This is a genomic window from Arthrobacter sp. AG1021, from assembly GCF_003633665.1.
In the GTDB taxonomy this organism is placed as follows: Bacteria; Actinomycetota; Actinomycetes; order Actinomycetales; family Micrococcaceae; genus Glutamicibacter; species Glutamicibacter soli.
Genome location: NZ_RBLB01000007.1, coordinates 1 through 57026, shown reverse-complemented (window position 1 = coordinate 57026; position 57026 = coordinate 1). Strand labels below are relative to the sequence as shown.

57 protein-coding genes (1 of these 57 running past the window's edge) are annotated in these 57026 nt (G+C 64.3%); 48 read left to right on the top strand and 9 right to left on the bottom strand.

Translation table 11 applies throughout. The features are described 5' to 3' along the window. The 15 genes from DFO58_RS05745 to dapF all read left to right on the top strand — a co-directional run. Positions 1-343, top strand: partial view of a TM2 domain-containing protein gene (locus DFO58_RS05745; RefSeq protein ID WP_120989608.1) — the 3' portion only. 62 nt of this gene lie to the left of the window's left edge; only the last 343 of its 405 coding nucleotides appear in the window; the start codon falls outside the window, past its left edge; its stop codon occupies positions 341-343. 237 nt (positions 344-580) lie between these two features. After that, entirely contained in the window at positions 581-1414 is an 834-nt protein-coding gene (locus DFO58_RS05740; RefSeq protein ID WP_120989606.1) for an ATP-binding cassette domain-containing protein, read from the top strand. Further along, positions 1411-2118 carry an ABC transporter permease gene (locus tag DFO58_RS05735; RefSeq protein WP_120989604.1) on the top strand — a complete coding sequence of 236 codons (708 nt, stop codon included), beginning with the start codon at positions 1411-1413 and terminating at the stop codon, positions 2116-2118. Before DFO58_RS05740 ends, DFO58_RS05735 begins: the two co-directional genes overlap by 4 nt. Beyond that, on the top strand, positions 2115-2858 hold the full coding sequence (locus DFO58_RS05730) for an ABC transporter permease subunit (protein WP_120989602.1): 744 nt from the start codon (positions 2115-2117) through the stop codon (positions 2856-2858). Before DFO58_RS05735 ends, DFO58_RS05730 begins: the two co-directional genes overlap by 4 nt. Then, on the top strand, positions 2855-3766 hold the full coding sequence (locus DFO58_RS05725; protein WP_113606594.1) for an ABC transporter substrate-binding protein: 912 nt from the start codon (positions 2855-2857) through the stop codon (positions 3764-3766). The genes DFO58_RS05730 and DFO58_RS05725 overlap by 4 nt, the downstream gene beginning before the upstream one ends. Before the next feature lie 99 nt (positions 3767-3865). Beyond that, complete coding sequence (locus DFO58_RS05720; protein ID WP_120989600.1) at positions 3866-6892, top strand: DNA translocase FtsK; 3027 nt, start codon at positions 3866-3868, stop codon at positions 6890-6892. Between the two features lie 5 nt (positions 6893-6897). Further along, the gene (pgsA, locus tag DFO58_RS05715; RefSeq protein WP_053797708.1) at positions 6898-7506 is read left to right on the top strand and encodes a CDP-diacylglycerol--glycerol-3-phosphate 3-phosphatidyltransferase; all 609 of its coding nucleotides are present in this window, start codon (positions 6898-6900) and stop codon (positions 7504-7506) included. Between the two features lie 79 nt (positions 7507-7585). After that, positions 7586-8068 carry a CinA family protein gene (locus DFO58_RS05710; RefSeq protein ID WP_053797709.1) on the top strand — a complete coding sequence of 161 codons (483 nt, stop codon included), beginning with the start codon at positions 7586-7588 and terminating at the stop codon, positions 8066-8068. A gap of 195 nt (positions 8069-8263) precedes the next feature. Further along, positions 8264-8677 carry a helix-turn-helix transcriptional regulator gene (locus DFO58_RS05705; protein ID WP_047121151.1) on the top strand — a complete coding sequence of 138 codons (414 nt, stop codon included), beginning with the start codon at positions 8264-8266 and terminating at the stop codon, positions 8675-8677. A gap of 62 nt (positions 8678-8739) precedes the next feature. Next, the gene (locus DFO58_RS05700) at positions 8740-9003 is read left to right on the top strand and encodes a DUF3046 domain-containing protein (protein ID WP_202605637.1); all 264 of its coding nucleotides are present in this window, start codon (positions 8740-8742) and stop codon (positions 9001-9003) included. A 233-nt stretch (positions 9004-9236) separates the two neighbouring features. Then, entirely contained in the window at positions 9237-10289 is a 1053-nt protein-coding gene (gene recA / locus DFO58_RS05695) for a recombinase RecA (protein ID WP_047121153.1), read from the top strand. Positions 10290-10348: 59 nt separating this feature from the next. Then, positions 10349-11185 carry a regulatory protein RecX gene (locus DFO58_RS05690; RefSeq protein WP_120989598.1) on the top strand — a complete coding sequence of 279 codons (837 nt, stop codon included), beginning with the start codon at positions 10349-10351 and terminating at the stop codon, positions 11183-11185. A gap of 64 nt (positions 11186-11249) precedes the next feature. Further along, positions 11250-12779: a tRNA (N6-isopentenyl adenosine(37)-C2)-methylthiotransferase MiaB gene (miaB, locus tag DFO58_RS05685; RefSeq protein WP_053797712.1), complete on the top strand. Its 1530-nt coding sequence runs from the start codon at positions 11250-11252 to the stop codon at positions 12777-12779. A gap of 4 nt (positions 12780-12783) precedes the next feature. Further along, positions 12784-13701, top strand: a complete 918-nt coding sequence (gene miaA, locus DFO58_RS05680; RefSeq protein WP_047121218.1) for a tRNA (adenosine(37)-N6)-dimethylallyltransferase MiaA — start codon at positions 12784-12786, stop codon at positions 13699-13701. 39 nt (positions 13702-13740) lie between these two features. Then, on the top strand, positions 13741-14670 hold the full coding sequence (gene dapF / locus DFO58_RS05675) for a diaminopimelate epimerase (protein WP_047121155.1): 930 nt from the start codon (positions 13741-13743) through the stop codon (positions 14668-14670). Between the two features lie 34 nt (positions 14671-14704). Here the strand turns inward: dapF and DFO58_RS05670 are convergent, their stop codons facing one another. Next, on the bottom strand, positions 14705-15313 hold the full coding sequence (locus DFO58_RS05670; RefSeq protein WP_120989596.1) for a methyltransferase: 609 nt from the start codon (positions 15311-15313) through the stop codon (positions 14705-14707). A gap of 420 nt (positions 15314-15733) precedes the next feature. Between DFO58_RS05670 and hflX the strand changes: the two genes are divergently transcribed. Together hflX and DFO58_RS05660 are read left to right on the top strand one after the other, a co-directional pair. Beyond that, the gene (gene hflX / locus DFO58_RS05665; RefSeq protein WP_053797714.1) at positions 15734-17302 is read left to right on the top strand and encodes a GTPase HflX; all 1569 of its coding nucleotides are present in this window, start codon (positions 15734-15736) and stop codon (positions 17300-17302) included. Further along, on the top strand, positions 17295-19292 hold the full coding sequence (locus tag DFO58_RS05660; protein ID WP_120989594.1) for an ATP-dependent DNA helicase: 1998 nt from the start codon (positions 17295-17297) through the stop codon (positions 19290-19292). Before hflX ends, DFO58_RS05660 begins: the two co-directional genes overlap by 8 nt. Positions 19293-19404: 112 nt before the next feature. On the opposite strand, the gene lexA is transcribed toward DFO58_RS05660, so the two are convergent. Beyond that, positions 19405-20124: a transcriptional repressor LexA gene (gene lexA / locus DFO58_RS05655; protein WP_047121159.1), complete on the bottom strand. Its 720-nt coding sequence runs from the start codon at positions 20122-20124 to the stop codon at positions 19405-19407. 256 nt (positions 20125-20380) lie between these two features. Between lexA and DFO58_RS05650 the strand changes: the two genes are divergently transcribed. The 8 genes from DFO58_RS05650 (at position 20381) to DFO58_RS05620 (ending at position 26728) form a co-directional block, all read left to right on the top strand. Next, a complete protein-coding gene (locus DFO58_RS05650) occupies positions 20381-20734 on the top strand; it encodes a LysM peptidoglycan-binding domain-containing protein (RefSeq protein WP_047121160.1) in 354 nt (117 codons plus the stop codon). 90 nt (positions 20735-20824) lie between these two features. Next, on the top strand, positions 20825-21931 hold the full coding sequence (locus tag DFO58_RS05645; protein WP_047121161.1) for a histidinol-phosphate transaminase: 1107 nt from the start codon (positions 20825-20827) through the stop codon (positions 21929-21931). A 21-nt stretch (positions 21932-21952) separates the two neighbouring features. Beyond that, positions 21953-22573 carry an imidazoleglycerol-phosphate dehydratase HisB gene (gene hisB, locus DFO58_RS05640; protein WP_047121162.1) on the top strand — a complete coding sequence of 207 codons (621 nt, stop codon included), beginning with the start codon at positions 21953-21955 and terminating at the stop codon, positions 22571-22573. Further along, positions 22574-23209 carry an imidazole glycerol phosphate synthase subunit HisH gene (hisH, locus tag DFO58_RS05635; RefSeq protein ID WP_047121163.1) on the top strand — a complete coding sequence of 212 codons (636 nt, stop codon included), beginning with the start codon at positions 22574-22576 and terminating at the stop codon, positions 23207-23209. It begins immediately after the preceding gene. Between the two features lies 1 nt (position 23210). Continuing rightward, on the top strand, positions 23211-23360 hold the full coding sequence (locus DFO58_RS18405) for a hypothetical protein (RefSeq protein ID WP_183043112.1): 150 nt from the start codon (positions 23211-23213) through the stop codon (positions 23358-23360). 25 nt (positions 23361-23385) lie between these two features. Continuing rightward, complete coding sequence (priA, locus tag DFO58_RS05630) at positions 23386-24123, top strand: bifunctional 1-(5-phosphoribosyl)-5-((5-phosphoribosylamino)methylideneamino)imidazole-4-carboxamide isomerase/phosphoribosylanthranilate isomerase PriA (protein ID WP_053797716.1); 738 nt, start codon at positions 23386-23388, stop codon at positions 24121-24123. 354 nt (positions 24124-24477) lie between these two features. Beyond that, entirely contained in the window at positions 24478-25359 is an 882-nt protein-coding gene (locus DFO58_RS05625) for an SseB family protein (RefSeq protein ID WP_113606586.1), read from the top strand. 34 nt (positions 25360-25393) lie between these two features. Beyond that, complete coding sequence (locus DFO58_RS05620) at positions 25394-26728, top strand: MFS transporter (protein ID WP_120989592.1); 1335 nt, start codon at positions 25394-25396, stop codon at positions 26726-26728. Positions 26729-26847: 119 nt separating this feature from the next. Here DFO58_RS05620 and DFO58_RS05615 read toward each other — a convergent pair whose 3' ends face one another. After that, complete coding sequence (locus DFO58_RS05615) at positions 26848-27213, bottom strand: DUF1844 domain-containing protein (RefSeq protein WP_053797718.1); 366 nt, start codon at positions 27211-27213, stop codon at positions 26848-26850. A 291-nt stretch (positions 27214-27504) separates the two neighbouring features. Here DFO58_RS05615 and infC point away from each other — a divergent pair, with 291 nt between their 5' ends. The 8 genes from infC to pheT all read left to right on the top strand — a co-directional run bounded on the left by infC (position 27505) and on the right by pheT (position 35267). Further along, positions 27505-28188, top strand: coding sequence for a translation initiation factor IF-3 (infC, locus tag DFO58_RS05610; RefSeq protein WP_113606583.1), 684 nt, complete (start codon positions 27505-27507; stop codon positions 28186-28188). Positions 28189-28357: 169 nt separating this feature from the next. After that, the gene (gene rpmI, locus DFO58_RS05605; RefSeq protein ID WP_047121169.1) at positions 28358-28552 is read left to right on the top strand and encodes a 50S ribosomal protein L35; all 195 of its coding nucleotides are present in this window, start codon (positions 28358-28360) and stop codon (positions 28550-28552) included. 99 nt (positions 28553-28651) lie between these two features. Beyond that, positions 28652-29332, top strand: a complete 681-nt coding sequence (gene rplT / locus DFO58_RS05600) for a 50S ribosomal protein L20 (RefSeq protein WP_047121170.1) — start codon at positions 28652-28654, stop codon at positions 29330-29332. 97 nt (positions 29333-29429) lie between these two features. Continuing rightward, positions 29430-30308: an RNA methyltransferase gene (locus tag DFO58_RS05595; RefSeq protein ID WP_047121171.1), complete on the top strand. Its 879-nt coding sequence runs from the start codon at positions 29430-29432 to the stop codon at positions 30306-30308. A 35-nt stretch (positions 30309-30343) separates the two neighbouring features. Then, positions 30344-30793, top strand: a complete 450-nt coding sequence (locus tag DFO58_RS05590; protein ID WP_120989590.1) for an NUDIX domain-containing protein — start codon at positions 30344-30346, stop codon at positions 30791-30793. A gap of 63 nt (positions 30794-30856) precedes the next feature. Continuing rightward, complete coding sequence (locus tag DFO58_RS05585; RefSeq protein ID WP_113606581.1) at positions 30857-31501, top strand: DUF3153 domain-containing protein; 645 nt, start codon at positions 30857-30859, stop codon at positions 31499-31501. 142 nt (positions 31502-31643) lie between these two features. Further along, the gene (pheS, locus tag DFO58_RS05580) at positions 31644-32723 is read left to right on the top strand and encodes a phenylalanine--tRNA ligase subunit alpha (protein WP_053797722.1); all 1080 of its coding nucleotides are present in this window, start codon (positions 31644-31646) and stop codon (positions 32721-32723) included. A gap of 3 nt (positions 32724-32726) precedes the next feature. Further along, complete coding sequence (gene pheT / locus DFO58_RS05575; RefSeq protein WP_120989588.1) at positions 32727-35267, top strand: phenylalanine--tRNA ligase subunit beta; 2541 nt, start codon at positions 32727-32729, stop codon at positions 35265-35267. 152 nt (positions 35268-35419) lie between these two features. On the opposite strand, the gene DFO58_RS05570 is transcribed toward pheT, so the two are convergent. After that, a complete protein-coding gene (locus tag DFO58_RS05570; protein WP_120989586.1) occupies positions 35420-35938 on the bottom strand; it encodes a class I SAM-dependent methyltransferase in 519 nt (172 codons plus the stop codon). Positions 35939-36138: 200 nt separating this feature from the next. Between DFO58_RS05570 and DFO58_RS18400 the strand changes: the two genes are divergently transcribed. Next, entirely contained in the window at positions 36139-36303 is a 165-nt protein-coding gene (locus DFO58_RS18400; protein ID WP_160309118.1) for a hypothetical protein, read from the top strand. 524 nt (positions 36304-36827) lie between these two features. Here DFO58_RS18400 and DFO58_RS05565 read toward each other — a convergent pair. Then, positions 36828-37352: a phosphoribosyltransferase gene (locus DFO58_RS05565; protein ID WP_047121177.1), complete on the bottom strand. Its 525-nt coding sequence runs from the start codon at positions 37350-37352 to the stop codon at positions 36828-36830. Positions 37353-37683: 331 nt separating this feature from the next. Here DFO58_RS05565 and DFO58_RS05560 point away from each other — a divergent pair, with 331 nt between their 5' ends. The 3 genes from DFO58_RS05560 to DFO58_RS05550 all read left to right on the top strand — a co-directional run bounded on the left by DFO58_RS05560 (position 37684) and on the right by DFO58_RS05550 (position 40136). Beyond that, on the top strand, positions 37684-38028 hold the full coding sequence (locus DFO58_RS05560) for a PadR family transcriptional regulator (RefSeq protein WP_120989584.1): 345 nt from the start codon (positions 37684-37686) through the stop codon (positions 38026-38028). Beyond that, on the top strand, positions 38025-38405 hold the full coding sequence (locus tag DFO58_RS05555; RefSeq protein ID WP_120989581.1) for a hypothetical protein: 381 nt from the start codon (positions 38025-38027) through the stop codon (positions 38403-38405). The genes DFO58_RS05560 and DFO58_RS05555 overlap by 4 nt, the downstream gene beginning before the upstream one ends. 216 nt (positions 38406-38621) lie before the next feature. Continuing rightward, positions 38622-40136: a DUF5129 domain-containing protein gene (locus tag DFO58_RS05550; protein ID WP_120989580.1), complete on the top strand. Its 1515-nt coding sequence runs from the start codon at positions 38622-38624 to the stop codon at positions 40134-40136. Positions 40137-40204: 68 nt separating this feature from the next. Here DFO58_RS05550 and DFO58_RS05545 read toward each other — a convergent pair whose 3' ends face one another. The 3 genes from DFO58_RS05545 to DFO58_RS05535 form a co-directional block, all read right to left on the bottom strand. Further along, positions 40205-41122 (bottom strand): amidohydrolase family protein, encoded by a 918-nt coding sequence (locus DFO58_RS05545; RefSeq protein ID WP_120989578.1) that lies wholly within the window; start codon positions 41120-41122, stop codon positions 40205-40207. Positions 41123-41185: 63 nt separating this feature from the next. Then, positions 41186-41470, bottom strand: coding sequence for a hypothetical protein (locus DFO58_RS05540; protein WP_147407192.1), 285 nt, complete (start codon positions 41468-41470; stop codon positions 41186-41188). A 79-nt stretch (positions 41471-41549) separates the two neighbouring features. After that, positions 41550-42518: a quinone oxidoreductase gene (locus DFO58_RS05535; protein WP_052772615.1), complete on the bottom strand. Its 969-nt coding sequence runs from the start codon at positions 42516-42518 to the stop codon at positions 41550-41552. Positions 42519-42696: 178 nt separating this feature from the next. Here DFO58_RS05535 and argC point away from each other — a divergent pair, with 178 nt between their 5' ends. From argC to DFO58_RS05505, 6 genes are read left to right on the top strand one after another with little or no spacing between them, the layout of a single operon-like run. Continuing rightward, the gene (gene argC / locus DFO58_RS05530) at positions 42697-43728 is read left to right on the top strand and encodes an N-acetyl-gamma-glutamyl-phosphate reductase (protein ID WP_120989574.1); all 1032 of its coding nucleotides are present in this window, start codon (positions 42697-42699) and stop codon (positions 43726-43728) included. A 38-nt stretch (positions 43729-43766) separates the two neighbouring features. Continuing rightward, positions 43767-44939 carry a bifunctional glutamate N-acetyltransferase/amino-acid acetyltransferase ArgJ gene (argJ, locus tag DFO58_RS05525; protein WP_047121221.1) on the top strand — a complete coding sequence of 391 codons (1173 nt, stop codon included), beginning with the start codon at positions 43767-43769 and terminating at the stop codon, positions 44937-44939. A gap of 33 nt (positions 44940-44972) precedes the next feature. Continuing rightward, the gene (argB, locus tag DFO58_RS05520; protein WP_053797733.1) at positions 44973-45911 is read left to right on the top strand and encodes an acetylglutamate kinase; all 939 of its coding nucleotides are present in this window, start codon (positions 44973-44975) and stop codon (positions 45909-45911) included. Between the two features lie 56 nt (positions 45912-45967). Further along, the gene (locus DFO58_RS05515; RefSeq protein ID WP_047121222.1) at positions 45968-47176 is read left to right on the top strand and encodes an acetylornithine transaminase; all 1209 of its coding nucleotides are present in this window, start codon (positions 45968-45970) and stop codon (positions 47174-47176) included. A gap of 29 nt (positions 47177-47205) precedes the next feature. Continuing rightward, the gene (gene argF, locus DFO58_RS05510) at positions 47206-48165 is read left to right on the top strand and encodes an ornithine carbamoyltransferase (RefSeq protein ID WP_047121185.1); all 960 of its coding nucleotides are present in this window, start codon (positions 47206-47208) and stop codon (positions 48163-48165) included. Positions 48166-48167: 2 nt separating this feature from the next. Next, positions 48168-48671: an arginine repressor gene (locus DFO58_RS05505; RefSeq protein ID WP_047121186.1), complete on the top strand. Its 504-nt coding sequence runs from the start codon at positions 48168-48170 to the stop codon at positions 48669-48671. A 321-nt stretch (positions 48672-48992) separates the two neighbouring features. On the opposite strand, the gene DFO58_RS05500 is transcribed toward DFO58_RS05505, so the two are convergent. Beyond that, a complete protein-coding gene (locus DFO58_RS05500; protein WP_047121187.1) occupies positions 48993-49544 on the bottom strand; it encodes a macro domain-containing protein in 552 nt (183 codons plus the stop codon). A 296-nt stretch (positions 49545-49840) separates the two neighbouring features. Between DFO58_RS05500 and argH the strand changes: the two genes are divergently transcribed. The 5 genes from argH to tyrS all read left to right on the top strand — a co-directional run bounded on the left by argH (position 49841) and on the right by tyrS (position 56609). Then, complete coding sequence (gene argH, locus DFO58_RS05495) at positions 49841-51259, top strand: argininosuccinate lyase (protein WP_047121188.1); 1419 nt, start codon at positions 49841-49843, stop codon at positions 51257-51259. A 98-nt stretch (positions 51260-51357) separates the two neighbouring features. Then, positions 51358-52098, top strand: a complete 741-nt coding sequence (locus DFO58_RS05490; protein ID WP_047121189.1) for a maleylpyruvate isomerase family mycothiol-dependent enzyme — start codon at positions 51358-51360, stop codon at positions 52096-52098. Positions 52099-52204: 106 nt separating this feature from the next. Next, positions 52205-52744, top strand: a complete 540-nt coding sequence (locus tag DFO58_RS05485; RefSeq protein WP_047121190.1) for an adenine phosphoribosyltransferase — start codon at positions 52205-52207, stop codon at positions 52742-52744. Positions 52745-52850: 106 nt separating this feature from the next. Next, positions 52851-55130: an AAA family ATPase gene (locus DFO58_RS05480; protein ID WP_120989572.1), complete on the top strand. Its 2280-nt coding sequence runs from the start codon at positions 52851-52853 to the stop codon at positions 55128-55130. Positions 55131-55289: 159 nt separating this feature from the next. Then, entirely contained in the window at positions 55290-56609 is a 1320-nt protein-coding gene (gene tyrS / locus DFO58_RS05475) for a tyrosine--tRNA ligase (RefSeq protein ID WP_047121191.1), read from the top strand. The last annotated feature ends 417 nt before the right edge of the window (positions 56610-57026 follow it).

Here is a 57026-nt window from a genome sequence, read left to right as displayed (position 1 = left end):
CCCTTACGAGCAGCACAACAACGGTGAAGGCCACAAGAGCTTCATTGCAACGTGGCTGCTCTCGTGGTTCCTCGGAGGTCTGGGCATCGACCGCTTCTACCTCGGGAAGATCGGCACCGGAATCCTCAAGCTGATCACCCTCGGCGGTTTCGGCATCTGGCTCATCGTGGACATCATCTTGATCCTTGCCGGCGGCATGCGCGACAAGTACGGCTACCGTCTGGCCGGGTACGAAAAGCACAAGAAGACCGCATGGATCATTTCGATCATTCTGCTGGTCCTCGGAATTGGTTTCGGCAGCGTGAACGCCCCGGACTACCTCGATCAGTGGCAGTCCTTCTAAAGAGCTGTCGATGACCCCGTGAAATCTCGCAGAGAATTTCGCGGGGTCATTCTTTTGCGATCACTTATACGTTCCTGATCTGGGATGACAAACTGAACTAATGCTGAAGATTTGCGAGCGGGACTGTGCCGGAAGCCTCGGATTAGGCAGAATGGGGCAAATGAACGCCCTGACGAATCCCCTGAGGCCAGCGCCGCACCGTGCGCTGCAGATCCAGGATGCGGACGGTGTCCGCCCATGATCGAATTCGACGCAGTCAGCAAGAGCTACCCGGGCGGCACCACGGCGGTCAGCGATTTCTCCCTCGAAGTGCCAGCGCACCGCACCACGGTGTTCGTCGGATCCTCCGGGTGCGGCAAGACGACGCTGCTGCGCATGGTCAACCGCATGGTCGAGCCCTCCGCCGGGAGCATCAGGATCGACGGGCAGGACATCGGCTCCGGGTCCCCGGTCCTGCTGCGCCGCAGCATCGGCTATGTCATGCAGAATGCCGGGCTGCTCCCGCATTTCACCGTCGCGGAGAACATCGCCACGGTACCCAGGCTCAAGGGAACTTCCCGCGGCAAGGCCCGCCACCGGGCACTTGAACTGATGGCGACGGTGGGACTGGATTCCGGCTTGGCCGACAGGTATCCGCACCAGCTCTCCGGCGGCCAGCAGCAGCGCGTCGGCGTCGCCCGGGCGTTGGCCCCGGAACCGAACATCCTGCTCATGGACGAGCCCTTCGGCGCGGTGGACCCGATCGTGCGCACCGAACTGCAGCAAGAGCTGCTGCGGCTGCAGCGGGAGCTGGGCAAAACGATCATCTTCGTCACCCACGACATCGACGAGGCGTTCCTGCTGGGGGACCAGGTGGTCATCCTCTCCGAGCAGGCCCGGAAGCTGCAGGTGGGAACCCCCAGCCAGATCATCGAATCGCCGGCCAACGATTTTGTCGCCTCGTTCATCGGGGCCGAACGCGGGCAGCGCGCCCTGCGCCTGAAGCAGACGCCTACCGGCACGGTGCTGGTGGACCCCCAGGGCAGGACCCAGGGACGCCTGATCGACGAGAACGACCTGGACCAGGCATGAACTGGATCCTGGAGAACCTCGACCTGATCGGGACGCTGGCCATGGAGCACCTGCGCCAAAGCCTGTGGGCGATCGCCGCCGGCTTCCTGGTCTCGCTGCCCCTGGGCTGGGCCGCCTGGCGCTACAAGGCGCTACGCGGACTGGTGGTGACCGGCACCGGCCTGCTCTACACCATCCCCTCGCTGGCGCTGCTCATGATCCTGCCGGTCGTCACCGGAATGAGCGCCATCAGCGAAGCGAACCTCATCGTGGCGCTGACCATCTACGCGCTGGCCATCATGGTCCGCTGCGTGGTGGACGGCCTGGACTCGGTTGATCCGCAGACCCGCTCGGCCGCCACGGCCATGGGCTACGGCCCCGGCCGGCGCTTCGCCGCGGTGGAGCTTCCGCTGGCCGGCCCGGTGATCCTCGCCGGGCTGCGCGTCACCTCGGTCAGCACCATCTCGCTGGCCACCGTGGGCATCCTGGTCGGCGTGACCAACCTGGGTTACTTGTTCACCAACGGCCTGCAGCGGCGCATCATCCCCGAGGTGCTCGCCGGCGTCCTCGCGGTGGCGCTGATCGCGCTGATCATCGACTTGCTGCTGGTGCTGGCCGGGCGCTGGCTCATGCCATGGACCGCCGCGCAGCCGCGGCGCGCACGGCGCGCACGCCGCGCACGCCGCGCACGGAACCGCGCCCCGCAGGCAGTGGGCACCCGATGAACCTGCTGCGCGAAGCCTTCACCTGGCTCACCGACCCCGCCCAGTGGAGCGGGCCGAACTCGCTGCTGCTCCTGCTCGGACAGCACCTGATGTACACGGCGCTCGCCGTCGCGATCGCCGCGGTCATCGCCATCCCCGCCGGCTGGGCCATCGGCCATACCGGACGCGGCCGCGAAATCGCGGTGGCTGTCTCCGGGCTGGCCCGAGCCGTTCCCTCCTTCGGACTGCTGATCCTGCTGGTGCTGCTGGCCGGGGTGCTGCACAAGCCGGAAGCCGCGGTCATCACCTTCGTGCTGCTCGCCATCCCGTCCATCCTGGCCGGCGCCTATACCGGGCTTGAATCCATCGACCGCAAAACCATCGACGCCGCCCGCGCCATGGGCATGACCGAACGCGAGATCCTGGCCAAGGTCGAGATTCCCTTGGGCCTGCCGCTGCTGGTGGGCGGCCTGCGTTCGGCCATCTTGCAGGTGGCAGCCACCGTCACCATCGCCGCCTACGTCAACCTCGGGGGTCTGGGCCTGCCGATCATCACCGGCCTGAACCTCAGGCGCTACGACATGGTGCTCGGCGGCGCGCTCATGGTCGCGGCGCTCGCGCTCATCCTGGAGCTGCTAATGGCCCTGGTCCAAAAGATGTCGGTTCCCCGCGGGCTGCGCAGCACCCGTGCCGGGGACCGCGACAACGGAAACACCCTTGAGTTACAGATAGATCGCCCCGTTGAAAGGACGCGAACATGAAGTTCCCAATGCACAAGGCCCGGGCGGCCTCGGTCCTGGCGCTGGCCGGAATGCTGGCGCTGGCCGGATGCGGTTCCAGCGATCCGCTGGCCAACGAGCCAAGCGCCGGAGCCTCCGGGGAATCGGACAAGAGCGTGGTCGTTGGCTCGCAGGCGTACTACTCGAATGAGATCATCGCGGAGATCTACGCCCAGGCGCTGGAGAAGGCAGGTTTCACCGTGGAACGGAAGTTCAACATCGGGCAGCGCGATGCGTACATGCCGCAGCTGGAGAACGGCAGCATCGACATCATGCCCGAATACACCGGCAACCTGTTGCAGTATTTCGAGCCGAAAACCTCAGCCCGCGCGTCGGAAGACGTGTATGACGAGCTCGGCAAGGCGCTGCCCGACTCCCTGGCGGTGCTGGACCAGGCCCAGGCCTCGGACCAGGATTCGTACACGGTCACCGAGAAGTTCGCCAAGGACAACAGCGTCTCGTCGATCGAGGATCTGGCCAAGGTGTCGCAGAAGCTCACTCTCGGAGGTCCGCCGGAGCTGGCCGAGCGGCCTTACGGTCCGAAGGGCCTGAGCAAGACGTACGGAGTCGACGTGGCATTCTCGGCCACGGGAGACACCACCGTGGAAGACCTGAACGCCGGAACGGTGAACGTGGCCAACGTGTTCACCGCCGACCCGCGGATCAAGACGGACAAGCTGGTGGTCCTGGACGACCCGAAGGCGCTGTTCCTCGCCTCCAACGTGGTCCCGGTGGTCGAAGCCGACAAGTCCGAAGAGCTCGCGGCAGTGATCAACCCGATCAGCGCCAAGCTCTCCGCCGAGGAACTGGTCAACCTGAATGTCCAGAGCACCGTGGACCAGAAGTCCGCGCAGGACATTGCCAGCGCGTGGTTGGGTAGCAACGGCTGAGCCTGCCTGACGGGGCGTGATTATTCTCTAGCGCCGGGGGAGCACCGGGTTCACGTGTAAATTCGGTGCGTTCCCAGCGGAGGGCGATACCCTAGAATCATGGCCCCACGTACCCAGTCTCAGGGGGCGAAGAAGCCAACGACGCGTAAACCCAAGGCGTCCGGCACCTCGTCCTCCAAGAAACCCACCGAAAATCCGGAACAGGAACTGCCCCTGCCGCTGCGCATGATCCGCAGCGTGTGGATGGGCATCGCCCGGATCTTCGGTGGCGCCTTCCGACGCATCGGCGGCACCGTCAAGCCCGAGTACGAGCTGCGGCGCGACGGCACGGGACTCTTCCTCGCCCTGATCGCCATCGTCGTGGCGATCATCGAATGGTGGGGGCTGCGCGACGCGGGCTGGTTCGGAACCGGAGTGCACGCGGTGGTCGGCGGCACGCTCGGCTTCATGGCCGTGCTGCTGCCGATCATCCTCTTCGTGGGCGCCTTCCGCCTGTTCCGCTACCCGGAGGCGGTGACCGAGAACAACCGCATCGGCATCGGCCTGCTGATCATGACGCTGTCCGGGTCCTCCATCGCTTCGCTGGCCAATGGCTCGCCGGCGGTGTCCGAGGACTTCGACGTGCTCTGGAATGCCGGCGGCATGGCCGGTTCCATCCTGGGCACCCCGCTGGGTCTGCTGATTTCGGTCCCCGGAGCCATGGCCGTCTTCATCTTCCTGGTGTTCATGTCGCTGCTGATCGTCACGGCCACCCCGATCACCCAGATCCCGACGCGCATCCGCGCCGGCTACAACCGGCTTCTGGGCCAGGACCCCGATGCCGAACGCCCGGCCCGCGCTTCATCGCACGCTGGCGCCCGCGGCGGCGAGCTGAACGCCGAGACCGAGGACCACGACCAGTCCTACCTCTACCCGCAGGAAGAGGAAACTCAGGCGCCGAAGAAAAAGAAGCCCGGCTTCTTCGAGCGCCGCGCCGCGGCCCGCAAGGTCACCGAGGTCTACGACGTGGACGGCCACGAGGACTCCGAGCGCAGCGGCGACGTCGCCTACGACAAGGCGGTCATCGACGAGGACTCGGCCGAGCCGGCCGAAGCCGCCACCACCTCGCTGCCAGCGGTCCACCGCAACCGCTCCTCGGAGGTCTTCGACGCCGACGAGGCGGCCACCCAGGCCTTCTCGCGGGAGCAGCTGGCCTCTGAGCACCCGACCGTCGCGCACCGCGCGGTGGACATCGAACCGGACCAGGACGCCCAGCCGGATCCGCAGACCCCGCCTCCGGGCGTGAAGCGCCCGACAAAGGCCGAGGCCGAGATGGCCCAGATCATGGAGAGCATCGGGCTGAAGGCCGAGCCTGAAGCCGCCACCAGCGCCATGGACCAGGTCTCCTCGCGCGCTGCCGGGCTCTCCGGCACCCCGCAGCCGCCCATCCCTGCGCGCACCGAGCAGCTGCAGCTTTCCGGGGACATCACCTACACCCTGCCCTCGGCAGACTTCCTGCCGCCGGGCCCTCCGGCCAAGGAAGCCTCCGAAGCCAACCAGGTCGTGGTCGACGCGCTGACCAACACCCTGCAGCAGTTCAAGGTCGACGCCCAGGTCACCGGGTTCTCCCGCGGGCCGACGGTGACCCGCTACGAGATCGAGCTGTCCCCGGGCACCAAGGTGGAGAAGGTCACCGCGCTGTCCAAGAACATCTCCTACGCGGTGGCCTCCTCCGACGTGCGCATCCTGTCCCCGATCCCGGGCAAGTCCGCCATCGGCATCGAGATCCCGAATACCGACAAGGAAGTTGTGGCTCTGGGCGACGTGCTGCGCAGCCAGAATGCGCGCAAGACCGAGCACCCGATGGTCATGGGCGTGGGCAAGGACGTCGAAGGCGGGTTCGTCGTGGCGAACCTGGCCAAGATGCCGCACCTTCTGGTGGCAGGCGCCACAGGTGCGGGCAAGTCCTCGTTCGTGAACTCCATGATCACCTCGATCCTGATGCGCTCCACCCCTGACCAGGTCCGCATGGTCATGGTGGACCCCAAGCGCGTGGAGCTGACCGCCTACGAGGGCGTGCCGCACCTGATCACCCCGATCATCACCAACCCGAAGAAGGCTGCCGAGGCGCTGGGCTGGGTCGTGCGCGAGATGGACACCCGCTACGACGACCTGGCCAACTTCGGCTTCAAGCACATCGACGACTTCAACAAGGCGGTCAAGGCCGGCAAGGTGCACCCGCCCGAGGGTTCCAAGCGCGTGCTCAAGCCCTACCCGTACCTGCTGGTGATTGTCGACGAGCTCGCCGACTTGATGATGGTCGCCCCGCGCGACGTCGAGGACTCGATCGTCCGCATCACCCAGCTGGCCCGCGCCGCCGGCATCCACCTGGTGCTGGCCACCCAGCGCCCGTCCGTGGACGTGGTCACCGGCCTGATCAAGGCCAACGTGCCATCGCGCATGGCGTTCGCGACCTCCTCGGTCACCGACTCCCGCGTGGTGCTCGACCAGCCGGGCGCGGAGAAGCTGCTGGGCCAGGGCGACGCCCTGTTCCTGCCCATGGGCACCTCCAAGCCGATGCGCGTGCAGGGCGCCTGGGTCACCGAGTCGGAGATCCACCGCGTGGTGGAGCACGTCAAGGCCCAGCTGCAGCCCGAATACCGCGACGACGTCATGCCGGTCGCGGAAAAGAAGAAGATCGACGAGGACATCGGAGACGATCTGGAGCTGCTGCTGCAGGCCACCGAATTGGTGGTCACCAGCCAGTTCGGTTCCACCTCGATGCTGCAGCGCAAGCTGCGTGTGGGCTTCGCCAAGGCCGGCCGCCTGATGGACCTGATGGAGTCGCGCGGCGTAGTGGGCCCGTCGGAGGGCTCCAAGGCCCGCGACGTGCTCATCAAGCCGGACGATCTGCCGATGGTGCTGGCCGCCATGCGTGGCGACGATCCGTCCAGCACGCAGGCCACCGCCGCCGAGCAGGCGCTGGTGGACGAGGCGAATGTGAACCACGCGGATCCGGTGGCAGAATATGCCGAGGACCTGGTTGCCAAGGACCTGGATGACCGGCCGCAGGCCGTCGACTACTTCGACGGCTCCGACGACGAGGGCTCCGGCGAGGACGCCTGGGACCTGACAGGGAGAAACTGACCCGAATGAGTGAGCAAGCTTCGCACGAGCCGCCGAATCCGGTGCCGACGTTGAACATCGCCAACGTGCTGACCACGATCCGCATCATCATGGTTCCGTTCTTCATCTGGGCGCTGTTTGCGGACGACAGCACCCAGGGCACCTGGCGCTGGGTGGCGCTGGCCATCTTCGTGGTGGCCATGTACACCGACAAGCTGGATGGCGACCTGGCCCGCAGCCGCGGGCTGATCACCAATTTCGGCAAGATCGCCGACCCGATTGCGGACAAGCTGCTCACCGGCTCGGCGCTGGTCTGCCTGTCCATCCTGGCCGAGCTCCCATGGTGGGTCACCGTGACCATCCTGGTGCGCGAATGGGGCATCACCCTGCTGCGCGTGGTGGTCATCCGCTACGGCGTGATCGCCGCGAACATGGGTGGAAAGATCAAGACCGTGCTGCAGGCTGTGGTCATCGGGCTGTACCTGCTGCCGCTGACCCATACCGTCGGCTGGCTGCACGCGGTGGCCTGGGCCCTGATGCTGCTGACCGTGGCGGTAACCGTGGTGACTGGTGTCGAGTACATCTTCAAGGCCATCGCCCTGCGCAGCGCGTACAAGAAGAACGCACAGAACTAGCGCATTCCGGCAACCGACGAGCATCGGTGCGCATCGGGGACATTCCGGTGCGCACCATCCATATCCAGGGGAGTGACACATGAGGCACCAGGCACCAGCGGTGATTTCCATGGCCAGCGAGCACAAGCTCCAGCTTGCCACCGCCGAATCACTGACCGCCGGGCTGATCGCTGCCACCTTGGCCGAGGTGCCGGGCGCCTCTGCGGTGCTGCGCGGCGGGGTGGTCAGCTACTCCAGCGACGTCAAGGCCTCGGTGCTGGGCGTGGACCAGAAGCTGCTGGCGGAAAAGGGATCCGTTGATCCCGAGGTAGCACGCCAGATGGCAGTGGGAGCCCAGCGAGCATGCGGGGCGGATCTTGCCGTTTCGGCCACTGGTGTCGCCGGCCCCGAACCGCATGACGGCAAATCCGTGGGCACCGTGTACATCGGCTGGGCGTCCGGAAGCGAGTCCGGAGCCAGGGAGCACCATTTTGTGGGGGACCGCGCGCAGATCCGCGAGCAGAGCACCAACGCAGCCATCAACCAGCTGGCTGCCATATTGGGTAAAGCTTCTTCACAGTAAAGAGCGGAATACTACTTTTCCCGGGAATTTCCGCAATGAATCATCGATTTGTGGCGTACGTCGCAAATTTATGATTAGGGTGATAGCACGGGAACAAATTCGAATGACATGCCGTTGTACGAATTGTAGGGCCGCAAGGACGGCCCCCGTTATGAACAGATCTTCGAGATGGACCTAGGAGCAAAGGCTAAATTTATGGTCAAGCAACCCGTCACAGTCAATGGTGTTGTCCGTTGGCGCGATATGGGAGAAGCCCATATGGTCCAGCCCGTGAAGGAGGAGCACAAAATGGTAGTACTCCGTCATGAAATCGGTGACGTCCTGCGAGACGTCCGCCAGCGCCAGGGCCGAACCCTCCGCGAGGTTTCCCATAGCGCCCGTGTCTCATTGGGCTACCTGTCGGAAGTCGAGCGTGGACAGAAGGAAGCTTCCTCCGAGCTGCTCTCCTCCATCTGCTCCGCACTGGAGATTCCGCTCTCGCTCATGCTGCGCGAAGTATCCGAGCGCGTCGCACTGGCCGAAGGCATCGCGATCCCGGACACCGTTCCAACCGATATGGCCAACGAGTTCGCTGCAACCCGCAACGACAAGCCGCTGGCTTCGGTCTAAGCTTCACCGCTACTTACCAGGCCTCGGTAGGTGGGTGGTCCGACGGGCGAGGGCCCACGCAAATGCGTGGGCCCTCGCCTCATTCGTGGGAGGATATTCCAGTGAGACTTAGCGACTTCTGGCGGAACATGGAGAACGAATTCGGCCAGCGATATTCCCATGTTCTGGCCGATACCATGGCACTGTCCGAATTGGACAGCCTGACAGCGAGCGATGCCCTGAAGAAAGGCATCAAGCCGAAGCAGGTGTGGGAAGCGTTGTGCCGTGCGCAGGATGTGCCGGTGGACCGCTGGCTTGGTGTAGATATCGAGCCCAAGCAGTCCTAGGCAACGGCGGGCAGCTTCGAGTATTCGAAACATCCACATTGATTTTCGAACATCTATTCGGATAGAATCGTTTGTGAACGAGGCGGAACACGCCCGCGAAAACTTAAACTCTGAGTTTGTCCACACTTACCGGATCCACGGGTCCAAAGTGTCGGTAGGCGCTCATACTGTCTAATGCAGGACAAGAAATCGTGAGCAGGTCGATTGATGGCTTGCATGAGCAAAGGTGAACCATGGCAGCAAATAATGATCGGGAAAAGGCACTTGAGTCTGTCCTGGGCCAGATCGACAAGGCCTTCGGCAAGGGCTCGGTCATGCGCCTGGGTGATGAAACCCGCGCTCCCATTGAAGTAATTCCTACCGGTTCGGTTGCGCTGGACGTGGCTCTGGGCATTGGCGGACTTCCGCGCGGTCGTGTCGTGGAGATCTACGGTCCTGAATCCTCCGGTAAGACCACCGTTGCACTGCACGCCGTGGCAAGCGCCCAGCGCAACGGCGGCATTGCAGCATTCATCGATGCTGAACACGCTTTGGATCCCGAATACGCCAAGAAGCTTGGCGTGGACACCGACGCCCTGCTGGTTTCCCAGCCGGACACCGGTGAGCAGGCTCTGGAAATCATGGATATGCTTGTCGGCTCCGGCGCGCTGGACATCATCGTCATCGACTCCGTGGCCGCTCTGGTGCCGCGTGCGGAAATTGAAGGCGAAATGGGTGACAGCCACGTGGGTCTGCAGGCCCGACTGATGTCCCAGGCGCTGCGCAAGATCACCGGCCGCCTCTCGGCTTCGAAGACCACCGCGATCTTCATCAACCAGCTTCGCGAGAAGATCGGTGTCTTCTTCGGCAGCCCGGAAACCACCACCGGTGGCAAGGCCCTGAAATTCTACGCTTCGGTTCGCATCGATATCCGCCGTATTGAAACCCTCAAGGAGGGAACCAACCCGGTCGGCAACCGCACCCGTGCCAAGATCGTGAAGAACAAGATGGCGCCTCCATTCAAGCAGGCCGAATTCGACATCCTGTACGGTCACGGCATTTCCCGCGAGGGCTCGCTCATCGACATGGGTGTTGAGCACAACCTGGTCAAGAAGTCCGGCGCTTGGTTCACCTACGACGGCGACCAGCTGGGCCAGGGCAAGGAAAACGCCCGCCGCTTCCTGCGCGACAACCCGGATCTGGCTACCGAACTGGAGCGCCAGATCCTGCAGAAGCTCGGCGTCTTGCCAGCAGAAGAAGTGGAAGAAGACGAGACAGAACTGCGAGTCGTCGAGGGCGATCAGTAGTGAGCTCAGGCTTCAAACGACGTAGCGTTCGATCCGGATTCAATTCCGGGTCGGACGCTATGTCCGTTTCCAATGAATTTCAGGGAGACCTGGAAGACATGCCCGAGTGGGCCCGGCCAGACCCGGCCGAGCCAGAAGCGTCCCAACCGGCGAAGCCGGGCACCGGCGAAGCCGGCGCAAGGAAGGCTTCCTCCGACACGTTGGCACCAACCAACCGCCGGATCATCGCCAGCCTCCCGGCACAGGAAAAGAAGAAGCCGGAAAGCGTCGATGAACTGCGTGCGGCGATGTACGAAATTCTTTCGGCTCCGGCTCCGGCGGCGCCCACCAAGAAAGAGCGCAAGGATGCCCGCGAGGCCAGGCGCGCGGCGCGTGAGTCAGGGGAAACCGGCGAACTCAGCGACGACCAATGGCGTGAAAAAGCCCGCGGGATCCTGCTGCGGCAACTGACGGCCAGCGACAAAACCGCGAAACAGCTCAAGGACAAGCTCCTTGACAAGGACTGTCCCGAAGAGATCGCCGATGAGGTGATCGAGCGCTACGCAGAAATCAACCTCGTTGACGACGAACGTTTTGCCAAGACGTGGGTCGCCGCAAGGGCTCGTTCCCGTGGACTGGCGCGCGGCGCGATCAAACGTGAGCTGCGCACCAAGGGCGTCGACGACGAAACCGCAGCCGAAGCGCTGGAACAGATCGACGACGAAACCGAAGAGCAGCGCGCACGGGAACTGGTCCGCGTCAAACTGCGGCCAGAATCAATGGGAGCGGACCGGGACAGGGCGCTGCGGCGCCTGGTCGGCATGCTGGGGCGCAAGGGCTATAACGGCGGCATGGCTTTCAAGGTGGCCCGCGAAGAATGGGATGAACGCTTCGGACGGCACGAGGGGCAATACTGAGGATCGTCGCGCGCCGAGGATTGCCTTCGTTTCAGGGTCCCGGCGGATTCGGTAACCTTATAAGGTGAGCGAGCAACAACCGATTTCCAGCCCCCAGTCCGAAGACCTTCCGCGCACGTACGAAGTGCGCACCTTCGGCTGCCAGATGAACGTCCACGACTCCGAGCGGCTCTCCGGCCTGCTTGAAGATGCCGGGCTTGCGCGGAAGCCGGAAGATTTGACTGAAGAGGTCGCAGACGTCGTGGTGTTCAACACCTGCGCCGTGCGTGAAAACGCTGACAACAAGCTGTATGGCAACCTCGGCATCCTGAAGGGGGTCAAGGAATCCCGACCAGGAATGCAGATCGCTGTCGGCGGCTGCCTGGCGCAGAAAGACCGCGACACCATTCTCAAGAAGGCCCCTTGGGTTGATGTGGTTTTCGGAACCCATAACATCGGCTCGCTGCCGGCACTTCTGAACCGGTCCCAGCACAACAAGAAGGCCGAACTGGAGATCCTCGAATCCCTCGACGTCTTTCCATCGACGCTGCCCACCCGCCGGGAGTCCGTCTACGCAGGCTGGGTGTCGATCTCGGTTGGCTGCAACAACACCTGTACGTTCTGCATTGTTCCTTCCCTGCGCGGCAAGGAACGCGACCGTCGGCCGGGGGAGATCCTTGCCGAAATCCAGGCACTTGTCGACGACGGCGCCATCGAAGTGACGCTGCTGGGCCAGAACGTGAACTCCTACGGCGTCGAATTCGGCGACCGTCTGGCCTTTGGCAAGCTGCTGCGCGCCTGCGGTGAAATCGAAGGCCTTGAACGCGTGCGTTTCACCAGCCCGCACCCGGCGGCATTCACCGACGACGTCATCGAAGCCATGGCCGAAACTTCGAATGTCATGCCGCAGCTGCACATGCCGCTGCAGTCCGGATCGGACCGCGTGCTCAAGCAGATGCGCCGTTCCTACCGTTCAAAGAAATTCCTCGGAATCCTGGACAAGGTGCGCGAGCGCATCCCGCATGCGGCGATCACCACCGACATCATCGTCGGGTTCCCCGGAGAGACCGAAGAAGACTTCCAGGCCACCTTGGACGTCGTGGAAGCTTCACGTTTTGCCTCGGCATTCACCTTCCAGTACTCCCAGCGCCCGGGCACGCCGGCGGCGACCATGGACGAGCAACTGCCCAAGGCCGTTGTCCAGGAACGCTACGAGCGACTGACTGCACTGCAGGACCGGATTGCCAAGGAGGAAAACGCCAAGCAGTTGGGACGCACCGTCGAGGTCATGGTCACCGAGCATGCCGGTCGCAAGGCTGAAACGACCCATCGGCTCTCCGGCCGTTCGCAGGATCAGCGCCTCGTGCACTTCTCGGTTCCCGAGGGCGCCCAGACGCCGCGCCCCGGCGACCTGGTCACCTTGCCGATCACCGAAGTAGCCGCCTTCCACCTGGTTTCTGACCCGACCGCGGAGCAATACCAGTTGCGCCGTTCACGGGCAGGGGATGCCTGGGACCGCTCGCAGGCCGACAGCTGCGGCGTGCCGGCTCCCGGCGCCAGCAGCGAGCCGGGACGCACCAACTTGGGGATGCCGACCCTGAAGGTGCGCAGCTAGCTTGATGGAAGCCACGCACCTTCCGGTCATTGCCGTGGTCGGTCCGACCGGAACCGGCAAATCGGATTTGGCCATCGCCCTGGCCCAGAACTTGAATGGCGAGATCGTCAATTCCGACGCGCTGCAGTTCTACCGGGGCATGGACATCGGTACCGCCAAACTCGCCGTCGACGAGCGAGGCGGAATCGAACACCACCTCATGGACATCATGTCCGTACGGGAAGAGGCATCCGTCGCAACCTTCCAGGCTCAGGCCCGCGAACGCTTCGAGGCGATCCGGGCCAAGGGCAAGGTGCCCGTCATGGTCGGCGGATCCGGACTGTACGTTCGTGCCGCGCTGGACGTCATCGACTTCCCGCCAACCGATCCACAGGTGCGGGCACGGCTCGAAGCCGAGGTCAAAGCCCATGGAGACGGAGAGGTGCGGCGCCGTCTGGCGGAGGTGGATCCGGTCTCCGCGGCGAGGAACCTCGACCAGCGGCGCGCCATCCGCGCCCTGGAGGTCTACGAAATCTCCGGCCGGGCGTTCAGCTCCTATATGCCCCAGCGCCAGTACTTCCAGCCTGCAGTCCAGATCGGACTAAATTACGAGCGCTCCGCGTTGCATGAAGCATTGGAAGCCCGGGTCCATAAAATGGATTCCAAGGGGCTGGCCCAGGAAGTCGCAGGACTGCTGGATTCGGGACTGCGCGAAGGCAAGACCGCTTCGCGGGCCATCGGCTATCAGCAGTACATCGATTTCCTGGACGGGAAGATCGAACGTGCCGAGGCCATAGAGCAGACCGTGGTCGCCACCCGGAAGTTCGCCCGCCGCCAGATCACCTGGTTCAATGCGGACGAACGCGTCTCCTGGCTCGACCCGACCAAGCCCGGTCTGCTCGACCAGGCGCTGGAGCTGGTGGCCCGGACCCAGCGGAACTGACGCAACTAGCGAACGAAGCACGAAACACGAGGAGCACGGATGTACCGCAGCGAACTTCAGCAGCTTGCAGGCCAGGCATTTGCCAAGGGCCATGCAACCGGAAACGACTTCGTCTTGCTCGCGGATCCCACGGGAGCACTTCAAATCACCGCCGAACAGGTGGCAGCCCTGTGCCACCGGCATTTCGGCATCGGTGGCGACGGGCTGATCCGTGCGGTGCCGACCTCCCAGGTGTCCGGTTATGAGCAGCAGTTCATCGAGCATCCCAAGGCCTACTGGTTCATGGACTACCGCAACAACGACGGCTCCATCGCCGAGATGTGCGGCAATGGAGTGCGCGCGTTCGTGCATTTCCTCATCGCCGAAGGCCTGGTCAATCTAGCGGTCGGCCAGAGCCTGCAGATCGGCAGCCGTGCCGGTGTCAAGGAAGTCACCCGGCTGGCGGACGGGTACGCAGCCAATCTGGGGCCATGGGGCCTGATCCATGAGGACCAGGCCGCCGCCGACTCGGTGGATTCGATGGTCCGCCCCAGCGGCTGGGAACAGGCGTTGCCGGCGCTGAGCATCACGATGGGCAATCCGCACACCGTGGTAGCGCTTCCGGACCAAGGCATGCTGGAAGATCTGGAGCTCTTTATTGCCCCGGAAGTCTCGCCGGCCCCGCCCCACGGAACCAACGTGGAATTCGTGGTTCCCGCCGAGCCGCTGATCGAAGACGGCCGGGCCAGAGTGAAGATGCGCGTCCACGAACGCGGGGTAGGGGAGACGCTGTCCTGCGGCACCGGAGCTTGCGCGGCCGCCGCTGCGATGCGCTACTGGGCGCGCGGCACCGCCTTGATCAATGATTGGTCGGTTGAAGTTCCCGGAGGCACGGTCGGGGTTGCATTCCTTGCCAACGGCGATCGGGAAGATACCATCCTGAGCGGGCCGGCGGAACTGGTCACGCGCGGGATCATCAGCCGGGACTAGCAGGCGGGCCACACAGCCAACTGGCACGGCGAACCTAGTGGGCCGGGCGTGAAACCTTCAAAACGCGGAAGGCCTTTGCCGTGGCTTCACGGGTGACGCGCCAGTCGTTTGGCAACTGCTCGACCAACCATTTCTGGAGGGAATCGCTGCCCAAGTTCTTCTGCACTACCATCCAGGCCTCGCCACCCGGCGCCAGCCGCGGCAGCCAAAGCAGCAGAAGTTCATGCAGGGCTTCCTTGCCGATGCGGATCGGCGGATTCGACCAGATCGTGTCGAATTCAAGCTCCGGGTCCACAGTTTCCGGCCGGCCGACCACCACGTTGTCCAGGCCCAAGCTCTGCGCATTCAGGCGGGCCAGCTCGATGGAACGCTCGTTGACGTCGACGCCGTAGACTTCCGAACCGGGGCTTTGCTCGGCCGCGGTAATCGTGATGGGTCCCCAGCCGCAGCCGATGTCCAAGATGCGGCCATGCGGCGCCGGAACGTTCTTCAACAGCACCTCGGTGCCCTTGTCCAAACCGGAAGGCGAGAAGATGCCGGCTGCGGTCTGGATCTTGCGAACGGTGCCGTTCAACTCGACTGAAATCGTGCGGCGTTCATCGGCCGAGGCGGGGCTGGCGCTGAAGTAGTGATCCGAGCTCATACTGCAAAGTTTATCGTTGCGTGCGCACGGGCCAAATATGGGCGGAGGCAACGTGACAAAGCCAATATGTACCAGGCCGCACAAGACTGATAGAGTTTTGTCTATGACTTTGTTCTTCGTCTAATACGTAGCCCACACGGTTACCCGTGATTCCCGGATCCCCGGCGCTGGTCTTGCGCGCCCGGACGGCGGAATCCGCAGGCGGCAAAGTCTTTTCTACTTTCCAGACTCCCAGGTGTGTTGGGGTCTTCACCTTGCCTTTGCGTTTGCGTAACCGCATCACCATCAGCACCGAATGCTGCTACCGATTTCTGCAAAGGATACTCAATGACCAACGAACACCTTGAAACCGACCGCGCCACGTCGCGAAGTGGGGGTGCCCCGCACTATTCTGGAAAGCGAAGTACTTCAAAGGAGACCATGACTAACTCCGAGTCACACGAACACGATTCATCGTCGATGGACGACGCCCAGATTCAGGCCGCCATCGACCGCATCCTTGCGGCAGACGAGGCCCAGGGACCTCAGGTGCAGCATTTCGCATCCGATGATGAATCCATTTTCTCTGGTCAGGCGACCGCCCTGAACCGTTTTTCCTCCGGCTATTCCACCTATGACGGTGAGCAGGACGACCTGGCCGAGCGTCGCGCCCTGCGACGCGTTGCAGGCCTCTCTACGGAGCTCGAAGACGTCACCGAGGTGGAGTACCGTCAGCTGCGCCTTGAGCGTGTGGTGCTGGCCGGAGTCTGGACCGATGGAAGCGTCACCGAAGCGGAGAATTCGCTGCGCGAATTGGCCGCGCTGGCGGAAACCGCAGGCTCGGAAGTACTCGACGGTGTTGTGCAGCGCCGCAGCAAGCCAGACCCGTCGACGTATCTGGGCTCGGGCAAGGCCATGGAGTTGCGCGAGATCGTAGCCTCCACTGGCGCCGATACCGTGATTGTCGATGCCGAACTGGCCCCGTCGCAGCGCCGTGCGCTGGAAGACGTTGTCAAGGTCAAGGTCATCGACCGCACCAGTTTGATCCTGGACATCTTCGCGCAGCATGCGAAGTCCCGTGAAGGCAAGGCTCAGGTCGAACTGGCCCAGCTGGAATACCTGCTTCCGCGTCTGCGTGGCTGGGGCGAATCCATGTCCCGCCAGGCCGGCGGCCGGGTGGGCGCCGCGGGTGGCGGCATTGGTTCGCGTGGCCCGGGTGAAACCAAGATTGAAATGGATCGCCGCCGCATTCGCGACCGCATGGCAAAATTGCGCCGTGAGATCAAGGCGATGAAGCCGGCCCGAGAAGCCAAGCGCGCAAACCGCCGGCGCAACGAAGTTCCCGCGGTGGCTATTGCCGGCTATACCAATGCCGGGAAGTCCTCCCTGCTGAACCGACTGACCAATGCCGGGGTCTTGGTGGAGAACGCGCTGTTCGCCACCCTGGATCCCACCGTGCGGCAGGCGGCCACCGAGGACGGGCTGACCTACACGCTGGCGGATACGGTGGGTTTCGTGTCCAACCTGCCGACGCAGCTGGTGGAGGCTTTCCGCTCGACGCTGGAGGAAATTGCGGATTCCGACCTGATTCTTCACGTTGTTGATGCCTCGCATCCGGATCCGGAAGGCCAGATCCAGGCAGTGCGTACGGTGCTGGGCGAAGTCGATGCGCTGAACATTCCCGAGATCATCGTGCTGAACAAGGCTGATGTGGCTGACCCATTTGTTATTGAAAGGGTCCGAAACCGCGAATCCAATACCGTGGTTGTCTCGGCACACACCGGTGAGGGAATCGAGGAGCTTCTGGCGAAGGTCAGCTCCTCGATTCCGCGCCCGGGAGTGCAGATGGAAGTGCTGATCCCATATAACCGCGGGGATCTGATCGCGAAACTTCATCAGAGTGAGTCTGAAATCCTTGAAAGCGAGCATCTGGAGAACGGAACCAGATTGATCGTCAAGGTACGAGAATCGTTGGCAGCAGAGTTGGAGACTTTCAACCTTCATGGATAAGCAAGAGCAGGCCCTTGACCTGCTGGAAGCCGCAGTAACTTCCATGGGCGGCGCCATGCGCGCCGGCCAGCAGGAAATGGTCAAGCAAGTTGTATCGGCGCTGGAAGACGAAGAGCATCTGCTGGTGCAAGCAGGAACCGGTACGGGCAAGTCCATGGGCTACCTGATCCCGGCACTGGCACACGCCCAGACCAGCGCCAAACCGGTAATCGTATCGACTGCAACCTTGGCGTTGCAGTCGCAGATCGTCGGACGTGACGTACCTCGGCTCCTGGAGTCTCTCAAAGGCAAGCTTTCGCGACCCATGGACGTGGCCCTGCTCAAGGGCCGCTCCAACTACCTCTGCCAGTACAAGCTCGGCGGCGGATACCCGGAAGACGACGAAGGCACGTTGTTCTCCATGGATGAGCCCGCCGCGCCCAGGGGACAGACATTTTCCCCGCTGGCCAGCGAAGTCATGAAGCTTCGCGAATGGGCCGAGCGCACCGACACAGGGGACCGGGACGAACTGGTCCCCGGAGTCAGCGACAAGGCATGGAAACAGGTTTCGGTGTCCGCCATGGAGTGCCTTGGCTCCCAGAAATGCCCTATGGCCGATGAATGCTTCTCGGAGATGGCCCGCGCCCGGGCCGCCGAATCCGACGTGGTGATTACCAACCACGCCCTGCTGGCGGTCTCCGCCTTCGAAGGGCTGTCGGTGCTCCCGGACTTCGACGTCGCCATCATCGATGAGGCCCACGAGCTCCAGGACCGCGTCACCAGCTCGGTCTCAGGGGCACTGTCGGCTCGTATGGTGCTCACCGCAGCGGGCGGGGCCAAGCGCCATTGCGCCGTCAACGTTGACGAATTGGTCAAAGCCACCAACAGACTTGAAAAGGCCTTGACCGGCGTACCGACCGGGTTGTTGCAGACCGGCCTGCGCGAGGACATGGGAATCGCCCTGAACGACATCGTGGAACAGGCCCGGCTCATTCTCGCATTGACGAAGCCTGAAGCCAACGCGCCGGCCGATGGTGGTCGCCAGACCGCCAGGTCGCAAATGCAGGCCGTCATGGACGACGCCATCCGCATGCTCGAAGCCGAAGACCGCCGGGAGGTGCTCTACACGACCCGTCCGCGAGAATTTGTCGAAGGCCGCGGCTATGTCGAGGCGGATGACAACCAGCCGGCGACACTTAACGTGGCACCGCTGTCCGTGGCCGGAAAACTGCGCGAAGGACTCTTTGACGGTCGTACCGTCATCTTGACCAGCGCCACCTTGGCCATCGGCGCGCAATTCGACTCGGTGGCCGGTTCACTGGGGCTCATGGGTGCCGGTGCACCGTCATGGACAGGCATCGACGTCGGCAGCCCATTCGATTATCCGAAGCAGGGCATCTTGTATGTCGCCAAGCACCTGCCCAAACCCGGCAGGCAGCTTGCCGCCGAGACCCTGGACGAAATCGAGGATCTGATCAAGGCTTCGGGCGGCGGCGCGTTGGCGCTGTTCACCTCGAAGCGTTCTGCCGAAGAAGCGGCGGCGATCTTGCGCGAGCGCCTCGACGTCGAGATCCTCTGCCAGGGTGATGCGAGCATGAAGTCTCTGGTAGCGCAGTTTGCCGAGGAACGGGACACTTGTCTCTTCGGCACCATGACTCTCTGGCAGGGCGTAGACGTGCCTGGCGACTCCTGCCGTTTGGTTATTATCGACAAGATCCCGTTCCCGCGTCCGGACGATCCGATCTCCAAGGCCCGCACCGAAGACGTGCAGAAGCACGGCGGCAACGGTTTCATGCAGGTTTCGGCCACCCACGCCGCGATCCGTCTGGCCCAGGGCGCTGGCCGGTTGATTCGTTCCGTGTCGGACAAGGGCGTCGTGGCAATCCTCGACTCACGCATGGCTACCGCACGCTACGGCAGTTTCCTCAAGGCCTCGTTGCCGCCGATGTGGCCCACCGTGGACAAGAAGACCATCACCGGTGTCCTCAAGCGGATGGACCCGAACCGCTAGATCGGTATTGGTTCATTCCGCGGAAGCCGGCACGGCTGAGCCCGTGTCGAAGCAAAGAGCGCTGGGACGCAGTCATATTGAACTGCACCCCAGCGCTCTTCGATTTGTTGGATTAGAGCGAACGCATGACCGATACAACGCGTCCCATGACGGTCGCTGCATCACCGAGGATCGGCTCGTACCGAGAATTCTGCGGCAACAACCAGGTATGACCGTCGCGCTGCCGGAACGTCTTCACGGTAGCTTCTTCATCGAGCAATGCAGCCACGATGTCGCCGTTGTTCGCAGTTTGCTGGCGACGCACAACAACCCAGTCGCCGTCGCAGATCGCAGCATCAACCATCGAGTCTCCTGAGACTCGAAGCATGAACAGCTCTCCGTGGCCCACCAGCTGGCGCGGAAGCGCGAACACGTCCTCTACCGTCTGATCTGCAAGGATCGGTCCACCAGCGGCGATACGGCCAACCAGCGGCACCATAGTGGTGTCCGCGGAGGTGCTCAGCTCAATGATCTTCGCATCTTCCTTGCCGGCCTCTTCCGCTGGCTTGGGCGCCTCGGCCGCTGCGGCATCCTCGCTGAGCTGCAGCGGCAGCAGGATCTCCATGGCACGAGGTCGGCGTGGATCACGACGAAGGTAGCCGAGCTTTTCAAGCTGGCTCAACTGGTGCGTGACACTCGACAGGCTCTTGAGCCCCACGGTGTCGCCGATCTCGCGCATCGACGGCGGATAGCCGTTCTTTCCGATCGAGCGCTGGATGGTCTCGAGAATTTTCTTCTGGCGGATCGTCAGCGAACGTGCATTCGATCGGGGAGTGCGCTCTGAAGCTGACATGACCTTTAGCCTTCCCTAATCACCGGTCGTGAGCTGCGCGGATGCCTAACTGTCGGAAGCCAGTGATGTTATGTATTCGTTCCTCTTCTACTTCGAAATCTTAGTCGATGTGAGGGAGTCTTTCAAAGATTTGTTCGAAAGTGTCTGGACAATTTCCGCGAAGTTCTGTTAGAAAAGATATACGAGAATCGAACACATCTTCGAAAACAGTATTCGAAGACAGGTTCGCATCATGCCACTGTTGAGGAGAATAGTCATGGCAACCGCCGCACTTGACTCGAAACGCACCAAAGAACACATGAAGATCCGCATCAATCGTCGCGGCTGGGCCGTGCTGGTTGGGGTCCCGGTGTTCATTCTGACCATCGCCGCCGCATTCCTGATCACCATGTTCACTTCAAGTGCCCAGGCGGCGTCCAACTCGCCGCAAGGTGTTGAAACCGTGGCCGTGACCGTCATCCCGGGCGACTCGTTGTGGGATCTCGCCCGTGAATACGCCGTAGGCTACGACGTGAATGCGGCCATGGAGCATATCACGGAGATCAACGCACTGGACTCCAGCGAGATCCGCGTTGGCGACACCTTGGAGATCCCGGTGTTGGCCAACTAGCCGGTCAAACCCTCAAAATGGCGACAGGTATTGTTACCAAGGTTTGTCGCCAATTCTTGAACCGACGACTGCGCCATTAGACTTAATGACGTGAATGTCCGCAGTGAACTATTGAGTCAGCTGCCCTTGCGTGAGAATCTCCGCGGGCTGTCCCCTTACGGTGCGCCACAAATTGACGTACCAATTCAGCTGAATGTCAATGAGAACACCCATCCGCTTCCGCAGACCGTGATTGATGCAATCGCTCAAGAAGTCTCCAAGGCAGCGGCCACGCTGAATCGCTACCCGGATCGTGAATTCGTGGAATTGCGTGAACTCCTAGCCAAGTACCTGGGCCACGATCTGGATCGCGAGAACATTTGGGCCGCGAACGGTTCCAATGAGATCCTGCAGCAGATCCTGCAAGCCTTCGGTGGCCCCGGTCGAAGCGTCATGAGTTTCGGCCCCACTTATTCCATGTACCCGCTGCTGGCCAGCGGAACCGATACCGAATACATCGCCGGCCAACGCGCCGATGATTTCACTCTCTCGGCCGACTCTGCTGCCGCGCAGGTACGCGAGCACACACCGAATATCGTTTTCCTCTGCTCTCCGAACAACCCAACCGGCACGGCATTGGGACTGGATGTCATCGAGGCTGTCTACGAGGCAGCCTCCGAGACCAACGCTATGGTCATCGTCGACGAGGCCTACGCTGAATTTTCACTGGCCAATACCAAGTCGGCACTGAGCCTCCTCGGAGGTCGCCAGCGCTTGATTGTCAGCCGCACGATGTCCAAGGCCTTCGGCTTGGCTGGCGCCCGAGTGGGCTACTTGGCTGCGGCACCGGAAGTCACCGATGCGATTCGGCTTGTCCGCCTGCCCTACCACCTCTCTGCAGTGACCCAGGCGACCGCCATTGCCGCGCTGAAGAACGTTGACCTTCTGCTTGCACAGGTCGAAGAAATCAAGACCCAGCGCGACCGCATCGTGAGCACCTTGACCGAGCTGGGTTTGAAGCCTTCGGTTTCAGACTCGAACTTCGTCTTTTTCGGCGGCCTGGACGACCCCCACGCCATTTGGCAGGGGCTTCTCGACGCCGGAATCATCATCCGTGACAACGGAATCGCCGGCACCCTGCGAGTCACCGCGGGAACTGAGGCCGAAACCACCGCCTTCTTGGAGCGGCTGACCGAACTGCTCAGCGCACAGAAGTAGAAAAGACAAGCGAAGGAAGACATGTCTGCCGAATTGATTGGCGCACGTCGCGCCCGTATGGAACGAGTCACCAGCGAATCCTCGGTATTCGTTGAACTGGATCTCGATGGCTCAGGCGTCTCGGAGATCAGCACCACCGTGCCGTTCTTCGACCATATGCTCACTGCCCTGTCCAAGCACTCGCTGATCGACCTCACCGTGCGTGCAACCGGCGACACCCATATCGACGTACACCACACAGTGGAAGACACCGCGATCACCATCGGCGAGGTGCTGCGTGTTGCCCTGGGCAACAAGGCGGGTATCCGCCGCTTCGGCACTTCCTACGCACCGCTGGACGAAGCACTAGCCCGCTCCGTTGTAGATGTCTCCGGGCGCCCCTACCTGGTGCACGGCGGCGAGCCGGCCGGCCAGGAATACCATCTGATCGGTGGACACTTCACCGGTTCGATGACCCGTCACGTTTTCGAAGCGATCACGTTCCACGCGCAGATTTGTGCCCACATCGAGGTGCTCTCGGGCCGCGACCCGCACCACATCGTCGAAGCGCAGTTCAAGTCCTTCGCCCGTGCCTTGCGCGAAGCCGTCGAGCACGACGAACGCATGGGCGACAAGATTCCATCCACGAAGGGTGCCCTTTAAGTGGCAAAAAAGAAAGTTGTTGTCCTGGACTACGGTTCGGGCAACGTTCGCTCGGCAGTGCGTGCGCTTGAAGCCGCCGGAGCCGAGGTAGAGCTGACCGCAGACGCGGACAAGGTCCAAGCGGCTGACGGTCTGGTCGTTCCCGGCGTCGGCGCCTACGCATCGGTCATGGACCAGCTGACCAAGCTCGGTGCACTGCGCTGGATCGGTCGCCGTATCGCCGGCGGCAAGCCCGTGCTCGGAATCTGCGTTGGACATCAGGTCTTCTTCGACGAAGGCGTGGAACACGGCGTCAAGACGGCGGGTATTGGCGAGTGGCCAGGCACCGTAGAGCGGCTGCAGGCTGATGTCATCCCGCATATGGGCTGGAACACCGTTCGTCCGCCGGAAAACACCAAGCTCTTTGCAGGTATCGAAAACGAGCGCTTCTACTTCGTGCATTCATATGGAGTGCAGAAGTGGGAATTCGACGTCACCCAGCCGGCAATGACTCCGCCGCAGGTTACCTGGTCCACCCACGGAACCCCATTCATCGCAGCCGTTGAAAACGGTGCCTTGTCGGCAGTGCAATTCCACCCGGAGAAGTCTGGCGAAGCTGGCAAGAAGCTGCTGAGCAACTGGCTGGAGACTCTCTAGAATGTGGTCGATCGTACTCCTCGGGGTCGGCGCATTTCTTGCCGGCGGAGCAATCTCCTTGAAGAACCAGAAAGCGCACCTGTCGTGGATCATTGCCGCGTGGGGCCTGGCAGCTGGTTGTGTCATCGCAGCATGGGTCTTGACCCTCTAGTTTCAAACTTTCGAAGAAGGACAACATGAGTGAGCAACCAATTCTCGAACTGCTTCCCGCAGTAGATATCGCCGGCGGACAGGCGGTTCGCCTGGTTCAGGGTGAAGCCGGATCCGAAACTGGATACGGCGACCCTCTGGAAGCGGCGCTGGCCTGGCAGAACGACGGTGCAGAATGGCTGCACCTGGTCGACCTCGACGCCGCCTTCGGTCGCGGCAGCAACATCGAGATCGTCCAGCGAATCGCCCAGGAGCTGTCCATCAAGGTTGAGCTCTCCGGCGGAATCCGTGATGACGCGTCACTAGATCGCGCACTGGAATTCGGCGCCACCCGCGTGAACCTCGGGACGGCCGCACTGGAGAACCCGGAGTGGACCCGCAAGGCCATTGCCCGCCACGGCGACAAGATCGCCGTGGGCATGGATGTGCGTGGCACTACGCTCTCCGGCCATGGCTGGACCAAGGACGGGGGAGACCTCTGGGAGGTGCTTGCCCGCTTGGAGGATGCCGGCTGTGCGCGCTACGTCGTCACTGACGTCACGAAGGACGGAACCCTGCGTGGACCCAACGTTGAATTGCTGCGCGAGATCGCCTCGAAAACCAACAAGCCGGTTGTCGCATCGGGCGGTATCTCTTCCCTCGAAGACCTGCGTGTTCTGCGTGCGTTGGTGCCGGAAGGCATCGAAGGCGCCATCATGGGCAAGGCCCTGTACTCGGGGCAGTTCACGCTGCCCGAGGCGCTTGATGTGGCAGGCCGTCGCTAAATAGGTCTGAGCCAGACCTTTGAAGTCGTGGATCGGTTGGAAAAATCCAGCCGGTCCACGATTTTTTATGAAGCCGAATATGAACCTCCTGCGGCGTCTGTGGCCAACGGCGGGGGACGGATGAGCCCCCGCCCAGGCCGCGAACTGCGCCCTGCGGGAGATAGCCCGGCATTGCCGTGGCAAACAGGCTCTCGGATTCCGTGTCCTTGCGCATTATCATTTCAAGATGCCACATCCGCCGCGTTGTGGCCAGGCCCGAATATCTGAAGTGTGCCCAAGGTCTCGTGGGCAAGCTCATGCCCGAGTCCCTGAAACTTGTTCTTCCACCGGGGTTCTCACAGATAGCATGGATCTATGAGCACCGCGCAACCTGAATCCGCACCCAAGCGCCACCTGCCCGGACATATCGCCGCGGCACTGGCGCAGGCAGGTTCCCCGACTGATTCCGCAGGTCAAAGCTGGGAAGGCCGGGACCTGGCCGGTGATGAAAACCCGCTGCACAAGTTCGACAAGGACGACGGACTGGCAGATGAGGCGGTGATGCAGGCGCTGGCTGATCTGCGAGCCGGCAACGGCAGCGAGTCCGGCGTCCACCAGTCGCTGGCCAACGCCCGGGTTTTCGTTGCAGTAGTAGCCCAGCTTGGCGAAGAAGCGATGACCGAGCACGGCTTCGCCTCCGACAAGGAAGCCGACATGGCCCTGGTCAAGATCAAGGGGCCGGACGGACGCATGGCCTTGCCGGTGTTCACCACCGTGGAGCGGCTCCAGGCCTGGCACAACGAAGCGAGACCAGTCGCGGTCTACGCCCCGCGCGCCGCGTTGTCTGCGGTCAGCGAAGAATGCCAATTACTGGTGCTGGATCCGGGCGGCGACTACACGTTCGTCCTTCGACGACCGGGCATGTGGAACCTTGCCAAGCAGATCGAATGGACACCGAGCTATCTGAACCAGGGCATTGCTGAAATCGTCCAGGACGCGACGAGTGGCTACGCCCAGCTTCGCAAAGTGCAGCTAGCACCAGGCCGAGGAGTTGGTTCACGAGATGCGCAGGGCAACGCAGTGCCCGGAGGCGGCTCCGGACCGGAATTGAACCTGCAGTTCGTTTTCGCGGCAGGAACCAGCGAAAACGATGCGCGAGAGATCGCGACAAATATTCACGGGCTATTGGCTCGAAAACCCGAGTTCGCCGAGGCGGTGGACTCGATAGAAATCAGCTTGCTCAGCTCATCCAGCTAGGGTGGGGCCTACACGAAGAGGAATACTCCGCGTCATGAAGAACTACTGGCAGATCCTGCGTCAGCCTCAGATCGCTTCGCTGCTGGTTATCGGCATGGTCGCTCGGCTTCCTCATTCGGCGTTGGGCATGCTGCTTTTGCTCCATCTGGTCACGAACCTGGACCAGAGCTGGGTTTCCGCCGGCTTGGTGACAGCCTTGATGACCATTGGCATCGCGATCGGCGCACCTTGGCGCGGTGCCCGCGTAGACATGTGGGGTCTGCGCAGGGCGCTGATTCCCTCGGTCATCGTCGAAACAGCGGTCTGGTGCACAGTCCCGCACGTCCCGCTGGTATGGATCTATCCGCTGGCTTTCATCGGCGGGCTCTTCGCCCTGCCGGTCTTCTCCGTGGTCCGAACCGCCTTGGGCGTGATGACCACCGGCGAGCAACGGCGCACCGCGTTCGCCCTGGATGCCACCGCCACCGAACTGGTGTTCATCGTCGGCCCGGCAGCCGCAGGTATCGTGGCAACGCAGATTTCAAGCACCATCGGGCTGAGCGTCATCGGCGTGACGGCCTCGGCGGCCGGATTGGCCATGATGCTCTTGAACCCTCCGACCAGCAGCGCCGACCCCAAGGCGTCGGCAAACAAGTCCAACGCTCACGAAGAACGGCTCGGCGCCGAGGCGAGCTTCATCGCCGCGGCTCCGGTAGGCGTGCCGGAAGTTGAAGGCGAATTGATTCTGGCCGGCATGAAATCTGCGCGTGCCAGGATCAAGAAGCGCGGCAAGAACTTCAAAGACCGCTTCAACTGGGTCAGCGCCTCGGTGCTCGCGGTCTTCATCGCGGCCTCCGGAGCAGGAATGCTGCTGACCGGCACCGAGGTATCCATCGTGGCTGAACTTGAAGCTGGCGGGAACAGCGAACAGCTTGGCCTCGTGTTCCTGTTTTGGTGCGGCGCATCCTTGATTGGCGGCCTGCTGTACGGCGCCATGCGCCGCAATATTTCGCCCCTTGTCCTGCTGCTGCTCATGGCGATCTTGACGATCCCGATGTTCTTCGCCTGGGATCCGCTGTCTCTGGCGATCTTCTCCGCGCTGCCTGGCTTCATGTGCGCACCGACCTTGTCCGCCGCCTCGGAGTGGCTGACCGACCTGGTGGCTGAAAAGCGCCGTGGCGAGGCCATGGGCTGGTACGGGTCGGCCATGACCGGCGGCACGGCGTTGGGGTCCCCGATGACCGGCGTGATGGTCGACAATTTCGGCCCCCCGCTGGCATTCGTCGGCATCGGTTCGCTGGCCATCATCGTTGTTGTCCTGGCATTGCTTGCCCAGCAGATTCGCCGCCGGGTCCGCCGGCAGCGCACCCGTACCCGCATCGCGGCGTAGATGGCGTAGATAACGTTTACGCGGATCTTCAGTTACAAGAACAAAAAATCATCCTCGGTTCGGCACAATGTGCCGGACCGAGGATGATCTTAATCTCTAATATTTTTTCGGATCGAAGCCTAGTTGACCGGTCCGGTGAACTTTTCGCCCGGGCCCTTGCCTGGTGCGTCGGGGATCAGCGAGGCTTCGCGGAAGGCCAGCTGCAGGCTACGCAGGCCGTCGCGCAGCGGCGCTGCATGCTGCGAACCAATCTCAGGTGCACCCGCGGTGACTAGGCCGGCGAGGGCGGTGATCAGCTTGCGGGCTTCGTCCAAATCCTTCAGTTCATTTGCGTCATCGCCTTCGGCCAGGCCGCATTTGACGGCGGCGGCGCTCATCAGGTGAACGGCAGCGGTCGTGATGATCTCTACTGCAGCGACCTCAGCGATGTCACGCACCTGCTGGTCGACGGAGTGCTGATGCGAGTTGGTGTCTTCGGTACTCATACTGCTAAGCTTGTCACAGACCGACTCGATACATGCAGTCAGGGTCCACCGGTTCGCGCCGGGCGGACGGATCGTATTAGTATTGAGCCAAGCAAGTGGAGGCCAACTCCCACCCGCTGTCGCCGTTTTGAGGCTTCCGGGTAATTCGGCAGGATATGCCTGAGCATATCCAAGATGGAACTCGGAAATTTCCGCAGATCCATTGTGTCGTCACTGTGGCCTTCGCCTGCAATCGCAGCCGGAGGCCTTCTTCGTTTGCGGGTATGGAACTTAGGATTTCAGGAGTGACACATCAGCGATCCACGCATTAATGAGCGCATTCGCGTGCCAGAGGTACGTCTCGTCGGCCCCAATGGTGAGCAGGTAGGCATCGTCCGCATCGAGGACGCGCTTCGACTGGCTCACGAGTCCGATCTGGACTTGGTCGAGGTGGCACCCAACGCCAAGCCTCCAGTGTGCAAACTGATGGACTTCGGCAAGTACAAGTACGAAGCCGCTGTCAAGGCTCGCGAAGCTCGCAAGAACCAGACCAATACGGTCCTGAAGGAAGTTCGCTTCCGCCTGAAGATTGACACCCACGACTACCAGACCAAGGTCGGCCACGCACTGCGCTTCCTGGGCGCCGGTGACAAGGTCAAGGCCATGATCCAGTTCCGTGGTCGTGAACAGCAGCGTCCCGAGATGGGTATCCGCCTGCTGGAGAAGTTTGCAGCGGATGTCGCCGAGGTTGGCGTCATTGAATCCAGCCCGCGCATCGATGGCCGAAACATGGTCATGGTTGTAGGTCCGCTGAAGAACAAGGCCGAGGCTCGCCGCGAACAGCAGCAGAAGTCGGGTGGCCGTGATTCGGCCAAGCGCAAGATCCGCACCGACGCTCCAGCCGAGACCGAAGGCCAGAATGTCGCAGCAGCGATGGACGAGGAATCTCGCGCCAAGCTGGAGCAGGCACGCCAAGCAGCTGAAGGCGACGCCTAGCCAAGCCTGTTGGGCTTTCGAGCCCGTCACCGCTAGACGGTGAAGGAACTTCCTTGGAAGATCCAACTACAAGAGAACAGCAGCGGTCACCTTTCGCAAGGGGCCCGCTTCGGATGATCCCTACACGTCATTCAATTGCCGTGTGGAGCACGTAAGGAGAACGGCAGCTATGCCGAAGTTCAAGACTCACAGTGGCGCCAAGAAGCGCTTCAAGGTTACCGGCAGCGGTAAGCTCGTCCGCCAGCAGGCTAACCGCCGTCACTACCTGGAGCACAAGTCCTCGCGACTGACCCGTCGCCTGGCTTCTGACCAGCTGGTCGCAAAGGCCGATGTGAAGACCATCAAGCGGATGCTGGGCCTCTAAGCCTCCCTTTCGCAATTCGGGGAAGCATCACCCCACCACCCATAGACTTCTCCCATTCCGCCACCGCGGCCTGGGGAACCAACTTGAAGGAGAACACACGTGGCACGTGTGAAGCGGGCAGTAAACGCCCACAAGAAGCGTCGCGTCGTAATGGAACGCGCCAAGGGCTACCGCGGTCAGCGTTCGCGCCTGTACCGCAAGGCCAAGGAGCAGCTGCTCCACTCGTTCGTTTACAGCTTCAACGACCGTCGCAAGCGCAAGGGTGACTTCCGCCGCCTGTGGATCCAGCGCATCAACGCTGCATCCCGCGCCAACGGTCTGACCTACAACCGTCTGATCCAGGGCCTGAAGGCCGCTGAGATCGAGGTTGACCGCCGCATGCTTGCCGAGCTGGCTGTCTCGGACTCCAACGCATTCGCCACTCTGGTTCAGGTAGCAAAGGGTGCCCTGCCGGCTGACGTCAACGCCCCAAAAGCGCCTAAGGTAGTAGCCGCTGCAGCCCCAAAGGCTGCTGCTAAGGCTGCTGCCGCTGCTCCAGAGGCCGCAAAGGCCCCAGCCGCAGAGGCTACGCAAGCAAACGGCGTCTTCAAGGTAGTTGAAGGTGCTGAGGTCCCAGAGGGCTTCATCATCAAGGGCAATGCAGGCTCCAACAAGTACCACGTACCGGGCTCGACTTGGTACGAGCAGACTGACGCTGAAGTTTGGTTCAACTCCATCGAGGCTGCCAAGGCCGCAGGCTTCGAGCCTGCCGGCGGCGAAGCCCGCCAGAAGATGAAGTAAATCTACTTCCTCTTTATTAGAGAGATCACACCAAAGGGTGGGATCCGCACTAGGTGCGGATCCCGCCCTTTGGTGTTTCTACCGGTATTCTCGAATCATGACCTATTCGCCCGAGCTCATGTCCAATCCACGCGCCGACAGGGTCAAGGCCGTCGCGCGGCTTGCCAGCCGCAAGGGACGTGAAGCCACCGGTCAGTTCCTCGCCGAAGGCCCGCAGGCCGTGCGGGAAGCGCTGCTGGCGCACCGGCACAACGACAACCTCATCCAGGACATCTATGCGGTTCCCGGATTCCTTGAAAGCCACCCCGAGTTCAACGCGCTGCTGGCCGACAGCAAGCTGACACCTCGCCTCGTCACCGGGGAAGTGCTGCTCGCCATGGCGGATACGCAGAGCCCGCAGGGGATCCTGGGGGTGGTGGCCATGAGCCAGCCGCAACTCAGCGAGGTGCTGGAAGCCAAGCCGAAACTGATTGCTGTGCTCTGCCGCGTCCAGGACCCGGGCAACGCCGGAACCATCCTGCGCGCAGCCGACGCCGCCGGCGCGGACGCGGTGGTGCTGACCAAGGGCAGCGTGGATATCTACAATCCGAAAGCCGTGCGCTCCACGGTGGGCTCGCTGTTCCACCTCCCGGTGCTCAGCAACATCGAATTCGACCACCTCGCGGCGGCTGCCAAGGCTACCGGCGTCCAGGTGCTGGCAGCCGACGGCTATGCAGCCCACAACCTCGACACCCTGCAGGACCAGGCGGTGCTGCGCGCCCACGCTGGAAGCGCCACCCCTTCCGAGGGAACCGAACCCGTGCTTGAATCTGCCACCATGTGGCTGTTCGGCAACGAAGGCCAAGGACTGGACGACCACGAAAAAGCCTCGGCCGACTTCCGCGTCGCAGTTCCGCTGTACGGTGTCGCCGAGTCTCTCAATGTCGGAACCGCGGCCACGGTCTGCCTCTACGGCTCGGCCCGCGCGCAGCGCTGACCGACCGCAATCGACCCCGAGGGAAGCAAACCTGAATGAATACCCCACTGAAGCAGATCGTCGCGGTGGCGATCGTCGACGACCTCACCTCGCCGACCCGGATGCTCGCCGCGCGCCGCAACCGTCCCGAAGCCTTGGCCGGCCTGTGGGAATTCCCCGGCGGCAAGGTCGAACCGGGGGAGTCCGACACCTCAGCGGTGCACCGCGAACTGCGCGAGGAACTGGGTGTCGAGCTGAGCCTCGGGGCCGAAATTACCGGTCCGCTGGCGCAGGGCTGGCCACTGAACGACAAGGCAGCGATGCGCGTCTGGTTCGCCGTCATCACGCAAGGGGAACCACAGCCTTTGGACGGCCACGACCAACTGGCGTGGCTCGACCTGGACGATTCGCTGGGCGAAGCGGTTCAGTGGATTCCCGCCGATGCGCCGATCGTCCGGGCCTGTCTAAATCTGAGCCGAATCGGCCATCTGGCCGGACACCCGTAGACTGGTATATAGCGTCAACAGTGGCTAGCTAGCCACGTCCCCAAGAATTCAAGGAGCGTCTCCGTGAAGAGACTAATTAGCGTCATTGCGCTGGCATTCGCTGCCGTGCTGGCCCTGTCCGGCTGCGTCAGCATGAACGCCGGCGTCAGCATCCAGGGCGACGACAAGGCCACCGGTACCGTCGAGGTCACCATGAAAAAGGACGCGCTCCAGGGCCTGGACTTCCAGGATCTGCTGGCCACCCAGGTCAACATGGACCAGCTGAACTCCCAGCTGGCCGGCGTCTGGACCACCACCGACATCGATGACGGCACAAACGTCGGACTGGCCTTCACCACCGCCAAGACCATGACCTTCACGGAGCTTGCCGACGCCTTCACCGTCTTCGGTTTCCCGGTCGCCATCTCCGGCAACGGCCAGGAGTTCAGCTTCTCGATGCCGGGCACCGGCCAGACCGCCGTGGACTCCAGCTTCACCGAGGCGAACTTCGCGGTGACCTTCCCGGGCGCGATCGTTTCCACCACCGCAGGCGAGGTCGACCACCACACCGTGACCTTCGACCTGATCCAGGGCGCCGAGACCTACCAGGCGACCGGCAAGGCAGATTTCTCGCTGTTCTACTCGACGATCTTCGGCGGCGCGCTGCTCGTGCTGACCCTGGTCTTCGTGCTCGCCTTCAGCCCCAAGGCCGCCAAGGAATCCCACTAACGCGGATTTCACCGCAGCTGCGTAAGCAGTGCCACGCTCAGGGCCCGTCATCGTTGAAACGAAGACGGGCCCTTGGCAATAGAATAGAAGCAAAGTGCTTGAACGAGTAATTACAAGATAAGAGTAAGGATCGATCGATCCCATGTCTGATCAGACACCATCAACGGCTCCGGACGCGGAGCCGAACATTCCGCACCCCACCGATGAAGCCGCGATTTCCCAGGCAGTAGAAGCCGCCCTGGCGGCCATCGAAGCCGCCGGGGACTTGACCGAGCTGAAGGAAGCGCGCCTGGCGCACACCGGCGAGAAGTCGCCGCTGTCGCTGGCCAACCGCCAGATCGGCAAGCTGGACAAGTCGGAAAAGGCCGTCGCCGGCAAGCTCGTGGGCGGCGCCCGCGGACGGGTCAACAAGGCCTTGGCCGCCCGCACCGTGGTGCTGGAAGAAGCCGAAGCCGCACGCATCCTCGTCGAGGAAACCGTCGACGTCACCGCCGCCCCGCGCCGCCGCCGCGCCGGAGCCCGCCACCCGCTGTCGGTCTTGCAGGACCGCGTCTCGGACATCTTCGTGGGCATGGGCTGGGAGATCGCCGAAGGCCCCGAGGTGGAATCCGAGTGGTTCAACTTCGACGCGCTGAACTTCAAGCCGGACCACCCGGCCCGCGAAATGCAGGACACCTTCTTCATCGAGCCTGCAGACGCCCATCTGGTGCTGCGCACCCACACCTCCCCGGTGCAGGTCCGCTCCATGCTTGAACGCGAAGTCCCGGTCTACGTGCTATGCCCGGGCCGCACCTTCCGCACCGACGAGCTGGACGCAACCCACACCCCGGTCTTCCACCAGTTCGAAGGCCTGGCCGTGGACAAGGGCCTGACCATGGCCGACCTGCGCGGAACCCTGGAGCACTTCGCACGGCAGATGTTCGGCGCCGAAGCGCAGATCCGACTGCGCCCTGCCTACTTCCCGTTCACCGAACCGAGCGCCGAACTCGACATCTGGCACCCGGGCGCCAAAGGCGGCCCGCGCTGGATCGAGTGGGGCGGCTGCGGAATGATCAACCCGAACGTGCTGCGCGCCGCAGGCATCGATCCGGAGGAATACTCCGGCTTCGCCTTCGGCATGGGCATCGAGCGCACGCTCATGTTCCGCAACGACGTCCCGGACATGCACGACATGATCGAGGGCGACGTACGTTTCAGCCAGCACTTCGGGATGGAGATCTAAGTTATGCGTATTCCACTGTCATGGCTGCGCGAGTACACGCAGCTTCCTGCCGATGCCTCGGCCGAAGACCTCATGGCGGACCTGGTCAAGGTCGGCTTGGAGGAAGAAGACGTCCACCGCCCCTCCGACGAGCTTTCCGGGCCGATCGTGGTCGGCCAGGTGCTCTCGCTGGTCAAGGAGGAAGCCTCCAACGGCAAGACCATCAACTGGTGCCAGGTCCGCGTGGTGCCTGAGGGCGCCGAGCAGACCCTGACCGGCAAGGGCATCGACCCCTCCGGCGTGCAGGGCATCGTGTGCGGCGCGCACAACTTCGTGGAGGGCGACAAGGTGGTCGTCACCCTTCCGGGCGCCGTGCTGCCCGGCGACTTCAAGATCTCCCCGCGCAAGACCTACGGCCACACCTCGGCCGGCATGATCGCCTCCAGCCGCGAGCTGGGCATCGGCGACGACCACGACGGCATCATCGTGCTCTCCCGCCTGGGCCTGGACCCGGAGCTGGGCACCGACGTGCTCGAGCTCTTCGGCCTGGACGACCAGGCCGCGGAGATCAACGTGACCCCTGACCGCGGCTACTGCTTCTCGATCCGCGGCGTGGCCCGCGAATACGGGCTGGCCACCGGCACCGCGTTCACCGATCCGGCCTCCAAGGTCCAGGTCACGGACGCCGCCGAAGCCGGGCACCCGGTGGTGCTCGCCGATGACGCGCCGATCTACGGCGTGGCGGGCTGCACCCGCTTCGTGACCCGCGAGGTGACCGGCATCGACCCGACCCGTCCGACCCCGCGCTGGATGGCTTCGCGCCTGCAGCTGGCCGGGATGCGCTCGATCTCCCTGCCAGTGGACATCTCCAACTACGTGATGCTGGAGCTGGGTTCCCCGCTGCACTTCTACGACGCGGACAAGCTCTCCGGCGCCATCACCGTGCGCCGCGCGGCAGCCGGCGAGAAGCTCACCACCCTGGATGAGAAGGAACGCGAGCTGTCGGTCGAGGACCTGCTGATCACCGACGAGTCCGGCGCCATCGGCATCGCCGGCGTCATGGGCGGGGCCAGCACCGAGGTGTCGGATGCGACTTCCCGCGTGCTGATCGAGGCCGCGCACTTCGACGCGGTGTCCATCGCCCGCTCGCGGCGCCGCCACAAGCTGCCCTCCGAAGCCTCCAAGCGCTTCGAACGCGGCGTGGACCCGCGCATCATGCAGATCGCCGCGCAGCGCGCCGTGGACCTGCTGGTCGAGCTGGCCGGCGGCACCGAGACCGCCAAGATCACCGACGCCGGAGCCGTGCCGCAGGCCGCGCAGATCGTGCTGCCCGCAGGCTTCGCCTCGGCGCTGATCGGCGTGGACTACACCGATGCGCAGATCATCTCCGCGCTGGAGGGCATCGGCGCCGAGGTGTCGCAGGACGCCGCCGGCTTCACCGTGACCGCCCCGAGCTGGCGCCCGGACCTGGCCATCAAGGAAGACCTGGTCGAAGAGGTCGCCCGCGTGATCGGCTACGACCAGATCCCTGCTACCCTGCCGGTAGCCCCTCCAGGCCGCGGCCTGAGCCGTTCCCAGTCCCAGCGCCGCCGCGTGCTGCAGGGCCTGGCCGACTTCGGCATGACCGAGGTGCTCTGCTACCCGTTCGTCTCCGAGGCGCAGAACAACACCTTCGGCGCGGCGCAGGCCGGGGACCAGGTCAAGGCCATCACCCTGGCCAACCCGATCTCCAAGGAATTCCGCTTCCTGCGCACCTCGCTGCTGCCGGGCCTGCTGGACACCGCCCGCCGCAACAACGGCCGCGGCTTCCGCGACCTGGCCCTGTACGAGGGCGGCTTGGTCTTCCTTCCGGGCGTGCAGCTGGGTTCCAGTGTGCTTCCCCCGCTGGGCGCCAAGCCGAGCGACGAGGTGCTGGCCGAGCTCTTCGCCGGCGTGCCGAACCAGCCATGGCAGATCGCCGGCGTGTTCACCGGCCATGAGGCTCCGGCCGCCGCCGGGTTCGCCCCGCGCGTTTGGGACTGGGCCGACGCACTGGATGCCGCGCGCACCGTCGCCGACATCCTGGGCACCGAGCTGGAGATCGCCCAGGGCAGCCACCAGGCGTTCCACCCGGGCCGTGCCGCGGCGCTGAAGCTGAACGGCGAGATCGTCGGCTACGCCGGCGAGCTGCACCCGGCCCTGCTGAAGGATGCCGATCTTCCGGCGCGCACCGTAGCCTTCGAGCTGAATGCCGCAGCCGTGATGGACGCCGCCCCCGCAGTGGTGGTCGCCGAGCACCTGTCCACCCAGCCGCTGGCCACCCAGGACGTTGCCTTGGTGGTCGACCGCGAGGTCGTGGCCGGCGACGTGTTGGCTGCCCTGCGCGAAGGCGCCGGCGAGCTGCTGGAAGACGTCGCGCTGTTCGACGTCTACGAGGGCAAGGGCATCGAGGACGGCAAGAAGTCGCTGGCCTTCGGCCTGCGTTTCCGCGCCACCGACCGCACCCTGACCGCTGACGAGGCTTCCGAGGCGCGTGCCGCCGCGGTGGCCGTGGCCGCCGAGAAGTTCGGCGCCGTCCAGCGCTAGGACGCAACAGCGCAACACGCCCCGCCTCTTCGGACCCCCGGGGAGGCGGGGCGTTTCCCTTGTCCGCTAGCGGTACAGGAATCGGTACCAGTGCGGCCGGGATTGCTTCTGGAACCAGCCCAGCCCGCGGGTTTCGGCTGGGTAGTCGTCGATCAGCGCCCACTGGGAAGGACGTCCTGCAGCTCTTCGCGGGAGATCCCTCCGATAAACGAGTTGAATCGCGAGTTGCCGAATTGCAGGGTCAGGAACGTCGCGCCTGGCGCGGCGAGCCGGCCGACCGCATGCCCGTAGCGGCTGCGGGCTTCGCCGGCCAGACCTTGCAGGCACCCGGAATCCAGGAAGAAATTGAACCCCGGCGCCAGCTCGGACAGGTCTGTCACGTCGGCTTGTAGGTAGGTCTCGTGCGGCCCGACCTGGTAAAGGGCACGGACCAGGGCCCGCTGCTGCGCATCCACGCCGACTACCTCGAAACCTGCCGCGGCCATGCGGCGGCAGTGGATCCCGCTGCCGCAGCCGAGATCAATGGCCCGGGGGAGAACACCGGGGGATGCACCTGCATGCTGCTCGATTTCGACCTGCAGCTGATGCTCGAAGTTGGCGAGGTGGAGCTTGGCGTAGTGTTCCCAGGGGTGCAAGCCCAGCCGGTAGTACAAGCCGTAGTTGATTTCCATGGTGGTACCCTCCGCCGCAATTGAGGTATGCAGAGCATTATCATCTCAGGAAGCCCGTCCTGGCTAGGATGCGAACGCGTGAACGGCCGGCCTTGTCCACGGGCTAGACTTGTGGCTTGGGTTGATTCGGTGCGAAAGGGGAACGCATGTCTGCTGCGCGGAAAACGGGGGCTTGCCTGCTCGTTGTGGTTTTGGGAGCGATGGCTGTCGTGGCGGCTATCGCCATTGCGTGGGGCGCGGTGCTGCTGATCCAGCGCGGTGCGGGAACGCATCTGGACGAACCAGCGCAGGACCAGCAGCGCGAACAAGAATTCAGAGACGGCTACAAGCCGTCTTCCGAAACTTCGGAGTCTGCCGAGCGGTAGGTATTCGGGGCGATCCGCAGGGCCAGGGTGACCAGGTCCTCAGCATCGGTGCCGTGCGTGGTGAATCCGTTGCGCTCCAGCAACTTGAGCGAACCGGTATTGTTCCTTAATGCCCTGGCGATAAACGCCGTGGCGCCCTGGTCGGCCAGCTATGACACGCTCTGGGGGATCATGTGGCTGGCGATGCCCCGTCCCCAGAACTGCGGGTCAACCCACTTGCGCGTGGCAGTGAAGAATCCCACCGGAGTCTTTTTCCCTGCCAAGCGATAAACCATTGGACGCCCGGATCCTGCAGCGCCTGCTCCATTCGTCGCGAAAGATAGGGGCCCGTCCACGGCCTGCCGTCGCCGATAAAGGCCGTGACACGCGGATCACTGGCGAGCTTGGCCAGGAAATCATGATCCGCTGTGGAAAAGGGCGTCAAACGCACGGGTTCTGTCGTGGGACAAGTTTAAAAGTGAATGCCGAGGAATGGAACGAAGGGTTCGCATTCCCCGGCATGTCAGCAGAGTGCTTTGACGGTTCTAGCTGCCGGATACGGTCTTCTCGACAGGTGGCAAATCCGACCATGGGAAGGTGATCCACTTGTCGGTGCGGCGCCATTCGTAGTCGGGAACCATGATGGTGCGCGGCTTGGTGTAGAGGCAAACGGTCTTGACGTTTGCGCCCCATTCGGAGATGAGGTCGACGACCTTGGCAAGGGTGCGGCCGGAATCCGAGACGTCGTCAACGAGCAGCACGTTCTTGCCGTGCAGCGCGCCCTCGTCCAGCATCGGAGGAAGCACCACTGGCTCCTCAAGAACCGTGCCAATGCCGGTGTAGAACTCCACGTTCAGGGCACCGCAGGCCTTGGCGCCCAAGGCGTAGGCGATGGAACCGGCCAACAGCAGTCCGCCGCGGGCGATGGCCACGACTACGTCGGTCTCGAAACCGCTGTCGACAACGGTCTGTGCCAGTTCGCGGGATGCCACACCGAAGGTGTCCCAGGTGAGAACTTCGCGTTCGGCTTCAGGAAGTACGGCTGCGCCGGAATCGTCAATGCTAGTCATCCTCCGATTTTACAACCACTTGTAACACGCATTGACATGAAAGGGTTTCATCCTTTCGGAGTTCTTGGTTCTTCCCCCATCATTATTGCTGGTCTGATATGCGACGAAGCGTTGAATTCGAAAGTCTGCAAGGCCATCGGTTCCGGACGAAGTGTTACCCGCATCTCTGATATACCGTCGACCTGCGCTCCCGCGTGCGAGTCCGAGCTGCCGGCGGGGCACGAGGAGTCCTGCGCCAAGTGGCGCAGGGCAGTGGAGAGCTGATCATCCCTGAGAGCTATATTCAGCGAATTGGGTTGTAAGGCTTCCTGGCTAGTGAGGATATCTAAGGATGGAAGATTTTGAAGACTATCCGGAACTGACGCGGGCCGCGCTGCCGCAGGCGGTGCTTGCGGTGCTGAGCCACGGGGAGAACCACGGGTACGCCATTGCCGAGAAGCTTCGCCAGCACGGTTTTGCGCGGATCAAGGGTGGGACGCTGTACCCGCTGCTGAAGCGGTTGGACGAACAGAAGCTTACGCAGCACCTGTGGACGCAAGAGCACGCGGGACCTCCGCGCAAGCTCTTCAAGCTCACGCCGCAGGGCGAGGCGGAACTTCTGCGTGCTGAAGCCGCGTGGACCGGCATGACCCGGGCCTTGACCAGCATCCGAACGACCAGCCAGGAGAAATCATGAACTACGAACGGAAGCTGGCCTTCAACCTGCGGATGCAGGGCATGCCTGAAGCGGAGATCGCTGAGACGCTCAAAGAGGTTCGGTCCTATGAGAACACAGCGGGAACCTCCGTCGAGACGGAATTCGGCCCTGCCGAGGAGTACGCCAAGCAGTTCCCGAAACGAAAGCGGCGCACGCAGGGCCGGGCCATTGCCAGCGTCGGCATGGTGCTGGCGATCGTGTACCTGCTTTGCGCCTTCTTCGGCAAACCGCTCGCGGGGATCGATATCCGGGATTATGTCGGCCCTCTGGTGATCCTGCCAGCGCTCGCCGTCATCGCCGCGGGTTTGCTCCTTGGATTCCTGGTGGACTACTTCCGGCCTCCCCGAGTCTCGTAGTGCGATGGCCGTTCGCGAGACGAGCGATCCGGGACAATGGCTTCGCGCCGCTTGGGTCCGGCCGCTTCATCCTCAGCGTGGCCCGCGGCGGCCATCCGAACTGCGTGGGCAGTTGGGAATGCAATTGAGGTTCAAGACTTCGTTTGAAATAGCCGATACGATGGCTTAAAGCCATTGTTGCGATGATCGACCTGCTATTGGACCGGAGTTCTGCACATGCAATTTCGCCACTCTTTGACTCGATGCTCTGCCGCGGCGGCCGTGGTCCTGTTGGGGCTAGCCCCGGGACTGCCGGCAGCTGCTGCCAGCAGTTCAACGATCGGCGTCGCCGCCGGAGCGAATCTGGAGGGCATCAGCGTCTACGACACGGCCGATGTCCTCAATGATGAGAAGATCAAGGACGCCCTCTCAAGCATCGATTTCAACGAGCCTACAAAGGTTGCGGTCTTCTCCCGCCAAGGCGAATACTCCGACGACATCAACAGCGAAACACTCGCGTTCGCAAGGGAGGAGCATCCTGAATGGATCTCGCAAGATGCCGAGGACTACGGCGACTATTGGGCCGACGGATACTTCATCATCACACTCTCGGTTGAGGGACACGGCGACGGCCAGATCGGAACCTACTTTGGCGAAGACCGCAAGGTTTCAACGAGCCAGATGGAATCCATCCACGAGGCAGGATATGAGGACTTCAACCTCTCGCGCTGGACCGACGGCGTGATCGCCGTTGGCGCCAAGGGCGCGAAGATCATGAACCGACCATGGTACAAGAACCCCGCCCTGTGGATCACCACCGGTGTCGCCAGCGGCGCCGCGGGAGCGACGGGTTTGGTGGTTCTCGGTGTCAGGGCTTCACGGCGCAAGGAGTTCGAAGCGAACCTCAGCACCGGACGGGAGCATCTAAGCAATGTGACCATGGATTTAGATACCACCGAGCTGTCCGCCCGTACCTTGCCGACTGGCTCGCGCCATGCGGCGGATCTGGAACGTCGTTTCGCCGATTTCATGGCCAAGTACCGCACGTTGTTCGCCCGGCAACAGGAGCTTGAAGCCGCGACGAAGAAAACCCGCTCCTCCGGCTCCGGTGTCGCCCTGTCCAAGGACTTCATCGATACCGCCCAGCAGCTGGACGCGACCGATGACGCGATCATCGCCGCCGCAGCGCTCTACACCAGGTCTGCCACGTGGCAAGAGGCCTGGCGGGCGCAGACGGCTCCGATCCTTGAAGACCTGGCGGAACTCCCCGAGTTGCTCGGCGGCCCGGACAAGAAGCTGGGCCCGGCCGGGAGCGCGCTGCGCTCATTCGCCGACACGGCGCAGCAGGAAGTGCAGGCCGTCGGCACGGACTTGGCCGCGCAGGTGATCGATGTCGATACCGCCCTGGACCGGCTCAGCGAACTGCGCAAGCAATTAACCGAACGCCTCGACGCCTACGCCGCCGCGCGGATCGGCGCCTACGCCAAGTCCGAGGCCGAAGAAAAGCAAATGCGCGCGAAGCTGCGCAAGCAACGCTACGCCTCCACCGGAACCCGCAGCGGCGGGTCGATCCTGGACGTCACCAGCCCGGCAGAATTCTTCTGGCGGGTCAGTGCTTTCAACATCGGCTATCAATCCGCGGTCAAGGCAGTGAACAGTTCCCGCCAGGCGGCCAGCTCGTCCTCCGGAGTCTCCACCGGTTACTCCGGAGGCGGCAGTTTCTCCGGCGCCGGCGGTTCCTCCCGTTTCTAGGGCGCTGCACCCGAAGTTGTCGAGCAGGTGGCCGCACCGGCTCGATCTGCGCCGGTCGCCCGAGCTGGCTAGACCGCCGCGCGCACCTGGGCCAGCAGGCGCTGCGGCGTTTCCCAGAGGACCTCGCGCATCCACTGCTCGCCCAGGCCCAGGGCGTCGAGGGCCTGGAGCTGGTGGCTGTAGGGGTAGGGGATATTGGGGAAGTCGGTGCCGAGCACGACCTTGCCTGCCAGCTGCGCCAGCAGTGCGCGGTAGCCTTCGGGCATCGGCGCGAACTGCTCCGTGAAATCGGTGGCCAGCATGGTGGTGTCGAGATAGACGTTCGGGTGCTCCAGCGCCAGCTCGGCGAACTCGCGGTAGTCAGGCAACCCCGCATGGGCGATCACCAGCACCAAGTCCTCATGGCGCGCCAGCAGCCGGCGGATGGGCTCGATACCGGTGTGCTGCCCCTTGAGCGGGCCGTTGCCGCAGTGGATGATGACCGGGGTGCGGGCTTCGGCCACCAGCTGCCAGGCCCGATCCAGCAGCGGATCGTTGGGATCGAAGTTTCCGACCTGGACGTGGATCTTGAAGACCTCAACGCCCGATTCGAGGCAGTCCCTGACCTGCTGTTCGGTGCCCTCCTCGGGATAGAAGGTCCCGGAGGCGATGGCCTGCGGATGGAGCGCCGCGAAGTTCTTCGAGTACTCGTTCAGCCAGTCGGCCATGCCCGGGCGGTGCGCATAGTTCAGGGTGCTGAACCGGGCGACGCCCAGCTGCTCCAGGGTCGCGACGCGTTGCGCCTCGTCGGTGCGGTAGCTGATCGGCCACGGCAGGTCGCCATCCGCTTCGCGGCCATCGAAGAACGCCCAGACCTTGTCCAGCACGTTTTGCGGCATGAAATGCACATGCAGGTCGATCAGCCCCGGAAGGCCCAGTCGGTGCAGGTAGTCCTTGATCTCGGCATCATTGGCGGGACTTCGTTGCTCCCGGGGAAGATGTTCCACTGGTGAACTCCGTGGGTTGTCGGTACGGGGGAAATGAGGGCCGGCCGCGGGCCGGAGGCCGGATCAGGCCAGCAGCGCCGCGGTCCGGGCGACGGCGAAAGCCAGGAAGCACAGCGCTCCGGCAAAAAGTGCCCAGTCGACGACGCCGAAGGAGGAAAAGTCATTGGCGAAGCGCTGGCGCATGCTGGTGCGCTGGATGGCCTTGGCCCGCGCCGAGCTTTGCCGGTTCCGATGCACGTGGCGGCCGTGGCCGCCATCCGAATTCTCGGACTTGGCACTGAACACTGCGTAGAACAACAGCAGGAACAGGCCCGCTCCCAGGAGCCAGGACATCGCCAGTGAAGCCAACAGCTCACCTTCCAGGTAGTCGATTATGGTGGGAGGCCGCCTGCCGCGGGGCACAGGCCCCGCAGCCGCGGCGCCGAGGCTAGGGAACGAGCAGCACCTTGCCCGTGGTGCTGCGGGACTCCAATGCGGTGTGGGCCGCCGCGGCCTCGGACAGCGGGAAGCTCGCGCCGATGCGCACATCCAGCTTGCCTTCGGAGGCCCAGCGGAAGATGTCGCCGAAACGCCAGTGCATTTCGTATTCGGTGGCAATGAAGTCGTCGAGCTTCGGTCGGGTGACGGTCAGCGAGCCGCCGGCGTTCAACCGCTGGAGGTTGAAGTCCGGCACCTGGCCGCTGGCTCCGCCGAACAGCACCAGGGTGCCGCGGCGGCGCAGCGCGGTCAGCGAGGTCTCGAAGGTGTCCTTGCCGATGCCGTCGTAGACCGCATGCACCCCCTGGCCGTCGGTGACCTTTTCGACGGTCTGAGCCACCTGGCCGTAGTCCACCACGTAGTCCGCACCGGCCGCCTTGGCCAAGTCCTTCTTCTCCTGGGTGCTGGCGGTGGTGATCACCGTAGCGCCTTTGAGCTTGAGCAGCTGGGTCAACAGCAGTCCCACGCCGCCGGCGCCGGCGTAGGTCAGGATGACATCTCCCTCGCGCACGATGTAGCTCGAATTCACCAGGTAGTGGGCGGTCATGCCCTGCAGCGGCAGCGCGGCGGCCACCTGCAGGTCTACGCCGGCGGGAACGTGGCCCGCCCGTGCGGCATCGACTACCGCGTACTGGGCGTAGCCGGCGGTGCCGGAGGCGGTCGCGACCCGGTCGCCGACGGCGAAGTTCTGCACGCCCTGCCCGACTTCGGTGACGACTCCTGAGAACTCCGAGCCCGGGGTGAACGGGTAGTCGACCTTGTAGACGCCGCTGCGCTGGTAGGTTTCGATGAAGTTGACTCCGGCGGCGGCGACCTTCACCTGCACTTGCCCCGGCCCCGCGGACGGAATGGGCGCCTGTCCCAGAACCAGCCCCTTGGCATCCGAGGGTTCGGCAACGAGTATGGCTTGCTGCTGCATGGGGGAGCGCTCCTGTGGAAGATTGACGTCGGCCCGCATCGCCCGGGCCACTGCTAGGCCCAGTCTATGACTCGAGCCTGCATGGTGGCTGGTCGAAAGCGCCCATGTCGGACTTCATGACAAACTAAGTTATGAATATTTATTAGCCTCTATGCATATTTTGCGGTAAGCTCTGGTCATGACGATTTCAGTTGCTGTCTCCGGTGCCAGCGGGTACGCCGGCGGCGAGGTTCTGCGCATCCTGGCCGCCCACCCCGACGTAGAAATTGGCGCCATCACTGCGCATTCCCAGGCCGGGCAGCGCCTGGGCGGCATTGCCCCGCACCTGCATGCGCTCGCCGACCGCGTCCTGGTGGACACCACCGTGGAAAACCTCGCCGGGCACGACGTCGTCTTCCTGGCCCTGCCGCACGGCGCCAGCGCCGCCGTGGCCGAGCAGCTGCCCGAATCCGCCCTGGTCATCGACGCCGGAGCCGACTTCCGCCTGGAATCCGCCGAGGCCTGGGAGAAGTTCTACGGCACCAAGCACGCCGGTTCCTGGCCCTACGGCCTGCCCGAGCTGCCCGGCCAGCGCGAAAAGCTGGTCGGCGCCAAGCGCATCGCGGTGCCCGGCTGCTACCCGACCGGCGGCCAGCTCTCGCTGGCTCCCGGCTTCGCGGCCAATCTGCTGGAACCGGACGACGTGGTGATCGTGTCCGCCTCGGGTACCTCTGGTGCCGGCAAGAGCGCCAAGACCCACCTGCTGGGTGCCGAGGTTATGGGCTCCATGAGCACCTACGGCGTGGGCGGCGTGCACCGCCACATCCCGGAGATGGAACAGGGCTTCTCCAAGCTGGCCGGCGAACCGGTGACCGTCTCCTTCACCCCGACGCTCGCCCCGATGCCGCGCGGCATCCTGACCACCGCCACCGCCAAGGTGAAGTCCGGGGTCTCCGAAGCGCAACTGCGCGAGGCCTGGGCCGCGGCCTACGACAACGAGCTGTTCGTCCACCTGCTGCCCGAGGGCCAGTGGCCGACCACCGGTGCGGTGCAGGCAAGCAACCACGTCCAGCTGCAGCTGGCCTTCGACACCCACGCCAACCGCGTGATCGTCTCGGTGGCGCTGGACAACCTGACCAAGGGCACCGCAGGTGCCGCAGTCCAGTCGATGAACATCGCGCTGGGACTGGAAGAAAACACCGGATTGCTCATGCAAGGAGTCGCCCCGTGAGCCTCGCCCACACCAATACCCACCCATCCGCCAACGCCCTGGGCGTCACCGCCCCGGCGGGCTTCACCGCCGCCGGCGTTCCGGCGGGCCTGAAGTCCACCGGCAAGAACGACGTGGTCCTGGTGCGCAACCTCGGACCCGACTTCGCCGCAGCCGGCGTCTTCACCTCCAACCGCGTGGCAGCCGCCCCGGTCAAGTGGTCCCGCCAGGTGCTGGCCGACGGCCGCATCGACGCGGTGCTGCTGAACTCCGGCGGCGCCAACGCCTGCACCGGCGCCGAGGGCTTCGGCAACACCCACCGCAGCGCCGAATACGTGGCGGACCTGCTGAAGGTTTCCGCCGGCGACGTCGCAGTGGCCTCCACCGGCCTGATCGGACAGCAGCTGCCGATGGACAAGCTGCTGCCGGGCATCGCCGCGGCCGCCGCCGCGCTGGCCGGTACCCAGGACGCCTCCGACCAGGCCGCCGCCGGCATCATGACCACGGACTCGGTCTCCAAGCAGGTCAGCCGCGTGGTGGGGGATTCCACCACCGGCCAGGTCATCATCGGTGGCATGGCCAAGGGCGCGGGCATGCTCGCCCCGGCGCTGGCCACCATGCTGGTCGTGCTGACCACCGACGCGGCGCTCACCAGCGAGCAGCTGGACGCCGCGCTGCGCAGCGCCACCGCGATGAGCTTCGACCGCGCCGACTCCGACGGCTGCATGTCCACCAACGACACCGTGCTGCTGCTGGCTTCCGGCGCCTCGGGCATCACCCCGGACGCCGCCGAATTCACCGCCGCGCTGACCGACGCCTGTCAGGAGCTGGCAGCCCGCCTGATCGACGACGCCGAGGGCGCGGAGCACACCATCGCGATCCGCACCTTCAACGCCGCCACCGAGGCCGACGCCCTGGAGGTCTCCAAGGCCGTCTCGCGCTCGAACCTGGTCAAGACCGCGGTCTTCGGCAAGGACCCGAACTGGGGACGCGTGCTCTCCGAGGTCGGCACCACCCAGGCCGCCTTCGAACCGGACGAGCTGAACGTCGCCATCAACGGCGTCTGGGTCTGCAAGAACGGCGGCGTGGGCGAGGACCGCTCGCTGGTTTCGCTGGAAGATCGCAACGTCACCATCGACATCGACCTGAACGCGGGCACCGCGCAGGCCACGGTGCTGACCAACGACCTGACCCACGACTACGTCCACGAGAACTCCGCCTACTCCAGCTAGGCCCGTCCCTCGACGAGGACAAAGGAAGAGCACATGCCTGAGAACACCCGCACCGACGTCGGATTGGCCCAGCGCAAGGCCGAGGCGCTGATCGAGGCCCTGCCCTGGATCCAGCGCTTCGCCGGCACCACCATGGTCATCAAGTACGGCGGCAACGCCATGGTCAACGAGCAGCTGCGCCGCGCCTTCGCGGAGGACATCGTGTTCCTGCGCCACGCCGGGATCAACCCGGTGGTGGTGCACGGCGGCGGCCCGCAGATCAACAAGATGCTCGACACCCTGGGCATCGAGTCGGAATTCCGCGGCGGGCTGCGGGTGACCACCCCCGAAGCCATGGACGTGGTGCGCATGGTGCTCACCGGCCAGGTCCAGCGCGACCTGGTCGGCCTGATCAACTCGCACGGCCCCTACTCGGTGGGCATGTCAGGGGAGGACGGCGCCACCTTGCAGGCCATCCGCACCGGCACCATCATCGACGGTCTGCCCGTGGACCTGGGCCTGGTCGGCGAGGTGACCCGCGTGCGCACCGACCAGGTGGACTCGCTCATCGACGCAGGGATGATCCCGGTGATCTCCACCGTGGCTCCGGAATTCGACGCCGAGGGCGAACCGACCGGAGCGGTGCTCAACGTCAACGCCGACACCGCCGCCGGCGCCCTGGCCACCGCGCTGGGCGCCTCCAAGCTGGTGATCCTCACCGACGTGGAGGGCCTGTACAGCGCCTGGCCCGACAAGTCCTCGCTGATCACCTCGCTGAGCACCGACGAGCTGCGCGAGATGCTGCCGTCCCTGGAATCGGGCATGATCCCCAAGATGGGCGCCTGCCTGGACGCCGTGGACTCCGGCGTGGGCCAGGCCCACATCGTGGATGGCCGCGAACCGCATTCAATGCTGCTAGAAATCTTCACCACCGCCGGCGTGGGTACCCAGGTGGTCCCCGCCGCACCAACAAACCAGAAGGACCAGAAGTGAGCGAGAGCGCCGCCGCAACCGAAGCAACACCGAGCGGGAACTCCCAGGCCGCCGACCTGGCCGGATTGGGCAACCAGTCATCGGCCGCGCTGGCCGAGCGCTACTCCAACAGCCTGCTGGGCGTGTTCGGCGCGCCGCAGCGCGTGCTGGTGCGCGGGGCCGGCTGCCACGTGTGGGACGCCGACGGCAACCAGTACCTGGATTTGCTCGGCGGCATCGCGGTGAACACCCTGGGCCACAGCAACCCGCTGCTGACTTCCGTGATCACCTCGCAGCTTGCCACGTTGGGGCATGTCTCCAATTTCTTCACCTCGCCCACGCAGATCGCGCTGGCCGAGAAGCTGCTGCAGATCTCCGCCGCCCCGGCCGGCTCCAAGGTGTTCTTCGCGAACTCCGGCACCGAGGCCAACGAGGCGGCGCTGAAGCTCACCCGCCGCAACGCGGGCACCGAGCAGGCGCCGCGCACCAAGGTGATCGCACTGGAGCATGCCTTTCACGGCCGTACCCTGGGTGCGCTGTCGCTGACCTACAAGGAGAAGTACCGCGCCCCGTTCGCGCCGCTGCCCGAGAACGTCACCTGGATCCCCGCCGGGGACATCCAGGCATTGCGCGAGGCGGTGGACCACACCGTTTCGGCAGTGTTCATCGAGCCGATCCAGGGCGAGGCGGGTGTACTGGAGCTGTCCGCCGAGTACCTGCAGGCGGCCCGCGAGATCACCACCGAGGCCGGCGCGCTGCTGGTCTTCGACGAGGTGCAGACCGGCATGGGCCGCACCGGCGAGTTCTTCGCTTCCGCGCCGGTGATTCCGGACGTGATGACTCTGGCCAAGGGCCTGGGCGGCGGCTTCCCGATCGGCGCGATGATCGTCTTTGGCGAGGCCAACACCTCCTGGCTGACCCCGGGCGACCACGGCACCACCTTCGGCGGCAACCCGGTGGCCTGCGCCGCCGGCCTGGCGGTCATCCACACCATCGAAAAGGACAACCTGCTGGCCCACGTGCGCGAGACCGGCGCCTGGCTGCGCGAGCAGCTGGCAGGCGTTCACGGCGTGGGCGCGGTGCGCGGCGCCGGCCTGCTCAACGCCTTCGAGCTGCTGAACGGCTCGGCGCCGAAGATGGTCGCCGCCGCGCTGGACGCCGGCTTCATCATCAACGCCACCGACGAGCGCACCATCCGCCTGGCCCCGCCGCTGGTCATCACCCGCGAGCAGCTGGCCACCTTCATCGCGGCGCTGCCCGGCCTGCTGGCCGCTGCCGCAGCCTAAGAATCACCTCAGACTTTAAGGAACACACCATGAGCGCAACCCGCCACTTCCTGACCGACCTGGACTTCACCCAGGCCGAGCAGACCAAGGTGCTGGACCTGGCACTGGCCATGAAGGCCGACAAGTACGGCTTCACCCCGTACGCCGGCCCGCAGACCGTCGCGGTCTTCTTCGACAAGACCTCCACCCGCACCCGGGTCTCCTTCCACGCCGGCATCGCCGAATTGGGCGGCTCCCCGCTGATCATCAACTCTGCCGAGTCCCAGCTGGGCCACAAGGAGTCCATCTCCGACTCGGCCAAGGTGCTCGAGCGTATGGTCTCCACCATCGTGTGGCGCACCTACGCCCAGTCGGGCCTGGAGGAAATGGCGGCGAACTCCTCGGTGCCGGTGATCAACGCGCTCTCCGACGACTACCACCCCTGCCAGCTGATCGCCGACCTGCTCACCGTGCGCGAGCACAAGGGCGCGCTGGCAGGCCTGAAGATGGCCTACCTGGGCGACGCTGCCAACAACATGGCCAACTCCTACCTGCTGGCCGGGGTCACCGCGGGCATGCACGTGGCCATCGCCGGACCGGAAAGCTACCTGCCGGCGGCCTCCATCGTCGCCGCGGCGCAGGAGCGCGCCGCGCTGACCGGCGGCTCGGTCACCATCACCACCGACGCCGCCGCCGCGCTGGCGGACGCCGACGTGGTCGCCACCGACACCTGGGTCTCCATGGGCCAGGAAGAGGAGAAGGAAGCGCGCCTGAAGCTGTTCACCGACTACTCGGTCACCTCCGCGGCGATGAAGCACGCCAAGGACGACGCCATTGTGCTGCACTGCCTGCCGGCCTACCGCGGCTACGAGATCGAGGCAGAGGTCATCGACGGCCCGCAGTCGGTCGTCTTCGACGAGGCCGAGAACCGCGTGCACGCGCAGAAGGCGGTCATGACCTGGCTCATGGTCGCCTCCGGCTTGGCCGAAGACCCCAGGGTGGAGCTGTAAACATGGCTTCGCAGCCCAGTACGAAAACCGCCCGCCAGGCGCGTATCCGCGCATTCCTGGGCAACAACTCGGTCAAGTCCCAGGCCGAGCTGCTTGGCTTGCTCAAGGACGACGGGCTGGAAGTCACCCAGGCCACGCTCTCGCGCGACCTGGTGGAAATCGGCGCGGTGCGCATCCGCGACAACCTGGGCCAGCTGATCTACGCGGTGCGGCAGGAAGGCGGGGACCGCTCTCCGCAGACCGCCATCACCCAGGAGGTGCTGGACGCCCGGCTGGCCAAGATCTGCGCCGAGCAGCTGGTCACCGCCGAGGCCTCCGGGAACATCGTGGTGCTGCGCACCCCTCCGGGCGCCGCGAACCTTTTGGCCCTGGCCATCGACCACTCGCAGATGCCTTCCATCCTCGGCTGCATCGCCGGGGACGACACCATCATGGTCACCACCCGCCAGGTGGACGGCGGCGCCGAGGTGGCCGCCCGCTTCCTGCAGCTGGCCGAGCCGAGCTAGAACCCGGCGGATCCTCCGCAGCCCAATGACGATGCCGGGCGCAGAATGTTATCCACATTCTGCGCCCGGCATCGTTGCGCCCGCGCTCGGTGCGCCATCATCGGTGCAAGGGCGGCCTCGGCCCTGCCCGCGGTGCCGCGGGCGCCTTGCCCGGCGCGGCCGTCCTAGCCGTCCGGGCCCGCGCCGCAGCATCCCCCAAGCGCGGCCGGTGCGCCCGGGCGGTGCCCGGCAATCGCGCTGCCAAGACAGCTAAGCCGCCGCGCACCTTGCGGTCCGCGGCGGCTATTGTGCATCATGAGCGGCTTTGGGAGCCGCGCGCTGCTAGGCTGCCAGCTCCTCGACGGCGTTCAGCGTGAAGGCTTCCTCGAAGGCCGTCTGCACTTCGTCGTTGTAGGCGACCAGGACGATCCGGTGGATCGGGGAGATGTGCTTGTTGGTCTGGACCCACTCGTTGATGGCCGTGAAGGCGATCTGCGCAACCTGCTTGGGATCCCAGCGGAATGCCCCGGCGCCCAGCGCGGGGAAGGCGATCGAATGCGCCTCGTGGCGGGCTGCCACATACAAGGAGTTCTTGAAGCAATCGGCCAGGATCTTGGGGTTCGGCTTGATCAGGGCCAGGTTCGGGGCTGCCGTGTGGATGACCCACTTGGCCTTGAGGTTTCCCGCCTTGGTTGCCACGGCGACACCCGAGGGAATGCCGTCAGGATAGCGATTGGCGCGAACTTCGCGGCATGCGGCCAGCAAGGCCGGACCCGCGGCTGCATGGATGGCACCGTCCACGCCTCCGCCGCCGAGCAGGGACGGGTTGGCTGCGTTGACGATGGCGTCCACGCTCAGGGTGGTGATGTCACCGCGGAACAACTGGATATCCATTTGATTTCCTCCAACGACGTATCCGTATACGACTATGGCTTCACCTTACGCCGGGGCCATGCTTCGTGGAAGAGGGAAGCCGCCAACTGTTGGCGAGCGCGACGGGACTTCTTCCACTTTCCACAGGAAGGGGTTTCGCAAGGCCTGGGGGAACTCACCTGAGGTTGATGCATATTTATGAGCAACATTGCATAAACCTTTGCTAGAGTAGGATTCAGCGAAATAAACTCCACCGCGCCCGCCGGCGAAACCGGTTGGGCGCGCGGCGGAATCCGGGCAGCAGAAAGGAACGAGCCATGGCCTCGTCAACAAATGAAGGATCGCTCTGGGGCGGCCGTTTCTCCGACGGTCCCGCGGACGCAATGGCCGCGCTGAGTAAATCCACCCACTTCGACTGGCGCCTGGCCAGCTACGACATCGCCGGCTCCCGCGCCCACGCCAAGGTGCTGCAGCGTGCCGGCCTGCTCACCGAGCAGGAACTGGCCGACATGATCGCCGCGCTGGACAAGCTCGAGGCCGACGTGCTGGACGGCACCTACACCGCCGCGCACTCCGACGAGGACGTGCACGGTTCGCTGGAACGCGGGCTGCTTGAGCGCGCCGGCACCCAGCTGGGCGGCAAGCTGCGCGCCGGACGCTCGCGCAACGACCAGATCGCCACCCTGGGCCGCATGTTCCTGCGCGACCACGCCCGTATCATCGCCGGCGGCGTCATTGACACCCTCGACGCGCTGCTGGGCCAGGCCAAGGCCCACCCGTACGCGCCGATGCCGGGCCGCACCCACCTGCAGCACGCCCAGCCGATCCTGCTCTCGCACCTGCTGCTGGCCTACGCCTGGCCGCTGCTGCGCGATGTGCAGCGCTTCGTGGACTGGGACAAGCGCGCTGCAGTCTCCCCGTACGGCTCCGGCGCGCTGGCCGGCCAGACCCTGGGCCTGGACCCGAACTTCGTGGCCGACGAGCTGGGCTTCGACTCGGCCGTGTTCAACTCGATCGACGGCACCGCCGCCCGCGACGTGTTCGCCGAGTTCTCCTGGATCGCCGCGATGATCGGCGTGGACCTGTCCCGCGTGAGCGAAGAGGTCATCCTCTGGGCCACCAAGGAATTCAGCTTCGTGAAGCTGCACGACGCCTTCTCCACCGGCTCCTCGATCATGCCGCAGAAGAAGAACCCGGACATCGCCGAGCTCGCCCGCGGCAAGGCAGGACGCCTGATCGGCGACCTGACCGGCCTGCTGGCCACCCTGAAGGCGCTGCCGCTGGCCTACAACCGCGACCTGCAGGAAGACAAGGAGCCGGTGTTCGACGCAGCGGACACCCTTGAAATCCTGCTGCCCGCCGTGGCCGGCATGATCGAAACCCTGACCTTCAACACCGAGCGCATGGCCGGCCTGGCCCCGCAGGGCTTCGCGCTGGCCACCGACATCGCCGAGTGGCTGGTACGCCAGGGCGTGCCGTTCCGCGACGCCCACGAGCTCTCCGGCGCCGCCGTGCAGCTGGCCGAATCGCGCGGCGTGGAGCTGTGGGACCTGAGCGACGAGGACTATGCAGGCATCTCCGAGCACCTGACCCCGGCGGTGCGCGAAGTGCTCTCCACCGAGGGCTCGCTCAACGCCCGCAACGGCCAGGGCGGCACCGCCCCGAGCGCTGTCGCGCAGCAGATCACCGAGTTCGAGCGCCAGCTTGACGAGGTCCGCGGCTGGATCGCCAAGTAGCCTGGACCGGCCGGTGGCCGGAGCCGCACCGCAGGAATCATGCGGCGCGGATCCGGCCGCCTACGCATTTAAGCCCTACTCGCGATACAGTGTGGGTCATGACACAGATACTGGCGCCGGACGCACTCATTTCTCAGGTCACCACCGCATTGGATGAGCTGCGCGAACAGGTGCGCGGCGTCGACTTCCAGAACTACCCCAAGGCCAGTTCGCTGCCGGGCTGGAGCACCGCCCAGCTCATTGCGCACCTGGCCTCCTTCGCGAAGGCAGCCCGCCGCCAGTTCGAGCGCGCCGGGCAGGAACCGCCGCTGGAAATGTACGACGGGGGAGCGGCCGGCCGCATCGAGGCCATCAACATGACAGCGCTGATGCGCCCCGAGGCGCTGCTGGAGCTGACCAACACCGCGCTGGCCGAGCTGCGCGAGGTGTTGCCTTCCGCCGCCGGCAAGTGGGAGGAATCGGTGGGCTACCGCCCCGGCGCGAAGGTTGCGGACATGATGTACGCCACCTGGCGAGAGATGCTGATCCACGCCACCGACCTTGACGAGTTCGTGCGCCCTGCTTCCAGCTGGCCGGCCGAATTCTCTGAGCATCTCTTCCGCGCGCTGGCCGCCCGGGTGCCTTCCGAGGACCGCCTGGTGCTGCAGCCCCACGGCAAGTCCCCGGTGGTGCTGGGCGCCGGGGAGAACTCCTGGGTGCTCTCCGGAACCGAGTTTGATCTGGCAGCATGGCTTGCCGGCCGTCCGGCCGCCGGTCCGGTGCAGGCCACCGCGGCCGCGGACGCCGCCGACTACCCCGAGCTGCTGCCCTGGCCGAGCGACCGGCTGATGAACCGCTAGCGCCGGGCCGCCGAAACCGAGGCCGCAGTTCCCTTCCGGGAACTGCGGCCGAGGCAGTTAAGCCGTGTGGTTCGAAGAGCCCCGAGTACGGCTAAAATTGTGAGGCGTGAATACTACTGAGAGCATTACCGACCTGCTGGACCGTTTATGCGCGATTGTCCCCGACTACCCGCAGCCCGGAATTTCATTCAAGGACTTGACTCCGGTCTTCGCGGACCCAACAGGCCTGCGCCGCATGGTCGACGAGCTGATCGCCCCGTTCGAGGGCCAGTTCGACATCGTGGCAGGGCTGGAGGCCCGCGGTTTCGTGCTCGCCGCGGCGGCCGCCTACGCCTCCGGCAAGGGAATGCTGACCATCCGCAAGGCAGGCAAGCTGCCGCGCGAGGTCTACCGCGACGAATACACCCTGGAATACGGCTCCGGCTGCCTGGAAATGCACCGTGACGAGATCGCCCCGGGCACCCGGGTGCTGATCCTGGACGATGTGCTGGCCACCGGCGGCACCGTGGGCTCGGCGGTGCGCCTGGTCGAGCTGACCGGCGCCGTGGTCGCGGGCATCGGCGTGGTGCTGGAACTCGACGGCTTAGACGGCCGCGCCAAGCTGGACGGACACGAGGTCGTCTCGCTGCAGCTGGTGCACTCCTGAAGTAACACGTCGGCTGGTTACGCCGCCCGCGAAGCGGATTACCGGCCGCCGCCGCGGCACGCGTAGAATTGTCTGTCCTGTGAATTTAGCGCAAGGGGAAACTGGGTTGTCCGAAACGATCGAACAGGATCTGTCCGTCGAAACCGAGTACGTGGGGAAACTGTACGCCAGGCTTGATGAATTGCGCGCCGAAAAGGTGGAGCAGCTCGGACGCACCCGGGCGCAGGGCGCCGTGGGCAGCTTCCAGAACATGTCCGAGCGCGACTCCTTCGCGACCCTGTACGAGGACCGCATCGCGCAGCTGGATGCAGTGCAGGACCGGCTGGTCTTCGGCCGCCTGGACATGGCCGCGGCCAACGGCTCCAACGGGGATCCCCAGGCGGAGGAGAACCGCATCCGCTACATCGGGCGTATCGGCCTGAGCGACGAGGACCTCAACCGGCTGATGATCGACTGGCGCGCCGCCGAGGCCGCGCCGTTCTACCAGGCGACCGCGCTGAACCCGCGCGGCGTGCGCCGCCGCCGCCACCTGATGCTCTCCGGGCGCACCGTGGCAGGCATCGAGGACGACGTGCTGGACGAGACCTGGCTGGACGAGGGCCACACCCACCACGGGGAAGGCGCGCTCATGGCGGCGCTGCGCGAAAAGCGCACCGGCCGCATGGGCGACATCGTGGGCACCATCCAGGCCGAGCAGGACGCCATTATCCGCGCGCCGCTGCCCGGGGCAGTGGTGGTCCAGGGCGGGCCGGGCACCGGCAAGACCGCCGTGGCGCTGCACCGCGCCGCCTTCCTGCTCTACGAATACCGCGAACGGCTGAAGAACGCCGGCGTGCTGATCGTCGGGCCCTCGAATTCCTTCATGCGCTACATCGAGCGCGTGCTGCCCTCGCTGGGCGAGACCGGCGTGGTCATGTCCTCCGTGGGCGAGCTGTACCACGGGGTGCAGGCAGTGCCGGAAACCAACCGCACCGTGGCCCGGCTCAAGGGCCGGCCCTCCATGGCCCGGGTCATCTCCGCCGCCGTGCGCAACCGCCAGCGCGTGCTTCCCGAGGACCGCACCGTGGTGGTCGAAGGCACGCGGCTGACGTTGACCCGCAAGATGGTGCTCAACGCGCGCGAACGCGCCCGCCACACCCACAAGCCGTACAACCAGGCCCGCGAAACCTTCGTGAAGGTGCTCGTGGGGGACCTGGCCGAGCAGCTGCGCCGCAAGCTGGAGGAATCGGCCGGGCAGTCCTCGACCACCGACCGCTCCTACCTGCCGCAGGAAGTGCGCGAGTCCTGGGACGTGCGCGTGGCGCTGAACCTGTGCTGGATGCCGATGACCCCGCAGAAGCTGGTGCGCGAGCTGTTCGCCAACCCGCACCTGCTGGCCGCCGCCGCGCCGAAGCTTTCCGAAGCCGACCGCGACGCGCTCTACCGCCGCGTCGATGCGCCGTTCACCGAGGCCGACGTGCCGCTTCTTGACGAGGCCGCCGAGCTGCTGGGCGAGTTCGAGGACCCGCACGCCGCCAGCAACCAGGCCCAGTACGACCGCGACGTGGAAAACGCGCAGGCCGCGCTGGTGAACATGCATACCATGCTGGAAAACGCAGGCATCGACGGGGTGGTCACCGCGGAGCAGGTCGCCGGCGTCAACCAGGAGACCGCCGCCCGCCAGACCGCAGCCGAGCGTGCGGTCGCCGACCGCACCTGGGCCTACGGGCACATCGTGGTGGACGAGGCGCAGGAGCTCTCGCCCATGCAGTGGCGCCTGCTGCTGCGCCGCTGCCCGATCAAGTCCTTCACCATCGTGGGGGACATCGCCCAGACCTCCGCGGCCTCGGGCGCGACCAGCTGGGCGCAGGCGCTGTCGCCGTTCTTCGGCGAACGCTTCACCTTGGAGGAGCTGACGGTCAACTATCGCACGCCGGCGCAGATCGCCGACGCCGCGGTGCGCGTGGCCCAGGCCGCCGGGCTGAACATCACCACCCCGCGCGCCGTGCGCGAGGGCGACTGGCCTCCGCTGCTGACCAAGACCACGGGCGCGCAGCTGGATGACACGTTGCGCGCGGCCTTGGCCGAGGAATTGGAGTATTCCGCCGGAGGCCTGCAGGCGGTCATCGTCCCGCAGGACCAGCTGGCCCATACGCGCGACGTGATTTCCGCAGCCTACGGGGACCGTGTCGGGGAAGGCTCCGGCGGGTTGAGCCAGGACATCGTGGTGATTTCCGCCCGCGAATCCAAGGGCCTTGAATTCGACGGCGTGATCATCTTGGAACCCGAGCAGCTGGTGGCCGAGGTCGACGGGGGAGTGGGGGACCTGTACGTGGCGATGACCCGCACCACCCAGCGCTTGCGCGTGGTTTACACCGGCGAGCTGCCCGAGGGGATGGAAGCCTAGGAGCGTCGGCCGCGCGAACTGGCATATAGCCGCCGCGAACCGATAATCTAGGAAGTGCGCACGCCAGGAAACCCCAACTGGCTGCGCCGTAGTGAACTTCCGCTGGAAGCAGCGGGAGCAAAGGGGCAGAACATAGACAGAAAAATGGTCAAAGTTAGCATGTCTGAAACCAATCAGAATCCCGTTATTGCGGGACAGAGTAATGATTCCTCCTTCGCGAATGTCTGGCAGGAGCTGAAGTGGCGCGGCCTGGTGCACGTGTCCACCGACGAGGCCGAGCTGGAGCGGGCGCTGTCCGAGGAGACCATTACCTACTATTGCGGCTTTGACCCCACCGCGCCGTCGCTGCACCTAGGCAACCTGGTGCAGCTGCTGAACATGCGCCGCCTGCAGCTGGCAGGCCACAAGCCGCTGGCACTGGTGGGCGGTTCCACCGGTCTGATCGGTGATCCGCGCCAGACAGCCGAGCGCACCTTGAACACCAAGGAGACCGTCACCGAGTGGGTTGCCAAGCTGCAGGCTCAGGTCTCGCGCTTCCTGTCCAACGAGGGCGAGAACGCGGTGCGCCTGGTCAACAACCTGGACTGGACCGCGCCGCTGTCCGCCCTGGACTTCCTGCGCGACGTGGGCAAGTACTTCCGCGTGGGCACGATGATCAAGAAGGAGATCGTGGCCGCGCGCCTGAACTCCGACGAGGGCATCAGCTACACCGAGTTCTCCTACCAGGTGCTGCAGGGCTACGACTACCTGGAGCTGTACCGCCAGTACGGCTGCACCCTGCAGACTGGTGGCTCGGACCAGTGGGGCAACCTGACCAGCGGCACCGACCTGATCCGCAAGGTGGAGGGCAAGTCCGCCTACGCCTACGGTACCCCGCTGATCACCAACTCGGACGGCACCAAATTCGGCAAGTCCGAGGGCAACGCGATTTGGCTGGATGCGGAGATGTGCTCCCCGTACACCTTCTACCAGTTCTGGCTGAACACCGCCGATGCAGATGTGATCGACCGTCTGAAGGTCTTTACCTTCATGTCGCGCGAACAGATCGAGGCCTTGGCTGTGGAAGTTGCCGAGCGTCCGTTCAAGCGCCAGGCCCAGCGCGAGCTTGCCTGGCAGGTAACCAGCCTGGTGCACGGCGAAGACGCCACCACCAAGGTGATCGCTGCTTCCGCCGCGGTCTTCGGCAATGGTGAACTGGGCGAGATCGACTTGTCGACCCTGCAGGCAGTGATTGCCGAACTGCCAATCGTCCAGGTGGCGGCCGACGACCTCGGCATCCTGAACGTGCTGCACGCTTCGGGCCTCAGCGAGAGCTTGTCTGCTGCGCGACGCACCGTCGGCGAGGGCGGCGCCTACGTGAACAACGAAAAGGTCGAGGGCATCGACAGCGAACTGTCTGAAGCCGACTTCCTCCATGGCCGCTACGCCATCGTTCGCCGCGGCAAGAAGAACATGGCTGTCGTCGAACTGACTAAGTAAAAACCAAGCAAAACCGCCAAAGAATCTGTGAACCACCACACTTTTTTGGCGGTTTTGTTGTACCCGAAACATGAAATACCTAGTCAGACTGGTAAATGGGTTAGTTTCCGGGAGTACTAGGCGGATTTTGCGTGGGGGTACAGGGCGTGTAAAGTTTTATCTCGTGCCGCTGACACGGACCGAACGGAAACGGACGGGAAGTCAACGCGAAGCGAACAGGCTTGGAACGCCGAGTTGACACTGGTCAACGAGGTGGTAAGCTTGAAAAGTTGCTCCGGAGCGAAGCAGCTCGAACCCTTTGGGTTCGGGATGCGGTGTCGAGAGTGTTTGTTGTTTGAGAACTCAATAGTGTGCCAAGTTTGTTGATACCAAATTATTTTTTGTTTGGTGAATACGAAACATTTTGCTTGGGATGAT

Coding starts and splice junctions, on each gene's coding strand:
- DFO58_RS05740 (WP_120989606.1), top strand. CDS start 581: ATGATCGAATTCGACGCAGTCAGCAAGAGCTACCCGGGCGGCACCACG.
- DFO58_RS05735 (WP_120989604.1), top strand. CDS start 1,411: ATGAACTGGATCCTGGAGAACCTCGACCTGATCGGGACGCTGGCCATG.
- DFO58_RS05730 (WP_120989602.1), top strand. CDS start 2,115: ATGAACCTGCTGCGCGAAGCCTTCACCTGGCTCACCGACCCCGCCCAG.
- DFO58_RS05725 (WP_113606594.1), top strand. CDS start 2,855: ATGAAGTTCCCAATGCACAAGGCCCGGGCGGCCTCGGTCCTGGCGCTG.
- DFO58_RS05720 (WP_120989600.1), top strand. CDS start 3,866: ATGGCCCCACGTACCCAGTCTCAGGGGGCGAAGAAGCCAACGACGCGT.
- pgsA (WP_053797708.1), top strand. CDS start 6,898: ATGAGTGAGCAAGCTTCGCACGAGCCGCCGAATCCGGTGCCGACGTTG.
- DFO58_RS05710 (WP_053797709.1), top strand. CDS start 7,586: ATGAGGCACCAGGCACCAGCGGTGATTTCCATGGCCAGCGAGCACAAG.
- DFO58_RS05705 (WP_047121151.1), top strand. CDS start 8,264: ATGGTCAAGCAACCCGTCACAGTCAATGGTGTTGTCCGTTGGCGCGAT.
- DFO58_RS05700 (WP_202605637.1), top strand. CDS start 8,740: ATGCGTGGGCCCTCGCCTCATTCGTGGGAGGATATTCCAGTGAGACTT.
- recA (WP_047121153.1), top strand. CDS start 9,237: ATGGCAGCAAATAATGATCGGGAAAAGGCACTTGAGTCTGTCCTGGGC.
- DFO58_RS05690 (WP_120989598.1), top strand. CDS start 10,349: ATGTCCGTTTCCAATGAATTTCAGGGAGACCTGGAAGACATGCCCGAG.
- miaA (WP_047121218.1), top strand. CDS start 12,784: ATGGAAGCCACGCACCTTCCGGTCATTGCCGTGGTCGGTCCGACCGGA.
- dapF (WP_047121155.1), top strand. CDS start 13,741: ATGTACCGCAGCGAACTTCAGCAGCTTGCAGGCCAGGCATTTGCCAAG.
- DFO58_RS05670 (WP_120989596.1), bottom strand. CDS start 15,313: ATGAGCTCGGATCACTACTTCAGCGCCAGCCCCGCCTCGGCCGATGAA.
- hflX (WP_053797714.1), top strand. CDS start 15,734: ATGACTAACTCCGAGTCACACGAACACGATTCATCGTCGATGGACGAC.
- DFO58_RS05660 (WP_120989594.1), top strand. CDS start 17,295: ATGGATAAGCAAGAGCAGGCCCTTGACCTGCTGGAAGCCGCAGTAACT.
- lexA (WP_047121159.1), bottom strand. CDS start 20,124: ATGTCAGCTTCAGAGCGCACTCCCCGATCGAATGCACGTTCGCTGACG.
- DFO58_RS05650 (WP_047121160.1), top strand. CDS start 20,381: ATGGCAACCGCCGCACTTGACTCGAAACGCACCAAAGAACACATGAAG.
- hisB (WP_047121162.1), top strand. CDS start 21,953: ATGTCTGCCGAATTGATTGGCGCACGTCGCGCCCGTATGGAACGAGTC.
- DFO58_RS18405 (WP_183043112.1), top strand. CDS start 23,211: ATGTGGTCGATCGTACTCCTCGGGGTCGGCGCATTTCTTGCCGGCGGA.
- priA (WP_053797716.1), top strand. CDS start 23,386: ATGAGTGAGCAACCAATTCTCGAACTGCTTCCCGCAGTAGATATCGCC.
- DFO58_RS05625 (WP_113606586.1), top strand. CDS start 24,478: ATGAGCACCGCGCAACCTGAATCCGCACCCAAGCGCCACCTGCCCGGA.
- DFO58_RS05620 (WP_120989592.1), top strand. CDS start 25,394: ATGAAGAACTACTGGCAGATCCTGCGTCAGCCTCAGATCGCTTCGCTG.
- DFO58_RS05615 (WP_053797718.1), bottom strand. CDS start 27,213: ATGAGTACCGAAGACACCAACTCGCATCAGCACTCCGTCGACCAGCAG.
- rpmI (WP_047121169.1), top strand. CDS start 28,358: ATGCCGAAGTTCAAGACTCACAGTGGCGCCAAGAAGCGCTTCAAGGTT.
- DFO58_RS05595 (WP_047121171.1), top strand. CDS start 29,430: ATGACCTATTCGCCCGAGCTCATGTCCAATCCACGCGCCGACAGGGTC.
- DFO58_RS05590 (WP_120989590.1), top strand. CDS start 30,344: ATGAATACCCCACTGAAGCAGATCGTCGCGGTGGCGATCGTCGACGAC.
- pheS (WP_053797722.1), top strand. CDS start 31,644: ATGTCTGATCAGACACCATCAACGGCTCCGGACGCGGAGCCGAACATT.
- pheT (WP_120989588.1), top strand. CDS start 32,727: ATGCGTATTCCACTGTCATGGCTGCGCGAGTACACGCAGCTTCCTGCC.
- DFO58_RS05570 (WP_120989586.1), bottom strand. CDS start 35,938: ATGGAAATCAACTACGGCTTGTACTACCGGCTGGGCTTGCACCCCTGG.
- DFO58_RS18400 (WP_160309118.1), top strand. CDS start 36,139: ATGGCTGTCGTGGCGGCTATCGCCATTGCGTGGGGCGCGGTGCTGCTG.
- DFO58_RS05565 (WP_047121177.1), bottom strand. CDS start 37,352: ATGACTAGCATTGACGATTCCGGCGCAGCCGTACTTCCTGAAGCCGAA.
- DFO58_RS05560 (WP_120989584.1), top strand. CDS start 37,684: ATGGAAGATTTTGAAGACTATCCGGAACTGACGCGGGCCGCGCTGCCG.
- DFO58_RS05555 (WP_120989581.1), top strand. CDS start 38,025: ATGAACTACGAACGGAAGCTGGCCTTCAACCTGCGGATGCAGGGCATG.
- DFO58_RS05550 (WP_120989580.1), top strand. CDS start 38,622: ATGCAATTTCGCCACTCTTTGACTCGATGCTCTGCCGCGGCGGCCGTG.
- DFO58_RS05535 (WP_052772615.1), bottom strand. CDS start 42,518: ATGCAGCAGCAAGCCATACTCGTTGCCGAACCCTCGGATGCCAAGGGG.
- argC (WP_120989574.1), top strand. CDS start 42,697: ATGACGATTTCAGTTGCTGTCTCCGGTGCCAGCGGGTACGCCGGCGGC.
- argB (WP_053797733.1), top strand. CDS start 44,973: ATGCCTGAGAACACCCGCACCGACGTCGGATTGGCCCAGCGCAAGGCC.
- argF (WP_047121185.1), top strand. CDS start 47,206: ATGAGCGCAACCCGCCACTTCCTGACCGACCTGGACTTCACCCAGGCC.
- DFO58_RS05505 (WP_047121186.1), top strand. CDS start 48,168: ATGGCTTCGCAGCCCAGTACGAAAACCGCCCGCCAGGCGCGTATCCGC.
- DFO58_RS05500 (WP_047121187.1), bottom strand. CDS start 49,544: ATGGATATCCAGTTGTTCCGCGGTGACATCACCACCCTGAGCGTGGAC.
- argH (WP_047121188.1), top strand. CDS start 49,841: ATGGCCTCGTCAACAAATGAAGGATCGCTCTGGGGCGGCCGTTTCTCC.
- DFO58_RS05490 (WP_047121189.1), top strand. CDS start 51,358: ATGACACAGATACTGGCGCCGGACGCACTCATTTCTCAGGTCACCACC.
- tyrS (WP_047121191.1), top strand. CDS start 55,290: ATGTCTGAAACCAATCAGAATCCCGTTATTGCGGGACAGAGTAATGAT.